Origin of the sequence: Gilliamella sp. CG13 (genome assembly GCF_046635805.1) — a bacterium.
In the GTDB taxonomy this organism is placed as follows: domain Bacteria; phylum Pseudomonadota; class Gammaproteobacteria; order Enterobacterales; family Orbaceae; genus Gilliamella; species Gilliamella apicola_I.
Map to the genome: position 1 here is coordinate 1 of NZ_JBIDFM010000005.1, position 57,671 is coordinate 57,671.

General features: G+C 33.8%; 55 protein-coding genes, 3 tRNA genes, 1 rRNA gene and 2 pseudogenes (1 of these 61 running past the window's edge). 38 read left to right on the forward strand and 23 right to left on the reverse strand.

The genetic code is table 11. The annotated features are described in order from the left end of the window. The 7 genes and pseudogenes from rrf to ACGH6R_RS08245 all read left to right on the forward strand — a co-directional run. Positions 1–109 (forward strand): 5S ribosomal RNA (rrf, locus tag ACGH6R_RS08215); the annotation flags it as partial. 111 nt (positions 110–220) lie between these two features. Continuing rightward, positions 221–784: a pseudouridine synthase gene (locus ACGH6R_RS08220; RefSeq protein WP_411599385.1), complete on the forward strand. Its 564-nt coding sequence runs from the start codon at positions 221–223 to the stop codon at positions 782–784. Between the two features lie 161 nt (positions 785–945). Further along, positions 946–1,869, forward strand: a pseudogene (gene ftsY, locus ACGH6R_RS08225) (signal recognition particle-docking protein FtsY); the annotation flags it as partial. A 9-nt stretch (positions 1,870–1,878) separates the two neighbouring features. Further along, positions 1,879–2,532 (forward strand): cell division ATP-binding protein FtsE, encoded by a 654-nt coding sequence (gene ftsE, locus ACGH6R_RS08230; protein ID WP_267360522.1) that lies wholly within the window; start codon positions 1,879–1,881, stop codon positions 2,530–2,532. Positions 2,533–2,537: 5 nt separating this feature from the next. After that, positions 2,538–3,500, forward strand: coding sequence for a permease-like cell division protein FtsX (gene ftsX, locus ACGH6R_RS08235; protein WP_267350055.1), 963 nt, complete (start codon positions 2,538–2,540; stop codon positions 3,498–3,500). 199 nt (positions 3,501–3,699) lie between these two features. Next, positions 3,700–4,560 carry an RNA polymerase sigma factor RpoH gene (rpoH, locus tag ACGH6R_RS08240; RefSeq protein WP_065558060.1) on the forward strand — a complete coding sequence of 287 codons (861 nt, stop codon included), beginning with the start codon at positions 3,700–3,702 and terminating at the stop codon, positions 4,558–4,560. 221 nt (positions 4,561–4,781) lie between these two features. Continuing rightward, a complete protein-coding gene (locus tag ACGH6R_RS08245; protein ID WP_267360518.1) occupies positions 4,782–5,087 on the forward strand; it encodes a hypothetical protein in 306 nt (101 codons plus the stop codon). A 214-nt stretch (positions 5,088–5,301) separates the two neighbouring features. Here ACGH6R_RS08245 and ACGH6R_RS08250 read toward each other — a convergent pair whose 3' ends face one another. Then, positions 5,302–6,003: an aspartate/glutamate racemase family protein gene (locus ACGH6R_RS08250; protein ID WP_267380039.1), complete on the reverse strand. Its 702-nt coding sequence runs from the start codon at positions 6,001–6,003 to the stop codon at positions 5,302–5,304. Between the two features lie 147 nt (positions 6,004–6,150). On the opposite strand from ACGH6R_RS08250, the gene ACGH6R_RS08255 reads away from it, so the two are divergent. The 3 genes from ACGH6R_RS08255 to cobB are packed head-to-tail and all read left to right on the forward strand — an operon-like array spanning position 6,151 to position 8,524. Continuing rightward, on the forward strand, positions 6,151–6,990 hold the full coding sequence (locus tag ACGH6R_RS08255) for a VanW family protein (protein ID WP_267350048.1): 840 nt from the start codon (positions 6,151–6,153) through the stop codon (positions 6,988–6,990). Continuing rightward, the gene (locus tag ACGH6R_RS08260) at positions 6,974–7,789 is read left to right on the forward strand and encodes a hypothetical protein (RefSeq protein ID WP_267380041.1); all 816 of its coding nucleotides are present in this window, start codon (positions 6,974–6,976) and stop codon (positions 7,787–7,789) included. The genes ACGH6R_RS08255 and ACGH6R_RS08260 overlap by 17 nt, the downstream gene beginning before the upstream one ends. Positions 7,790–7,834: 45 nt before the next feature. Continuing rightward, positions 7,835–8,524, forward strand: coding sequence for a Sir2 family NAD+-dependent deacetylase (gene cobB, locus ACGH6R_RS08265; protein WP_267380043.1), 690 nt, complete (start codon positions 7,835–7,837; stop codon positions 8,522–8,524). Between the two features lie 27 nt (positions 8,525–8,551). Here cobB and ACGH6R_RS08270 read toward each other — a convergent pair. From ACGH6R_RS08270 to ACGH6R_RS08280, 3 genes and pseudogenes are all read right to left on the reverse strand, one after another. Beyond that, positions 8,552–9,343: pseudogene (locus ACGH6R_RS08270) on the reverse strand (phosphorothioated DNA-binding restriction endonuclease); the annotation flags it as partial. Between the two features lie 76 nt (positions 9,344–9,419). Next, a complete protein-coding gene (locus ACGH6R_RS08275; RefSeq protein ID WP_411599387.1) occupies positions 9,420–12,128 on the reverse strand; it encodes an ATP-dependent RecD-like DNA helicase in 2,709 nt (902 codons plus the stop codon). Positions 12,129–12,465: 337 nt separating this feature from the next. Next, a complete protein-coding gene (locus ACGH6R_RS08280; RefSeq protein WP_411599388.1) occupies positions 12,466–13,920 on the reverse strand; it encodes an MvaI/BcnI family restriction endonuclease in 1,455 nt (484 codons plus the stop codon). 276 nt (positions 13,921–14,196) lie between these two features. Here ACGH6R_RS08280 and ACGH6R_RS08285 point away from each other — a divergent pair, with 276 nt between their 5' ends. Further along, positions 14,197–15,798: a DNA cytosine methyltransferase gene (locus ACGH6R_RS08285; RefSeq protein WP_411599390.1), complete on the forward strand. Its 1,602-nt coding sequence runs from the start codon at positions 14,197–14,199 to the stop codon at positions 15,796–15,798. Positions 15,799–17,646: 1,848 nt separating this feature from the next. Here ACGH6R_RS08285 and ACGH6R_RS08290 read toward each other — a convergent pair. Then, positions 17,647–17,722 (reverse strand) — tRNA-Phe (locus ACGH6R_RS08290). A gap of 157 nt (positions 17,723–17,879) precedes the next feature. Here ACGH6R_RS08290 and ACGH6R_RS08295 point away from each other — a divergent pair. From ACGH6R_RS08295 to groL, 3 genes are all read left to right on the forward strand, one after another. Further along, complete coding sequence (locus ACGH6R_RS08295; protein WP_267380051.1) at positions 17,880–18,317, forward strand: FxsA family protein; 438 nt, start codon at positions 17,880–17,882, stop codon at positions 18,315–18,317. Between the two features lie 146 nt (positions 18,318–18,463). Next, positions 18,464–18,757 carry a co-chaperone GroES gene (locus ACGH6R_RS08300; protein ID WP_034915350.1) on the forward strand — a complete coding sequence of 98 codons (294 nt, stop codon included), beginning with the start codon at positions 18,464–18,466 and terminating at the stop codon, positions 18,755–18,757. Between the two features lie 47 nt (positions 18,758–18,804). After that, positions 18,805–20,451, forward strand: coding sequence for a chaperonin GroEL (gene groL / locus ACGH6R_RS08305; RefSeq protein WP_220216186.1), 1,647 nt, complete (start codon positions 18,805–18,807; stop codon positions 20,449–20,451). Between the two features lie 204 nt (positions 20,452–20,655). Here the strand turns inward: groL and ACGH6R_RS08310 are convergent, their stop codons facing one another. The 3 genes from ACGH6R_RS08310 to ACGH6R_RS08320 are packed head-to-tail and all read right to left on the reverse strand — an operon-like array spanning position 20,656 to position 23,118. Then, entirely contained in the window at positions 20,656–21,231 is a 576-nt protein-coding gene (locus ACGH6R_RS08310; RefSeq protein WP_411599392.1) for a manganese efflux pump MntP family protein, read from the reverse strand. 59 nt (positions 21,232–21,290) lie between these two features. Then, on the reverse strand, positions 21,291–21,905 hold the full coding sequence (locus tag ACGH6R_RS08315; RefSeq protein ID WP_411596979.1) for a hypothetical protein: 615 nt from the start codon (positions 21,903–21,905) through the stop codon (positions 21,291–21,293). A gap of 31 nt (positions 21,906–21,936) precedes the next feature. Then, entirely contained in the window at positions 21,937–23,118 is a 1,182-nt protein-coding gene (locus tag ACGH6R_RS08320) for a bifunctional tRNA (adenosine(37)-C2)-methyltransferase TrmG/ribosomal RNA large subunit methyltransferase RlmN (protein ID WP_411599394.1), read from the reverse strand. Positions 23,119–23,209: 91 nt separating this feature from the next. On the opposite strand from ACGH6R_RS08320, the gene ACGH6R_RS08325 reads away from it, so the two are divergent. Beyond that, the gene (locus ACGH6R_RS08325; protein WP_267350023.1) at positions 23,210–23,956 is read left to right on the forward strand and encodes a M15 family metallopeptidase; all 747 of its coding nucleotides are present in this window, start codon (positions 23,210–23,212) and stop codon (positions 23,954–23,956) included. A 25-nt stretch (positions 23,957–23,981) separates the two neighbouring features. Here ACGH6R_RS08325 and ACGH6R_RS08330 read toward each other — a convergent pair whose 3' ends face one another. Together ACGH6R_RS08330 and ACGH6R_RS08335 are read right to left on the reverse strand one after the other, a co-directional pair. Then, positions 23,982–25,283, reverse strand: a complete 1,302-nt coding sequence (locus ACGH6R_RS08330; protein ID WP_267350021.1) for an ATP-binding protein — start codon at positions 25,281–25,283, stop codon at positions 23,982–23,984. 18 nt (positions 25,284–25,301) lie between these two features. After that, a complete protein-coding gene (locus ACGH6R_RS08335; protein WP_065558131.1) occupies positions 25,302–25,982 on the reverse strand; it encodes a response regulator transcription factor in 681 nt (226 codons plus the stop codon). A gap of 333 nt (positions 25,983–26,315) precedes the next feature. Here ACGH6R_RS08335 and ACGH6R_RS08340 point away from each other — a divergent pair, with 333 nt between their 5' ends. The 3 genes from ACGH6R_RS08340 (at position 26,316) to ACGH6R_RS08350 (ending at position 27,923) form a co-directional block, all read left to right on the forward strand. Further along, the gene (locus ACGH6R_RS08340) at positions 26,316–27,620 is read left to right on the forward strand and encodes a serine dehydratase subunit alpha family protein (RefSeq protein ID WP_411599395.1); all 1,305 of its coding nucleotides are present in this window, start codon (positions 26,316–26,318) and stop codon (positions 27,618–27,620) included. Between the two features lie 124 nt (positions 27,621–27,744). Further along, positions 27,745–27,820: transfer RNA gene (locus tag ACGH6R_RS08345), tRNA-His, on the forward strand. A 26-nt stretch (positions 27,821–27,846) separates the two neighbouring features. Continuing rightward, positions 27,847–27,923 (forward strand) — tRNA-Pro (locus ACGH6R_RS08350). 97 nt (positions 27,924–28,020) lie between these two features. On the opposite strand, the gene ACGH6R_RS08355 is transcribed toward ACGH6R_RS08350, so the two are convergent. Next, positions 28,021–28,881: a hypothetical protein gene (locus tag ACGH6R_RS08355; protein WP_411599397.1), complete on the reverse strand. Its 861-nt coding sequence runs from the start codon at positions 28,879–28,881 to the stop codon at positions 28,021–28,023. A 403-nt stretch (positions 28,882–29,284) separates the two neighbouring features. On the opposite strand from ACGH6R_RS08355, the gene ACGH6R_RS08360 reads away from it, so the two are divergent. The 9 genes from ACGH6R_RS08360 (at position 29,285) to asd (ending at position 36,740) form a co-directional block, all read left to right on the forward strand. Continuing rightward, on the forward strand, positions 29,285–30,007 hold the full coding sequence (locus tag ACGH6R_RS08360; RefSeq protein ID WP_411599398.1) for a GntR family transcriptional regulator: 723 nt from the start codon (positions 29,285–29,287) through the stop codon (positions 30,005–30,007). Next, the gene (locus ACGH6R_RS08365) at positions 30,004–30,687 is read left to right on the forward strand and encodes a GntR family transcriptional regulator (protein WP_411599400.1); all 684 of its coding nucleotides are present in this window, start codon (positions 30,004–30,006) and stop codon (positions 30,685–30,687) included. Before ACGH6R_RS08360 ends, ACGH6R_RS08365 begins: the two co-directional genes overlap by 4 nt. Before the next feature lie 11 nt (positions 30,688–30,698). After that, on the forward strand, positions 30,699–31,166 hold the full coding sequence (locus ACGH6R_RS08370) for a PTS sugar transporter subunit IIB (protein WP_411599401.1): 468 nt from the start codon (positions 30,699–30,701) through the stop codon (positions 31,164–31,166). A 17-nt stretch (positions 31,167–31,183) separates the two neighbouring features. Continuing rightward, on the forward strand, positions 31,184–32,020 hold the full coding sequence (locus ACGH6R_RS08375) for a PTS mannose/fructose/sorbose/N-acetylgalactosamine transporter subunit IIC (protein ID WP_411599403.1): 837 nt from the start codon (positions 31,184–31,186) through the stop codon (positions 32,018–32,020). Beyond that, positions 32,001–32,822, forward strand: a complete 822-nt coding sequence (locus ACGH6R_RS08380; protein WP_411599405.1) for a PTS system mannose/fructose/sorbose family transporter subunit IID — start codon at positions 32,001–32,003, stop codon at positions 32,820–32,822. The genes ACGH6R_RS08375 and ACGH6R_RS08380 overlap by 20 nt, the downstream gene beginning before the upstream one ends. Positions 32,823–32,835: 13 nt before the next feature. Further along, positions 32,836–33,921 (forward strand): SIS domain-containing protein, encoded by a 1,086-nt coding sequence (locus ACGH6R_RS08385; protein WP_411599406.1) that lies wholly within the window; start codon positions 32,836–32,838, stop codon positions 33,919–33,921. After that, complete coding sequence (locus ACGH6R_RS08390; RefSeq protein ID WP_411599408.1) at positions 33,918–34,916, forward strand: SIS domain-containing protein; 999 nt, start codon at positions 33,918–33,920, stop codon at positions 34,914–34,916. The genes ACGH6R_RS08385 and ACGH6R_RS08390 overlap by 4 nt, the downstream gene beginning before the upstream one ends. Positions 34,917–34,928: 12 nt before the next feature. Next, a complete protein-coding gene (locus ACGH6R_RS08395; protein WP_411599410.1) occupies positions 34,929–35,363 on the forward strand; it encodes a PTS sugar transporter subunit IIA in 435 nt (144 codons plus the stop codon). A 273-nt stretch (positions 35,364–35,636) separates the two neighbouring features. After that, positions 35,637–36,740 carry an aspartate-semialdehyde dehydrogenase gene (asd, locus tag ACGH6R_RS08400; protein ID WP_411599411.1) on the forward strand — a complete coding sequence of 368 codons (1,104 nt, stop codon included), beginning with the start codon at positions 35,637–35,639 and terminating at the stop codon, positions 36,738–36,740. A gap of 66 nt (positions 36,741–36,806) precedes the next feature. On the opposite strand, the gene ACGH6R_RS08405 is transcribed toward asd, so the two are convergent. From ACGH6R_RS08405 to nagB, 3 genes are read right to left on the reverse strand one after another with little or no spacing between them, the layout of a single operon-like run. After that, a complete protein-coding gene (locus ACGH6R_RS08405) occupies positions 36,807–38,036 on the reverse strand; it encodes an ROK family protein (protein WP_411599412.1) in 1,230 nt (409 codons plus the stop codon). A gap of 34 nt (positions 38,037–38,070) precedes the next feature. Then, complete coding sequence (nagA, locus tag ACGH6R_RS08410) at positions 38,071–39,213, reverse strand: N-acetylglucosamine-6-phosphate deacetylase (protein ID WP_411599413.1); 1,143 nt, start codon at positions 39,211–39,213, stop codon at positions 38,071–38,073. A gap of 11 nt (positions 39,214–39,224) precedes the next feature. Next, positions 39,225–40,031: a glucosamine-6-phosphate deaminase gene (gene nagB / locus ACGH6R_RS08415; protein WP_267349995.1), complete on the reverse strand. Its 807-nt coding sequence runs from the start codon at positions 40,029–40,031 to the stop codon at positions 39,225–39,227. A gap of 250 nt (positions 40,032–40,281) precedes the next feature. Between nagB and nagE the strand changes: the two genes are divergently transcribed. Further along, a complete protein-coding gene (gene nagE, locus ACGH6R_RS08420) occupies positions 40,282–41,781 on the forward strand; it encodes an N-acetylglucosamine-specific PTS transporter subunit IIBC (protein WP_411599415.1) in 1,500 nt (499 codons plus the stop codon). 267 nt (positions 41,782–42,048) lie between these two features. Here the strand turns inward: nagE and tusC are convergent, their stop codons facing one another. Genes tusC through fkpA form a run of 3 tightly spaced genes read right to left on the reverse strand, consistent with a single transcriptional unit; the run spans position 42,049 to position 43,627 of the window. Next, on the reverse strand, positions 42,049–42,402 hold the full coding sequence (gene tusC, locus ACGH6R_RS08425; protein ID WP_267360958.1) for a sulfurtransferase complex subunit TusC: 354 nt from the start codon (positions 42,400–42,402) through the stop codon (positions 42,049–42,051). 17 nt (positions 42,403–42,419) lie between these two features. Beyond that, the gene (gene tusD / locus ACGH6R_RS08430; RefSeq protein ID WP_411597052.1) at positions 42,420–42,785 is read right to left on the reverse strand and encodes a sulfurtransferase complex subunit TusD; all 366 of its coding nucleotides are present in this window, start codon (positions 42,783–42,785) and stop codon (positions 42,420–42,422) included. Between the two features lie 8 nt (positions 42,786–42,793). Next, positions 42,794–43,627 carry an FKBP-type peptidyl-prolyl cis-trans isomerase gene (fkpA, locus tag ACGH6R_RS08435; protein ID WP_267349990.1) on the reverse strand — a complete coding sequence of 278 codons (834 nt, stop codon included), beginning with the start codon at positions 43,625–43,627 and terminating at the stop codon, positions 42,794–42,796. 221 nt (positions 43,628–43,848) lie between these two features. On the opposite strand from fkpA, the gene fabZ reads away from it, so the two are divergent. Genes fabZ through rnhB form a run of 4 tightly spaced genes read left to right on the forward strand, consistent with a single transcriptional unit; the run spans position 43,849 to position 46,888 of the window. Next, complete coding sequence (gene fabZ / locus ACGH6R_RS08440; RefSeq protein ID WP_065558097.1) at positions 43,849–44,295, forward strand: 3-hydroxyacyl-ACP dehydratase FabZ; 447 nt, start codon at positions 43,849–43,851, stop codon at positions 44,293–44,295. Positions 44,296–44,340: 45 nt separating this feature from the next. Next, positions 44,341–45,120, forward strand: a complete 780-nt coding sequence (gene lpxA, locus ACGH6R_RS08445) for an acyl-ACP--UDP-N-acetylglucosamine O-acyltransferase (protein ID WP_411596990.1) — start codon at positions 44,341–44,343, stop codon at positions 45,118–45,120. Beyond that, a complete protein-coding gene (gene lpxB, locus ACGH6R_RS08450) occupies positions 45,120–46,304 on the forward strand; it encodes a lipid-A-disaccharide synthase (protein ID WP_411599417.1) in 1,185 nt (394 codons plus the stop codon). Before lpxA ends, lpxB begins: the two co-directional genes overlap by 1 nt. Then, entirely contained in the window at positions 46,298–46,888 is a 591-nt protein-coding gene (gene rnhB, locus ACGH6R_RS08455) for a ribonuclease HII (protein ID WP_411599500.1), read from the forward strand. Before lpxB ends, rnhB begins: the two co-directional genes overlap by 7 nt. Here the strand turns inward: rnhB and ACGH6R_RS08460 are convergent. Together ACGH6R_RS08460 and ACGH6R_RS08465 are read right to left on the reverse strand one after the other, a co-directional pair. Further along, on the reverse strand, positions 46,885–47,490 hold the full coding sequence (locus ACGH6R_RS08460; RefSeq protein ID WP_411599418.1) for a YiiX family permuted papain-like enzyme: 606 nt from the start codon (positions 47,488–47,490) through the stop codon (positions 46,885–46,887). The two genes, rnhB and ACGH6R_RS08460, sit on opposite strands and share 4 nt — an antisense overlap. Positions 47,491–47,620: 130 nt before the next feature. Beyond that, the gene (locus ACGH6R_RS08465; protein WP_411599419.1) at positions 47,621–48,910 is read right to left on the reverse strand and encodes an NAD(P)/FAD-dependent oxidoreductase; all 1,290 of its coding nucleotides are present in this window, start codon (positions 48,908–48,910) and stop codon (positions 47,621–47,623) included. A 335-nt stretch (positions 48,911–49,245) separates the two neighbouring features. Between ACGH6R_RS08465 and ACGH6R_RS08470 the strand changes: the two genes are divergently transcribed. From ACGH6R_RS08470 to rraA, 5 genes are all read left to right on the forward strand, one after another. After that, positions 49,246–50,217 (forward strand): HlyD family secretion protein, encoded by a 972-nt coding sequence (locus tag ACGH6R_RS08470; RefSeq protein WP_065558101.1) that lies wholly within the window; start codon positions 49,246–49,248, stop codon positions 50,215–50,217. Further along, positions 50,199–51,338, forward strand: a complete 1,140-nt coding sequence (locus ACGH6R_RS08475) for an ABC transporter permease (protein WP_065558102.1) — start codon at positions 50,199–50,201, stop codon at positions 51,336–51,338. Before ACGH6R_RS08470 ends, ACGH6R_RS08475 begins: the two co-directional genes overlap by 19 nt. Positions 51,339–51,354: 16 nt before the next feature. Then, the gene (locus tag ACGH6R_RS08480; protein ID WP_411599502.1) at positions 51,355–52,518 is read left to right on the forward strand and encodes an ABC transporter permease; all 1,164 of its coding nucleotides are present in this window, start codon (positions 51,355–51,357) and stop codon (positions 52,516–52,518) included. A 195-nt stretch (positions 52,519–52,713) separates the two neighbouring features. Beyond that, positions 52,714–53,610, forward strand: a complete 897-nt coding sequence (locus tag ACGH6R_RS08485) for a 1,4-dihydroxy-2-naphthoate polyprenyltransferase (RefSeq protein ID WP_411599421.1) — start codon at positions 52,714–52,716, stop codon at positions 53,608–53,610. 89 nt (positions 53,611–53,699) lie between these two features. Further along, positions 53,700–54,191, forward strand: coding sequence for a ribonuclease E activity regulator RraA (gene rraA / locus ACGH6R_RS08490; RefSeq protein ID WP_065558104.1), 492 nt, complete (start codon positions 53,700–53,702; stop codon positions 54,189–54,191). Between the two features lie 81 nt (positions 54,192–54,272). Here rraA and dprA read toward each other — a convergent pair whose 3' ends face one another. Further along, the gene (dprA, locus tag ACGH6R_RS08495; protein ID WP_411599423.1) at positions 54,273–55,376 is read right to left on the reverse strand and encodes a DNA-processing protein DprA; all 1,104 of its coding nucleotides are present in this window, start codon (positions 55,374–55,376) and stop codon (positions 54,273–54,275) included. Positions 55,377–55,525: 149 nt separating this feature from the next. Between dprA and def the strand changes: the two genes are divergently transcribed. After that, positions 55,526–56,038, forward strand: a complete 513-nt coding sequence (def, locus tag ACGH6R_RS08500) for a peptide deformylase (RefSeq protein ID WP_267349971.1) — start codon at positions 55,526–55,528, stop codon at positions 56,036–56,038. Positions 56,039–56,241: 203 nt separating this feature from the next. On the opposite strand, the gene fliR is transcribed toward def, so the two are convergent. The 3 genes in view from fliR to fliP are tightly spaced (at most 37 nt apart) and all read right to left on the reverse strand, a layout consistent with a single transcriptional unit that may run on beyond the window. Further along, the gene (fliR, locus tag ACGH6R_RS08505) at positions 56,242–57,036 is read right to left on the reverse strand and encodes a flagellar biosynthetic protein FliR (RefSeq protein ID WP_267349970.1); all 795 of its coding nucleotides are present in this window, start codon (positions 57,034–57,036) and stop codon (positions 56,242–56,244) included. Positions 57,037–57,041: 5 nt separating this feature from the next. Next, the gene (gene fliQ, locus ACGH6R_RS08510; protein ID WP_267349969.1) at positions 57,042–57,311 is read right to left on the reverse strand and encodes a flagellar biosynthesis protein FliQ; all 270 of its coding nucleotides are present in this window, start codon (positions 57,309–57,311) and stop codon (positions 57,042–57,044) included. Between the two features lie 37 nt (positions 57,312–57,348). Beyond that, on the reverse strand, positions 57,349–57,671 hold the final stretch of the coding sequence (fliP, locus tag ACGH6R_RS08515; protein WP_324101200.1) for a flagellar type III secretion system pore protein FliP. It continues 430 nt past the right edge of the window; only the last 323 of its 753 coding nucleotides appear in the window; its start codon lies off the right edge, out of view; its stop codon occupies positions 57,349–57,351.

Sequence of the window (57,671 nt, forward strand, 5' to 3'; positions counted from 1 at the left end):
GTAATAGCGCGGTGGTCCCACCTGACCCCATGCCGAACTCAGAAGTGAAACGCCGTAGTGCCGATGGTAGTGTGGGTATTACCCATGTGAGAGTAGGGTGCCGCCAGACTTTTAAATAAGAGCGAGAGCCCAGCAGAGATGCTGGGCTTTTTGCTATTGATGGTTTAGAAATAATAATTAAACTTAACCAAGCTGACGACAGAAAGGGATATGATTTGAGATGAGCTTATTAATCGCTTTTAATAAACCATTTAATGTGGTGTCTCAATTTTCAGCACATGAAAAGTATCCAACATTAAAAGATTTTATCTCATTACCCAAATTTTATCCTGCTGGACGATTAGATACTGACAGTGAAGGATTACTTTTATTAACAAACGATGGTAAACTACAAGCTAAAATTAGTTCACCAAAATTTAAGCTACCAAAAACGTATTGGGTTCAAGTTGAAGGATCAATTACTCAACAAGCAATAGATAAATTAAAGCGTGGTGTTCAATTAAAAGAATTTTATACTGCACCTGCACTAGCAACTATTTTGCAAGAACCAACACTCCTATGGCAAAGAGTGCCTCCTATTAGAGAACGTAAAACTATTCCGACATCATGGATAAGTATCACTATAACAGAAGGTAAAAATCGACAAGTTCGAAGGATGTGTGCTGCAGTTGGTTTTCCATGTTTACGATTGATTAGAGTCCAAATAGGTCAATATAATTTATTCAGCCATAATTTACCTTTAGGTCAATGGAAAACAATAAACCTAAATAATCTTTATCTATAAAATAACTAGCAGATAATTAAGTACTATTTTGTAGAGAATTTTTGAATAAACTAGATCAATATATTCATCTATTTGTACTGAATAAATTGGGCTTTATACTAAAATAAGATAAAATGATCTTTATCATGATCATAGGATAACTATTTATGGTAGAACAAAAAAAAGAGGGATTTTTTTCTCGTCTAAAACAAAGTCTCTTTAAAACAAAACAAAATATTGGATCAGGTTTTTTAAATTTATTTAGAGGAAAAAAAATAGACGATGCTTTATTTGAAGAACTTGAAGAACAATTATTAATTGCAGATGTTGGTTTTGAAACTACGCAAAAAATTATTTCAGCTTTAACTCAACATGCTTCTCGCAAAGCGTTAAAAGATGCTGATGCTTTACATGAACTATTAAAGCAAGAAATGAAATCTGTATTAAATGGAGTTGATAAACCGCTGGATATTTCAACTCATAAACCATTTGTGATATTAATGGTTGGTGTTAACGGTGTCGGTAAAACAACAACAATAGGTAAATTAGCTCGTCAATTTCAACAACAAGGTAAATCTGTTATGCTTGCCGCAGGTGATACATTTCGTGCTGCAGCGGTTGAACAATTACAAGTATGGGGAGAACGAAATAATATTCCGGTAATTGCACAGCATATTAATGCGGATTCGGCTTCAGTTATTTATGATGCCATTCAAGCTGCCAAAGCCAAAAATATTGATGTTCTAATAGCTGATACTGCAGGTCGTTTACAAAACAAATCACATTTAATGGATGAATTAAAAAAAATTGTTCGAGTGATAAAAAAACATGATGAAACTGCACCACATGAAATCATGTTAACAATTGATGCAGGCACTGGACAAAACGCAATTAGCCAAACTAAATTATTTAATGAAGCAGTTGGATTAACAGGCATGACCTTAACTAAATTAGATGGTACCGCAAAAGGAGGTATTATCTTTAGTATTGCTGATCAGTTTAATATCCCTATCCGTTATATCGGTGTTGGCGAAAAAATTGAAGATTTAAGACCTTTCAACGCTGATGATTTTATTAACGCACTGTTTGATGAAACAGATGAATAGAGAGAGGCTATGATCCAATTTCAACATGTGAGTAAAGTTTATTCGGGCGGAAGACCTGCATTGCAGAATATAAACTTTACATTATCAACAGGTGAAATGGCATTTTTAACAGGTCATTCGGGTGCTGGCAAAAGCACCTTAATGCGTCTTATTTGTGGTTTGGAAAAAGCGAATGATGGTAAAGTAATGCTTAATAACATTGATGTGTCAACGTTACGAAAGCAGGATATGCCTTTTTTACGGCGAAAAATAGGTATGATCTTTCAAGATCACCAATTACTTATGGATCATACTGTTTATGACAATGTTGCTATTCCTTTAATCATTTTAGGTAAACCAGTTGAAGAAATCCGACGACGGGTTTCTGCATCGCTTGATAAAGTTGGATTAATCAATAAAGCTAAATTCTATCCCATTCAGTTATCTGGTGGAGAACAGCAAAGGGTAGGGATTGCAAGAGCGATTGTTAATCGTCCCAGTGTGTTATTAGCCGATGAGCCTACAGGTAATCTTGATGATAAACTTTCAAAAGATATCTTAAAATTGTTTGAAGAATTTAATCAAGCTGGCGTAACGGTATTAATGGCAACGCATAATATTGGGCTTATTCGTCGAAAACACCACCGAATACTTCATTTAAATCAAGGGCGTTTAGAGGGCTAATATTAATGATAAACGCTAATGTCAGATCAGCCAAAGCAACTTCTAAAAATAAAAGTCACTTTTTGGGTCGTTGGAAAAGACAAATAAGTTATGCATGGCAAAATGTTTTTAATCATTTTAAACAAAATATTTTAACATCACTACTGACAATTTTAGTTATAGCAATTTCAATAAGCTTACCAACAATCGGCTATTTGTTATGGAAAAATGCGAATCAAGCTGCACATCGGTGGTCTCCAACGCCAAATTTAACGGCATATATAAGCAAGACATTTAATGCTGAACAAACTAACGAATTAATTGAAAAAATCAAATCTCTTTCAGAGGTGGAAAAAGTTAATTATCTTTCACGCGATGATGCTAAAGAAGAATTTATTTCATGGTCTGGATTCAGTAGTGCATTAGATTTATTAGAAGAAAATCCACTGCCGGCGGTAGCAATTATTATTCCTAAACCAGAAGCAAAAAAGACAGAAATACTTCATAAATTACAATCAGAAATTTTCAAAATTGATGGTATCGATGATGTCAAACTAGACGATAGCTGGTTTACTCGTTTGACTGCTTTAACTGATATGGTTAAGGCAATAGTTTGGGTTATTGCAATATTTATGATTTTTGCAGTATCACTGGTTATTGGAAATAGTATTCGTTTAAGTATTTTTGCCCGAAAACAAACAATTATTGTCATGCAATTAATAGGCGCTACCGAAGGTTTTATTTTACGCCCTTTTCTGTATAGTGGAATGTTTATTGGATTTATAAGTGCTTTATTTTCTGTCGTTTTATCGGAAATATTTATTTTTCAGATAGAATCTATTATATTAAATGTTTCAAATGAATTTGGAACAGTATTTTCACTAGAAGGGTTATTGTGGGATGAAGTCTTGCTAATTGTATTAATTACAATTGTGATAGGATGGTTATCATCACTTATTACAACAAAAAGATATTTAAAAATTAGTTAATTAAGATAGTTCTTCTTAATAGTATTAAGTAGAAAAGATGATTAATATTTTTATAAATATTTTTTTATTTTAAACCCAATTGTGAACTAAATTACATTTTAACTGTCTAATATTAAAAGTTATAAAACTGTATAAAGTTTTATATTGTTGTAATCAAAAATAAATACAACAAAAAAAGTTTAAATAAAGGGGGAATTAAATGAGTACTGATTTAAAAATGCAAGTAGGTGCTTTAATCCCACAAGGCAATATTGAATCTTACCTTCGCATGATTAATACCTATCCTATGCTAACTGCTGAGGAAGAAAAATCTTTAGGCGAAAGACTTTACTATCATGATGATGTTGATGCAGCAAGACAATTAATTTTATCGCATTTACGTTTTGTTGCGCACATCGCCCGTGGTTATTCTGGTTACGGTTTACCACAAGCAGATTTGATACAAGAAGGTAATATTGGTCTAATGAAAGCAGTACGTCGCTTTAATCCTGAAATGGGCGTTCGTTTAGTGTCATTTGCAGTACATTGGATTAAAGCTGAAATTCATGAGTATGTGTTAAAAAACTGGCGTATTGTTAAAGTTGCAACGACTAAAGCACAAAGAAAATTATTCTTTAATTTAAGAAAAAATAAACAACGTTTGGGTTGGTTTAATAGTGCTGAAGTTGATATGGTTGCTGATGAATTAGGTGTTAGCCGTAAAGATGTGCTTGAAATGGAATCGCGTATGTCTGCACAAGATATGTCCTTTGATGTCGATAGCGATGATGATGATAACGCAGTTGTTGCGCCGGCATTATATTTAGAAGATAGTAATTCAGATTTCTCTAAATCAATTGAAAATGATAATTGGGAAAATGATGCAACCGACAAGTTACATGATGCTTTATCACAATTAGATGAACGTAGCCAAGATATCATTAAAGCTCGATGGTTAGATGCTGATGATAGTAAATCAACGTTGCAAGTTTTGGCTGATAAATATAGTGTTTCGGCTGAACGAATCCGCCAACTTGAAAAAAATGCTATGAAAAAACTACGTGTTGCGATAGAAGCATAAGCTTTTTGTTAACTGCTACTTTTATAAGCCTTGCTGGAAAAGCAGTAAGGCTTTTTTTATGAATAAAATCTTTAAATTACAGTTAATAGGGGTTTAAAATACTATTATCAAAATTCATCCAAAAAACATATAAATATGTTATAAATAAAAAATAATCTTTATTTATGACCACATTGCATAAATATATTTATGTAAATGACTTACTAATTTAGGAATAAGAAATGTTGAAAAAAATTACTAAAAGTATTTTATTAAGCCTTCTGTTTGCAAATCTTGTTGCTTGTAATGAAAAAAATAAACATGACCTAGGAACTATCAAAATAGATACTGGTGCAGTTGAATGTGATCGCTATATTGCATTGATTTTGGATTTACAAAATACATCACAACTGCCTGCCGAATCTGAAGAGTCAATTAAAAAAAGTATTGAGGAGTTTAGACAGATGGTTGAAAAAAATCCAGATGTGATTAAAGGTGAATGTAATGCGGCCTACTCTGCGATGCGAGGCGCTATAGAGGAACGCTAATTTCAATGAAACATTAAACAAGGATTCTTTAGCGTATCCATTCAAAAGAATTTTTATGTGCTTATAATAACTGATTTCAAAGCGCACAATAAAAAGTTAATTAGTTTTTGTTGAAAATGCATATTATTCATATCAGTTAAAATCAAGAATTTTTTCGTAGCGATTTTATATTAAAGGCAATCGGTAAGTATTTAGATTGCCATCTGCTATAGGATTAAAAACAACCTTTATTTATTGCGCTTAATGCTGCTTCTTGAGCATGTAACAGAGCTGTATCAAAAAAAGGGATCTTGTGATCTGCTTGAGAAATTAATAAACCAATCTCCGTACAACCAAGTATCACTCCTTGGGCTCCTTTTATAACTAGCTTATCAATGATATTAAGATAGGTTTGTTTCGATGTAGGGTTAATGATACCATGGCAAAGTTCATCATAAATAATTTGATTGATGATCATTCTACCTTGCTCATCGGGAATCAGCACTTTTAAACCTTTATTAATCAGTTTTGATTTATAAAAGTCTTGTTCCATCGTATATTTTGTTCCAAGCAAAGCAACGGTTTGAATATTTTCTTTAATTAAGTGCTGTGCCGTAACATCAGCAATATGAAGAATGGGAATATCAATGGCTGCTTGAATCTGATCTGCGACTTTGTGCATAGTATTGGTACAAATCACGATAAAATCTGCACCAGCTTGCACTAACCTTTTCGCTGCATCAATTAAAATAAGCGCACTTTTATCCCACTCACCATTGGCTTGGCAATGTTCAATTTCTTGAAAATCGACACTATATAAAAGTGTTTTCGCTGAATGTAATCCTCCTAATGATTGTCCTACCTTTTGATTGATAACTTGATAATAAGTCACGGTACTTTCCCAGCTCATCCCGCCGATTAAACCTATTGTTTTCATTTTATTCATCCTTAACGTACTAAATCATAATATAACTTCTTTAAGATATCTTTTAGTTTATTATTAAAAGTTTATGTATCTCTTCTCTCAAAAAATAGTACTAATGTTATAATTTATCCTATTGGAATTTAAGATAAAAAACAATTAATGTCTAAACCGTTATCAAGTTATCATCCCTTACTTTATTGGTTAAGGGTAAATCAGCGTCGTTTGTTTCGTCATTTGTTCTGGTATTGTTCTTCGCGTCAATATAGCTTAGAACGTAGTCATGATTTACGTTTACCATATCGTTATAAAAAACATACATCCAAATTAATACGTCGATTGGGTAACAGCGATATTCAGCTTCAATACAATAAAGTCACAAATCTAAAAATTGCAGTGGATTCGTTAAATGGAATCTTAATTAAACCAGGTGAATATTTTTCGTTTTGCCGATTAGTCGGAAAACCAACTAAAAAGCGAGGATTTTTGAATGGAATGGAACTATCATTTGGTGTAGCTCGTTCCGGTATTGGCGGTGGTATATGTCAGATTAGTAATCTAATTCATTGGTTAGCTCTCCATTCAGAACTCCAAATAGTCGAACGAGCAAATCATAGCTTTGATCCTTTTCCTGATGATGGTCGAGTGTTACCTTTTGGTTCGGGTGCCGCTATTTTTTATAATTATATTGATCTTATTATTTATAATCCTACCGATAAAACGTTTCAAATTATGCTTCATGTTGGAGAGCACCAACTAGAAGGTGAGCTATTATGTGATGAAGAAAGACAATACAGCTATCATGTTTATGAAAAGCAGCATGCCTTTATTAAAAGGCAAGGTGTTATCTATAGAAAAAATGAAATTTGGAGAGACACCATGACCAAAAACAATGTCGGTGGCGCCCCGGCATGTATTCGTTCAGAAATGATGTATAAAAATAATGTAATTGTAAAATACGAAGTGAATGGAGAATTGATAACAAATGAAGAAAACGAGTAAATATCTATTATTAATGCCATTAATGTGTTTAGTTTTATCTTTTTCATGTTTTGCTGATCCCAAAGTGATTCATGTCGTTGTTGCATTATGTGATAATAAGTATCAAGGCATTGCACCAGTTCCGGCTGCAATCGGTAATGGTCAAGATCCAAAAAATAATCTTTATTGGGGGGCGGCCTATGGTTTTAAAACCTACTTTGGTAAACAAAAAGAGTGGCAAGTAGTACAAATCAATAAACCTGATGATGATAAAATATTAGAAGAGATTATATATAAGCATCGAAGCAAAGATGTTTATCTGATTGCTCAGGCATATAATGGCAAATACATAGATGATACTATTGATGATTTTATAGAATATTCAGCAGGCAAAAAACAATCATCATTTACGATAGATAACAAGAAAATAACGGCTGGAGGTAAAGCTGATTTAGTCGTTTATATTGGTCATAATGCTTTAATGGAATGGTCTTGGCATAAATTTTTGCCTGATAGTTGGCGTTGGGAAACACTTCCAAATGACGCACAAGAACAACAAAAATCGAGATATGCGGCCGTTTTTGCTTGTAAAAGTCAAAAATATTTTTCGAAACCGTTATCTGGTTTGGGGATTTCGCCCTTAATTTTAACTATGCATCTTATGGCTCCGGAAGCATATAGTGTGCACGCTATGATCGATGCTTGGTTAAAAGGCGAAAGCAAAGCTAATATTCGATTGAAAGTGGCTACTGCCTATAGCAAGTATCAGAAATTGAACAAACCCGCGTTGAACATGTTTACTACGGAATATAGTCAGTAGTATTTTAGTTAAATCGGCATAATTTTGAATACTGGAGTCTAAAATATGATCAAAACACCTAAAATTGTTATTTTAACTGGTGCGGGTATATCGGCGGAATCTGGGCTATCGACATTCCGTGCGAAAAATGGATTGTGGGAAGGGCATGATGTTAACGATGTTGCAACCTATGAAGGTTATAGTCGAAATCCCATTGCGGTTCATTCCTTCTATAATATGCTACGAAGAAAATTACAAAGTCCTGATGTAAAACCGAATTTAGCTCATTTTGCTTTAGCTGAAATGGAACACAAATTGGGCAGTGAAAATGTATTAGTGGTCACACAAAATGTAGATAATCTACATGAAATAGCAGGTTCTAAAAATATTATTCATATGCACGGGGAATTACTTAAAGTGCGCAATGAACAAACAGGGCAGATTATCGATTGTCTGGAAGATGTCGATTATCAACAAAATAAATTTATTCGCCCCCATATAGTATGGTTTGGAGAAATCCCATTACAAATGGATAAAATCTACGATGCACTTTCACAGGCTGACTATTTCATTTCTATTGGGACATCTGGTAATGTTTATCCTGCCGCAGGATTTGTAAAAGTTGCCAATCAATCGGGGGCTAAAACTGTTGAGCTTAATTTAGAGCCAAGTTTAAGTGAAAGTTTATTTCAAACCAAAATTTACGGCCCAGCAAGTCAAGTTGTGCCTGAATTTATTAAAAAATTTATTGTTTAATTTGATTGTCGATTTTGGTCATCGTTATTAGTTCCTAAACACTTCTCTCAAATGCCATTCAACAAACCGATCATGTAAATAATCTTCCTTCGATCTAGGTCGCTTAATATCTTTTCCGTTAAAATCCCAAAATAGTCTTTCGACAATTTGATTACCGTTAATACCATTTGATATTTTAATTTTTAAACTACTATCAAGCCCAATTACTCCCATATCAAAAGCCGAATGATGTAATGAACAAAGCGCTAAACCATTATTGATAACACAAGGACCGCCATGCTGTTTCCATTTTACATGAGCGGCTTCAAGACCAATGGATACTGAATCATACCTTAAATCAAAACCACAAATTGCACATTGGTAATTGTAAGCTCGTAAGACTAACTGTCTGAACTTTGGATCTCGTTGGCGATTAAAATTTATTAAACTAAAATCAAGTCGATTGATTAAATTTTCTTGCACACTTTCAGGAAAATGCTGACTTAAAATCTGTTCTGCTATTTGATCGATAGCTGATGGATTTTTTATTAGACATTGATAGGATGGTTCATCAAATCCCCCATAAACTTGTGATGAGGCTAGCTGTTTACTGGTTGGTTCTTTACTTGGATTATTGATATTTATGCAATTTTCAATATTGGTTAATTGCCAGAATCCATCATTTTTCAATCTCCAAAAAGGCATATTAGGATAGTAATGTGTACGTCGAGGACTAAAACGCATCAAGAGATCAAGCAATGGTTCCTCAATTTCAGTTTTATAATTAAATAAACGTGTATGACTTTGTTTATATTTTGATAAGACATACAGAAGTAATAGATGTATCCTCTTTTATATCTATTGTTAAAATATATTTTTTTAGTAATTTTTTACAACTTTAAAAAACAATCTTCATTTATGTTTTTTGAGAAATATATTTTTCAAGGAACATAACATCTTTTTTATAATCATTGATTTTAAAACTTTCTATAATCTTTTTCTCGCTCTCTGCTGACCAATAAATTTTTAATTTATTTTTTGCGCGAGTAATTGCTGTATAAAAAATATTGTGTGTAACAGCCTCGTCGATTTCATTGTTAATGACTATTTTTACAGAGTTATATTCCAATCCTTGCGCTTTGTGTATTGATATTGCGTAGGCAATCTGAAATGGCATAGTTTTCTTGTTATATAAATCATCTTCATCTGTATTTATTATTGATTCAACAAAAAACTTGACTATTGCATTTCCTGTAGAAGATATACCCATAAACTCTAACCCTTCAATTCCCCAAAAACTAGATTCATCTAATACAGCGTCAATTTCTATTATAAACCAAACCAATGGTTTTTCTTCTCCAAAATCGATTATAGTTCCTTTCAGATTATTATAGATAACAGATGAGAAATTCGAGGTATCATTAAACAAAACAGGGTCGCCTACTTTATAAGTATTTATACCCCATTGAATAGACTTATTTGTATTACTTTCTTGCAATAGACGGTTAATATTATTAATACCATAAAGACCATCATAATTAAGACATAAGATAATCTCATCAGATTCAGTTATATCAAATATAGTGTCATCCAATTTTTGTGAATAGGAATCAGTTTCTCTTACGACCAAAGATTCTAAAATAGATGTATCTAGTTCTCTAACTTTGTTCCATAAATTAAGTAAGTTTGAATTGGTAGTTCTATAAGGTATTTTTAGCTCATGAACTGCGCTATCAGGAATAAACGCTCTAATAATATTAAACCAATTACCAAATCTTATTGATTCTATTTGATAGTTATCTCCAACTAATATTAATAATTTGAATTCTGCTAATTGTAAAGTGTTTTGCATATCTCGATTACTAATAGTACTAGCTTCATCAATGAATAAAACATCAGCCTTAATAGGGTTTTTTAAAAATTTAGAAACGGTTAAATAAGTACACTTTTCGGTTTTAATCCGTCTTTCCAAATTACTTTTTGCTGTATTTGTATTTGTCAAAAATACTTTATTATTATCACTAAAATAATTGGATATATAACTAATTAAGGTCGATTTTCCTGTACCTGCTGCTCCATAAATTAAAGCTACATTTGAGTCAATAAAAAGACTTTTAAGAATCGTTTTTTTTTCTTCGCAATCTATAGGATTAGCCAGATTATTTAGCCAGATTGTCATTGAATTATTATAGTTGGTTAAGCCATTTTTCGTTAATTTTTGAATTTCATTTAAAATATAAACGCAAGCATCAACATAATTTTTAATATAAATATGGTTGTAGAATTTATATAAAGCTCTATTTCTTTGAGGTTCAGTTTTTTGATATAAACGACTATTAAAATCTAAAATTAAAGAATCAATATTTTCTATATGTTTAAAATTACTTGCATCGCTAAAAAGAATACGTTCAATTTCATTGTTTTGTGTGATTTTTCTAGCAAAAAATTCGTTCTCTCTTTTTTCAATAGAAAAACAAACCAATAAATCACTTAAATGTGGATTATGACCTATAGGTGAAGAAGCAAATGGCATTTGATCAAAAGGAATACAACCATATTTTAATGATAAATCAGAGAGAGCACTACAAGTATCATTTTTATTATATTGAGCTTTTATAATCCTATTATTCATACGATAAAGTAGATATTGGATAATATTGCAGCCATTTTGAGTATTTTTGACTAACTCTCTACATCGTTCTAAAACAGAAAAAAATTGGTTTGTTGGATTAGAACCAACTAGATGCATTTTTATATTGTTATAATGGTTATCACTTGCATTCACTAGCTCAACTAAGTTAATTTTTTCATGCTGCAAGTAATTCATTAACGAATGTTCTTCTTTACTATTACCGTTAATTTCTTGATTTAAGATTTTTGCAAAATTTTTAAATTCACACTGTCTAATAGATATTGCCCAATCATTAATAATCCAAATATCCATCTTTCGATTAAGTACATCTATCTTCGTTTTGTGTAACGAGAGTTTGACAGCATAATTTGGCATAATATCTATATTAGTAAAAGCTATAACTCTTTCAAATTTACTTGTGTTATTTGTTGCAATAAAAAAGGATACTTCATAATAAATTTTATAATTGACAAAAAATGGTTTTATTCTGTGAATATAGTAACGCTCACCAAGTGAGGAATTACCGGAAAATCTATCAATTTTATAGGCTATTTTTTCATAATACTCTGATAGTTGAGGATCTAAATTAAGAGGGAAATCTGCTATATTGTTTAAAATATTCAGATCAAATTCAGTTTTTACAAATTCTTTTAGCTTCAATAAATGCTCATAGTATTTTAACATTAATCGCTCAGAAGAGTCTTCATTAACAATATAATGAGAAACTGATTTTTGTAAGAATTCGTGAAAGACTCTTAGATTTTTATATTGTCCTTTTGTTTGAATTAACTTCAAACTATCCTGAATATCTTGATAATTTCTAGAAGAGATATTCTTCTGTTTCTTTGCTAAAACCGCAACAGCAATAGTCTCAACGAAATTTCTTAATTGAGACAATATATTTTGAGAAATAAAACCTCTATCACAAAATCGAATTAATCTAATATTTTTGCATATAGTTTCATCAGCAATTCTAATTTCGTCTAGAGTCATATTTTCTCCATAATGTATTCTTAAATATTATCTAGATATGTCTCTTTTAAAAATATGATTAATTACATTCAAGAAAGTTACTTATTTGAAGTAATTCATTTTAACGATGACTTGAATTTAATACCTTCAGGTGTTATATATCTAGTGACGTATAATAATCTATGAAAATAAATCAATTCCAATAATAAAAGTTATTTTTTCAATAATCTTTCTTATCTAAATAGATATATATTTTATGGTGTAATAATATACATTTAGATAAGAAAACACAATGATATTTATTATGAAGTTTGACCTTATGATCTATAAAAAATATTTTAATACTTATTATTCTACTCTAGAATAAATGCTTCACAGGTTTAGGGAATAGTAATTCCAAATTCCGCTTATCGATTTTAAATAATGGACCTTTCTCTGAAACACTATTGTTTTTTGCATTTCTTTTGATTAGGTGATCCATTGTAATTATACCTTTCTCAATTAGAGGCATTAATTGATTTAATAATGGTGACTTTGTATGAATTACTGATTTAAGGTTAAAATACTCTTCGCCATTGATAATAGTACTTTCGACTTCAATCCAAAAGGTTTCTGAATGTTTTTCACGTAAGCGTAAGCGTAGCATGGAACCATTCCATACAGCAACTGGCTCTTTGAGTTCTTTTCCATTCTTTTCTATTAAATGATACTCATAAAGCACATCTTCTTTTATTTCAAATTTTAAACCTCGACTATTTTTTTGTAGAGTGCTTAATGTACAGTATAGTTTAAAATCCTCTTCCCTTTGGTAGCCATATTTATCTAAAATTTCTGAGCTACTTTTACAATGACTGCTTGACCAATCAGCCACTTGAGCAAAAAGCGTAGTACGAGTTTTATTCTTATTTCCTCTACCTGACTTCAATTCAATACCTTTATAATCAGGTTGTTTACTCGAGTTAGGGGAAATGCCAAGAGCACATTCAATTGACATTCCTACCGTGGTATCACCATATCCGATTGCCTTTATCGGTTTTCTAGCTAATTCTTTTAATTTAAATAATAGCTCATCAGCAATCGTATTAGTCTGTTTTGTATATTCATAAATGAAACTACTAATTTTATTACTAAGTGATTTCAATTCATTATTCAGATTAACTTTACTTAGATTTAGCAAGTAAGGAACTTGGTTAAAGATAATAATAGCAATTTGATCTCCAGCCTCAGCAAAAGTACCTAAAGCAGTAAACCACATCCTTGGGTCACCCTTTTTCGTTACCGGCCGATATAAACTCATTTTGGTTTCGCGAACCGTTGAAGGAGATAAAAAGAAAGCTTTAGATATTTTCTTAAATTCAATTCCTTGCTTTTGTTTAGCATAGTGATGAAACTTAGCTAGTTCAAAATGAGTTCTCACTTGTTGCGTTGCATCAAGAATAGATTTTTTCAGTCCTGTTTTTGTTGGTTCAAAAATAGAATAATCAATAGAATAGGAAGCCAATGTTTTTTGGTTATCTAATACATTAAGCTTAATATCTAATGGCAGCTCATCTTTACGTTCTTCCGCTAAAAATTCCTGATCTTCTTCGTCAAGTTCAATATCATCACTTTCAACAAAAGTTGTCGAAATCTTAGCTGTTGGCGTTTTTAAATTCTGATTGTTTTCAAAATTTCTTAGTAAAGCCTTCCAGCTAGAATGACCTTTCTGACGACCAATATCATCTAATGCTTTTGCACTAGTAATATTACTTTGTTTTTTAAGTGTTTTAGCTTGCTTTTTTAAACGAACGATATAAGGATGTTCTTTAGGCATGTTACCTCCCTGTAATAAAAAGTTTCAAAGAAAAACATGCACTAAACTTACTGCCCACAAATAAGTTAAAAGTGCAATTGAAACGATTTTTTACTACAGAGAGGACTAATAAGTCTTTACGAGCGTGGACTGGCGGCTTCTCTCTAAGCCTTATTTTTTTAGAATATCGAGACAACTCTCAAAAGTCAAATTCTATATTGTTAAACCCTGGACTTTTTCTCTTTTCTAGTTTAGAATTCATTTTTAATATTTTTGTTAATCTAGGTGTATCAATTGATGTCTCAAAAAAAGTTTAGTCATATTGAATTATTCGCAGGTTGTGGAGGATTATCTTTGGGATTGGAAAAGGCGGGATTTGAGCTTACGTTAGCTAATGAACTATCACCAATGGCAGCGGAAACATTTGCCTATAACTTTTTTAATGAAAATTTTGAACAATTAGCAAAAAAAAATAAAAAGCCTAAAAAAACCTTTTGGCTTTCAAGTCAATTTGATATCTTAACTGAACGCTTGAGAGAGAATCCATTTAACTATCCCTCTCTCAATAAAGGTTTCTGTGACATACCAAAGGACAAGAAGCAATTACAAAACTCACTTATCATTGGAAATATTATTGAATTAAATCATTTAATCGAACACGATATAGAACTTTTACATGCATTAAAATCCGCATTCAATGATACTGAAATTGATTTAATTTCTGGCGGTCCCCCGTGCCAGAGCTTTAGTATGGCCGGTTTACGTGAGAAAGATAGCGACAAAAATACCCTTCCTTGGGAATTTGCGAACTTTGTTGCAAAAGTTCAGCCTAAGATTGTCTTACTAGAAAATGTGACAGGTATTTTACGTGCATTTAAGGATAAAGATGGTTCTCTATATCATGCTTGGTTTGAAGTTGCTAAAGTATTTGCTACAAAAAAATATATTCCACTTTGCTTGCATGTAAATGCAAAATTTGCAGGTGTACCACAAAATCGACCACGTTTTATCATGTTAGCTATTCGTCATGATATTTTTCTAAATTTGATCCCCTTTTTTAAAAAAGGGAGTGCTGAAGAAAAATTATTTTCCCCTTCTCTTAAATTTTATGATTTAATCCAAAAAAACGTCAAAAAAGTAGTTTGGGGAGCTCTCCCATATTTTGACGTATCAATTCCCGAACATCTTAAATTGTTTCAAAACTCTTTTTTAAAACATTTAGTTAGCCATAAAGAGGTTAATGTAAAATTAGCACTCGATGATCTAAAATTTAATAATCCGGCAAAACCTTCATCATTTATCAAAAGTTTAAATATTGAATTTACAAATATAATAAAAACAAGAAAAAAAATTAGTAACCATGAATTACGTAATAATAGCCAACTTGTTAAATGTCGATTCCGTATTTATCAAATACTACAAAAATGTAATAATAAAGAAATTACCAATGCAGTATTTAACATTTTAAAAGGTAAAGAAACTAAGTTATCTGAAGATGTTTGGAGTAAACTAAAAAAATTCAATTATTTACAATATAATAATCAAATGAAGTCGTTTACTAATAAAGCTGATTTTGAAGAATACTTGAAATTACATCCAACACAAAAACAAACTCAAAAAGCCTTAAATCCAGCTTCTCCAGCACCCGCAGCACTATCTATTCCTGATGATGCCTGTCATTATGATGAGAAAGAATTACGAGTACTAACCGTTAGAGAAATGGCGAGGATACAATCATTTCCAGATAATTTTGTTTTCCGTTCAAAAGTAACTACAGGGGGACAAATGCGAAAGTTTGAGGTTCCTCAATATACTCAAGTAGGTAATGCTGTTCCACCATTACTTGCCTTAGCATTAGGAAAATCAATTGCTGAATTGTTAATGTTAATTAAAAATTAACAAATAGTTTTATTTTAATAGGTTACAGTAGATTTATATTGTTAATTATAGGAATTAATCAGATTATTTATCTGTAATGAACATTACAAACAAAATTAATACCTTATTTATATTAAAACATTTTATGAGGAACTGTATTATAAAAGTTAATAAAACGTTTAAACCTTTGTTTTTCTATATTTTGAATCACTTAAATTGAAGGGATTTTATAAAAGTTAGTTATTATTTAATTGGTTAATTTCCATAATCCATCATTTTTCAAATGTTTTCAATCCATTATTCTTAATAAATTAATGTAAAAGTCGAAGATTATTATAGAAAATGAGAATATTTACTTCCAAATCGTAATTGATAAAAAGCTAGGAATAGCCGGCTTTATTTTTGGATACTAAATTAGATTACACAGTTTGTTAATTCCATATTATTCTTACAGAACGTTAATATAACGGGTCTTAAAGTATCGCCATGTATAATTTCAGGGGGGGACATTTGTTTTGTTCGCAGATTGAATCAATGTGTTGGTAATAGCGAATGTAATTTTAAATTTATATCAAACGTTCAAGATAGATTTCGCATCCACGTTATTTCCGGATAATTATAGTCTTTGTAGGGAGATATATACATACCTTCATTGGGATATACTTCTATGAAACACCCTTATATCAATTTTTTTCTCAATGCTGGCTAAGTCTTCACCAATATAGAATTGTATGCTTTCGAAGGAGATCCAACAAATGGGGTCTTTATCAATATCGACATGTTTAGTGGGATTTAGGTTATTATCTTCATTACATGAAAATAGCAGCATGAATAATAAGAACAGGATGAACTTCTTTTTCCCTTTTAATTTTAATTTATTTCCGCAATATTCCCATATTCATTTATTTTAAATTTTGTCTTTTGAGAACATATATTCTAATTATCATGCGTGTCAAAAAATTATTGTTTTTTGAAACAACATATTTATAAATTTTTCAATTCCTGCAATCCTCTGTTATTGCTGATTCCTCAATCTTTTTTACAGGATATTCCAAACCATTGTAAAATAAATAAAACGTTTTTTAGGTAAGACAATTTCATGCGTAATACACGCCATAATCATTTACCAGAGCTATTCGATTTACATTTTTAAAACAATTAGGTCGACATAACCATGAGTCATACTACTTCCCAATATTATATTACGATCATAGATATGAATGTTATGTGCGTACCTTTGATCATTCTCAACTGAAAGTTCAAACATGGGGAGATTATTAACAACGGGTTTTAATTTATTATTTTGTTTAACGTAGAGATTAATATATTCTGCGCTATAAGGAGAGGAAGTTGATCTGATTCTATATTGAATACGAACACCAAAAGCCAAAGTTTAAGGATTAAGTTGATAACGATCTGTATCAATTTCAAAATCAACTAATTCTTTGGCATAACTTTTAAGTGCATTAAGTTGCCAACTATGTAGTAAGGGTAAAACGACAATAGATTTGCTTTCATCTGCTGGTCAAACTTTGCAAATTGTTATCACGAGAATGGTGTCGTTCATTGAGCAATATATCAATCCATTTTTTACCATCTTCGTGACTAACAATAGGTAAACATAATAGTGTTAATAACAACGAATTTTTTAACCAATCATTTGATTATACTTTTATAAGCCTTTTCTATTGGGATTAGAATTTATATTTTATTAATATAGTTATTTTTTATTTTAACGTGAGGATTGTTTTAAATTTCAGGTCAATAAACATATTGATTCATCGATATTAATAACGATTTTTTAAAGTTTTTAATTTGCTGGAATTTCAGACACAAAAAAACCAGCTTTCGCTGGTGTTCTTTTAGGATTGGTGCCCGGACGCGGAATCGAACCACGGACACGGGGATTTTCAATCCCCTGCTCTACCGACTGAGCTATCCGGGCAACAATGGAGGTGTATTAAACACGATCTGTGATAATTCGTCAATTCTTTTTGTGATATATTTTTAAAAAAATAGTTTGTTTGGTTGAAAAATAACTTATTAGCTTTATATTATTACTAATATATAACAATATCACGTTATTTTAAGGGAATTGTTACATGCGATATTTCTTGTGTATTCTTTTTTTCATTTATGCTTATTTCGAAATTAGTTTTTTCATAAAGGTTGCTGATTCAATTGGAGTATTCCTTGCGCTAATTTGTATTATTGCTACTTCCTTTATTGGGTTTTCTTTAGTTAAAACCCAAGGTTTAAAGAATTTTAGTATTATGCGACAAAAAATGGCTAATCATCAAAGTTTGAAAAACGAAGTAATTAAAAATGTCGCTTTGCTATTTGCTGGTTTTTTCCTGCTGATTCCGGGATTTTTGACTGATATATTAGGAGTGATTTTATTAATTCCTTACGTACAAAATTATTTAGTGAAATTAATTGTAAAAAAAATGCCTATTCAATCTAGCGTTGATTCATCAAGATCCTTTAATCAATCTGATGAGATTATTGAAGGAGAATTTATTCGGAAAGATGATGAATAAATAATCAATTGGTCATTTTTTTGAAATTCCTCACTTGAAGAATATAAAAAAGACCCCCATGTAAACTTCACTACATTTTAAAATCATAATTTTATGATTTATTTTTAATTATCATCTATTTAAATATTAGTGCTAGGAGATAACTAATGAAAATTCGTCCATTGCATGATCGTGTGATCATTAAACGTAAAGAAGTGGAATCAAAATCAGCTGGCGGTATTGTTTTAACAGGTTCAGCTGCAGGTAAATCAACACGTGGTGAAGTTTTAGCTGTTGGTAATGGTCGCATTTTAGAAAATGGTCAAGTACAACCGCTAGATGTTAAAGTTGGTGATATCGTAATTTTCAATGAAGGATATGGCGTTAAAACAGAAAAAATCGATAATGAAGAAGTGCTTATCCTGTCTGAAAGCGATATTTTAGCTATTGTACAAGCATAACTGGCAACTAATTTAAATTATATACAGAATTTAGGAGAAATACGAAGATGGCCGCTAAAGATGTAAAATTTGGTAATGACGCTCGCGTTAAAATGCTTCAAGGCGTGAATGTATTAGCTGATGCAGTAAAAGTGACTTTGGGTCCTAAAGGGCGTAACGTCGTTTTAGATAAATCATTTGGTGCTCCAACTATCACTAAAGATGGTGTTTCAGTTGCTCGCGAAATCGAATTAGAAGATAAATTCGAAAATATGGGTGCACAAATGGTTAAAGAAGTGGCATCGAAAGCTAATGATGCTGCTGGTGATGGTACAACAACGGCAACTGTGCTTGCTCAAGCTATTGTTAACGAAGGCTTAAAAGCAGTGGCTGCAGGAATGAATCCAATGGATTTAAAACGTGGTATCGATAAAGCAGTCGTTGCAGCTGTTGAAGAGCTTAAAAAATTATCAGCTCCATGTGCAGATTCTAAAGCAATTGCACAAGTTGGTACTATTTCTGCTAACTCAGATGAAACTGTGGGTACTTTAATTGCACAAGCAATGGAAAAAGTAGGTAAAGAAGGTGTTATCACTGTTGAAGACGGCACGGGTTTACAAGACGAACTTGATGTGGTTGAAGGTATGCAGTTTGATCGTGGTTATTTATCACCTTATTTCATCAATAAACCAGAAACAGCAACGGTTGAATTAGATAGTCCATATATTTTATTAGTTGATAAAAAAATCTCTAATATCCGTGAATTATTACCGGTATTAGAAGCGGTTGCAAAAGCGGGTAAATCACTATTAATTATTGCTGAAGATGTTGAAGGTGAAGCATTAGCAACATTAGTGGTAAATACTATGCGTGGTATTGTTAAAGTTGCAGCAGTAAAAGCACCAGGCTTTGGTGACCGTCGTAAAGCAATGTTACAAGATATCGCTATTTTAACAGCTGGTACTGTCATTTCTGAAGAAATTGGTTTAGAGCTTGAAAAAGCAACATTAGAAGATTTAGGTCAAGCTAAACGTGTTGTTATCAACAAAGACAATACCACTATCATCGATGGTGTGGGTGAAGAGTCTTTAATTAATGCTCGTGTTGAACAAATTCGTAAACAAATTGAAGAATCAACTTCTGATTACGATAAAGAAAAACTTCAAGAACGTGTGGCTAAATTAGCTGGCGGTGTTGCAGTAATTAAAGTTGGTGCAGCAACAGAAGTTGAAATGAAAGAGAAAAAAGCACGTGTAGAAGATGCATTACATGCAACTCGTGCTGCTGTTGAAGAAGGTGTTGTTGCCGGTGGTGGTGTAGCGTTAGTTCGTGCTGCTTCAGCGATTGCTGAGCTAAAAGGTGCGAATGAAGATCAAAACGTAGGTATCAAAGTTGCACTTCGTGCAATGGAAGCACCATTACGCCAAATCGTCACTAACTGTGGTGAAGAAGCATCTGTTGTTGTTAACGCAGTTAAAGGTGGTAAAGGTAACTATGGTTACAATGCTTCAACTGAAGAATATGGCGATATGATTGCAATGGGTATTTTAGATCCAACTAAAGTAACTCGTAGTGCATTACAATATGCTGCATCTGTCGCTGGTCTTATGATCACAACTGAATGTATGGTTACTGATTTACCTAAAGATGATAAAGCTGATTTAGGTGCTGCTGGTGGTATGGGCGGCATGGGTGGTATGGGCGGAATGATGTAATTCTTTCCTTAAACACAAAATAATTATTTAAAAAACTATCCGTTTACGCGGGTAGTTTTTTTATATTCACAATTCAATTTTTTCATCTTCTCATTCTTTTTTTATCAAAAAAACTATTTAGCTAGTTTCAATAATTTAACAAATTGAAATTAAGGTATGTTGGACTGTGAAAAAAGAGTATTAAATTTATTCTAGTTATCGAACTTAAATTGAAAGGTGCTGATAAAGTGTTATTACGCCAATCGCAATTAACACCAATCCGCCTAAAATCTCGGCTTGTTTTCCGATAAAACAACCAATTTTTTTTCCTAGTAATAAACCTATAGTCACCATGACACAGGTTGCTAATCCAATCATGCTTGCTGCAATATAAATATTAACACTAGCTAATGCTAAACTAATTCCAACAGCAAATGCATCCAGACTAGTCGAAATAGCGGTAAAAATTAAGATAAGAAAAGATTTTTTGGAAGAAGCTATTTCTTTTTCTGAAAAATCATCATCGCCATCTTTAAAACTATTATAAATCATGCTAATGCCTAAAAATAACATGACAGCAAATACTACCCAGTGATCCCAACGCTCTATATAGTGCAGTGTCAAAATGCCTATGAGCCAACCTAGCAATGGTGTGATTGCTTCAACGACACCAAATAAAATACCAACTTTTAAGGCGCCAATAAAGGGAGTCGATTTAAATGAAATTCCACGACAAACAGCAACCGCAAAAGCATCTGTAGACATTGCCATTGCTAATAAAAATATCATCAAAAAACTCATGACATATGCTCTTGTTTATAATTATTTGGATAAACGATTATTTAATATAGGGTTGTACTTTATTGTTCAACAATTGATAATAAATAACTCGCTATTCTTTTATCACCTTTATTTTGATAAAGATCAGCTGTTTTTAAAACCGTTTCACGACGTTTTGCATCATATTGGAAAAGTTGTTTAAACATTAAGTCAGCTGTTTTTTTATCATCATTTTGGATTGCACAATATCCATATTGTTCATAGGTATCGGCTTTCCAATTATGGCGATCGTATTCAAGGCTTTTTTCAAACTCCTTTTGTGCTTCCTGATAACGTCCAAGACCACATAAAAAAGATCCATAATGTACATGATATAAGCCATTACCTGGTTGCATAAGGGTAATGCGTTTATAAATCATTTCTGCTTCATTGTATTCACCAACGTGCTGATCAAACATTGCCATAGCTAGCATAATTTGTGGGTTATTGGGTGAATATTGATTTGCTAATTTGAGATTATAGTGTGCAGCTTTAATGTTATCTTCCGATTCATTTGCTTTGCTTAGATATCCTAACCCTAATTGCATTCTTGCAAAAGCTGCCGCTTCGGGATCGAACTCTTCGTTACCATTTATTTGGCAGCCTGATAGTGTTAATAATGCTAAACAGCTTAGTAATATGAGTATTTTTTTCATCAACTATTCCTTTATTAATTTACCTTGATCGTTATGCTGTTTGTTTAATAAGATTTTGCTTTTTATATAAAGTCCGTTTAGTACGATCAACGACGTCACCGGCCAACTGACCGCAAGCCGCATCAATATCATCGCCACGTGTTTTACGAACAATCACTGTAAATCCATATCCCATTAACGTTTTCATAAAACGATCGATACGTGTGTTTGAGCATTTTGAAAAAGGAGCACCAGGGAATGGGTTCCAAGGTATTAAATTGATTTTACTTGGAACGTTTTTTAAGAATTTAGCAAGTTCATGAGCATGTTCAACACTATCATTGATTTGATTAAGTAATACATATTCAATCGTTACTTTTCCATGATTAGCGTTTGATGTCGATAGATAACGTAAAATTGAGTCGCGTAACATTGCCATATTATATTTTTGATTAATTGGCATAATTTCGCTACGTATATTATCATTTGGCGCATGCAATGAAATAGCTAAGGCGACATCAATCATACCTGCTAATTTATCTAAAGCAGGAACAACACCAGAAGTCGATAGGGTTACTCGTCTTTTTGATAAGCCATAACCAAAATCATCTAACATGATTTCCATTGCTGGTACGACATTCGATAAATTGAGTAGAGGCTCTCCCATACCCATCATGACCACATTAGTAATAGGTCTATCTGCTAATTTACCGGTTACACCAATGACTTTCGATGCTCGCCATACTTGACCTATAATTTCAGATACCGTTAAGTTACGATTAAAGCCTTGTTGTGCGGTTGAACAGAATTTGCACGCTAAAGCACAGCCAACTTGTGATGAAACACAGAGAGTTGCACGATCTCTTTCTGGAATATAAACAGATTCAATCATCTGGTTATCACCAACATCTAACGCCCATTTTATTGTACCATCGGATGAGCGTTGTTCCATTGCAATTACTGGTGCTTTGATTTCAGCGATTAATTTTAGATGTTCACGTAACTTTTTGTTGATATCGGTCATCTGATCAAAATCATCTACCCCAAAATGATAGATCCATTTCATGACTTGATCGGCTCTAAATGGTTTTTCGCCCAATGAAATAAAAAACTCTCTCAATTGTTGACGAGTTAAATCAAGTAAATTTATTTTTTCACTTTTAGGATTAGTTGTATTAAGATTGGATGCATCTGCACAATTAACAGACGTATTTGGTGTAGCAGGTGTTAACATATGGCCTCGTTTTTACACATTATGGCTATTTAAAAATTTAAGGAAAGGATTATACTGTTTTTCCCTTTATCTGGCTAATAGAATATTAATAATGAAAACAAATTCAGCAAAATATATCCATATTTTCTGTTTAACATTAACCCTATTTTTATATTCAACGTTTACTATGGCACAACCTATACCTTTTAACAAACTAATTGGACAGTTTGATGAAAAGATTGACAATAATTTTGTCGCATTAGATTCTACCATGTTACCTGTCAATAAAAAGGGCATGTATCTTCAAAAGGAACCCACTCAGCAGCTTATAAAAGCTTATCAAGCTTTTAAAAAAGCACATCCTGATATTCCGTTTATTATCGTAAGTGCTACACGTAATTACACCTATCAAAACTCAATTTGGCAGCGTAAATGGGATAAATTGTCCAATCAGTTTAATGATCCAGAACAAATTGCTGAAGAAATACTAAAATATTCATCAATGCCCGGTACATCTCGTCATCATTGGGGAACGGATATCGATATTACCAGTGTTTCATCAGATTATTTCAAAAATGATAAAAAGGGTAGAATTTTATATCAATGGCTTCAGGACAATTTACCTAAGTATGGCTTTTGCCAAGCGTTTAACGAAGGAAGAAATGGAGGCTATCAGCCAGAAGAGTGGCATTGGTCCTATAAGCCTATCGCTAGCCAATATATAGCACAATATAAAACACTATTAGAAAATGAACCAAGCACCATCACACAAGTCTTAAATTTCATCGGTCACGATAAAATTGATTTAGAAAGATTAGTGAAAGAATTTGTCTTAACGGTTAATACTGATTGCTATTAATCCGTAAATGAATATGCATGGTTGATTAATGCTTTCGCCAATAAGGTAAGCGAATTGTCACCGTAAGTCCACCATGGTCACGGTTTGTTGCTTGAATAGTGCCATTATGCATGGTGAACGTCTTTCTGGCTATTGCAAGACCAAGACCGTAACCCTTACCTAATTGAGGCGATTGAATGCGAACAAACGGTTCAAAAATACTCGATAGTTTATTTGGATCGACACCAGGACCACGATCTTTAACTTCAATTTGTAGGTATTTACCGACTTCTTTTAAAGATACATTAACTTCTTGTCCCGGTTTTGAAAAGCGAATTGCATTACGAATAATATTTTCAACTGCACGGCGAATTTGTTCCGAGTTACCTTTAACAATAGAATGAATAATCGCTGATGAAATGAAGTGAACATTTATCGATTGGTGATTCGCTTCATAATTTGCATCATTAATGACCACACGCAATAAATCTTTTAGATCAAAATATTCATCTGTGCGATTATTCATTTCAGCACGTGAATAATTTAATATTTCACCAATAAGTTGATCTAATCGTTCAGATTCTAATTCTATTCTTGCTAATGCAGTATCAATATTTTGCTTATTTTGTTGAGCTAATCCGATGGCTAATTGTAAGCGAGCAAGTGGCGTTCTAAGCTCATGTGAAACATCATGCAAAAGAGCTTGGCGGTCTGAGATTAAAATATTGAGTTGTTCAACCATCATATCAAAATCTTTGCCTAATTCGCTAAGCTCATCATGGCGTGGTTTAAGTTTATTAAATAATCTAACCGAAAGATCACCTTGAGAAACTCTGAAAAAACCTTGCCTTAATAGTTTCATTGGTCTGGTTAAGTTCCAAGCCAAAAAGAGACTAAAGACTAATCCCACACAAATTCCCATTAACACAATTGGCATTGGCATATTAAACAGGGCTTTTTTGACTTGATCGTCTTTATCTTTATCTTCCCTAAATGAAACCGCATAAAGTGTTCCATCAGGCGCAACTGCTGTACGTTGATAAATATAATTTGGCGGTTCTAATTCATCCGTAATGATATTGATTTGATCGTTTTGAGGAGAAATCAATTTTATTGATAATAAAACTCGCTCACGTTCAGGCAGATGAGCAACAAAATTTAACGTTTCATTTTCACCTGCTACATGTAATAATTGAGCGATCATATCGACTTTTGTCGGCATATGATTGAGAAATCGTTGGTTTTTATTTTCTATATAATAAGAAAATGCAATCCAGGTTAACTGAAAAGTAAGATAGAAAATCACCCAAAATATAATGAGTATTTTCCAAAATAATCGACGATTCATCTCAAGCCTATTATCACATTAACGGATTCGGTAACCAACAGCTCGAATAGTTTCAATAGTTACTACATTTTGAGCAACTTGATGAAGTTTTTGGCGAATATTACTGATATGCACATCGACGCTACGATCATAAAGTTCACGAGCTCGACCAAGACCTATTTCAGATAACTCTTCTTTAGTGACCACACGCTCACTGTGTTTTACCAATAATACTAATAAATTAAACTCAGTTGATGTCAAATCTATCACTTGGCCATTCCAAGTGCATAAACGTTGCGGTAAATCTAATACTAAGCCATTAAAATGGTATTTTTTATCATCGACCAACTCAACAGAACGTTCATCAAAACGACGTAAAACAGCACGCAGTCTTGCTAATAATTCGCGTGGATAACAAGGTTTTGGAATATAATCATCTGCGCCCAATTCTAACCCTAAAACACGATCAATATTATCGCCTTTAGCGGTTAACATAATAACAGGCATATTACATTGCTGACGAATACTTTTAAGAACATCAATTCCATTAATATCGGGTAACATTACATCCAAGATTGCAGCTCGATATTTGCCTGATAAGGCTTCTTCAATACCATCTTTACCTAAATAAACACTTTTGATATTAAAGCCTTCATTAGTCAGATACTCACTTAGCATCTGTGATAATTCAATATCATCATCAATTAATAAAATATTTATCATAATCGCCATTATTATATAATTATAGGTAGTTATATTATTGCAATAATAAAAAAAATGTCAGGTAATTTTACTAAAATATTACATATTTTGAACGATTGCTGTTTATTTAATTTACTACCTAATTGTTTAAAAAATGTTAGTTTAGCTATAGCTTTAATCAAAATTTAAATGAAATTGAATAACACTTTATTTTGATTAATCTAATTTGCTATAAAATTGCACTATTATATAGAGATTGTGTCATATCATCATTCAAATATAGCTTAAGATATAATAAAATATTGATAAATAAATTGTTAAATTTTCAACTAATAACATTAAGATTGATGAATGGAAGAATCTAAACAGCAAACACAATGGCAAGCATTAATTCAATTAATAAAACATGAAGTTTTACCAGCACTTGGTTGCACTGAACCTATTTCTTTGGCATTTGCTTCAGCGGTTGCTTGTCAATATCTTGACAAAAATAACATAAAAAAAATTGAAGCTTATGTTTCGCCAAATTTAATGAAAAACGGAATGGGTGTCACTGTTCCTGGTACCGGTATGGTTGGCTTACCTATTGCTGCTGCGATTGGTGCAATAGGCGGTGATGCAGATGCTGGGCTTGAAGTGTTAAAAAACATCACTTCAGCGCAAATTATACAAGCAAAAGAAATGCTCACTAATGGTAAGGTACGTGTTCAAATTGCAGATAATCATAAAGCAATTTATGCAGAGTCTAATGTTTACACTGAAACAGATCATGTCAAAGTCTGTATTGAAAACACGCATACTCATTTGATATTAATTGAAAAAAATGGTGAACTTCTTTACCAAACCGATTCAGTTAATCAAGCGTTATCTCACGATGATCTTATCATAAAGCAAATGTCGGTTAGATTAATCTATGAATTTGCCAGCTATGCTAATTTTGACGATATAAAATTTATTTTAGAGGCAGCAAAATTAAACGATGCTTTATCTGAAGAAGGATTAAAACAGGCTTATGGTCTAAGTATTGCGACCACTTTACGTGAGCATACTAAAAATGGATTAATGGCAGATGATTTATTATCTAAAGTAATTATTCGTACAACAGCAGCATCTGATGCTCGAATGGGCGGTGCAACATTGCCTGCGATGAGTAATTCAGGTTCAGGCAATCAAGGTATTACAGCGACTATGCCAGTAGTTGTGGTGGCTGAACATTTAAATGTCACGCAAGAGCAATTAGCCAGAGCGCTTATTCTATCGCATACCATTGCAATTTATATACATAGTAAATATCCGCCGTTATCTGCGCTTTGTGCCGCTTCAACCGCTGCTATGGGGGCAGCGGCAGGAATGGCATGGTTACTAGGCAAAGGTGAGTATGAACCGGTAGATATGGCAATTTGTAGTATGATTGGTGATTTATCTGGTATTATTTGTGATGGTGCATCTAATAGTTGTGCTATGAAAGTTTCTACATCCGTATCCTCTGCCTATAAAGCGGTATTAATGGCTTTGAGTCGTATTCGGGTAACGGGTAAGGAAGGGATTGTGTGTGATAGTGTTGAAACATCAATTAATAATTTAGGGGCAATTGTCAGTAACAGCATGAAAGCTACCGACACACAAATTATTCATATTATGTCTCACAAAGCATAAATTTTTCAAATATTTTAGTGAGTTAAGCACTGTTGCGGTTTTTATATAACCAATTGGTCAATTTTTTTAAAAATATACTGGACAATATTATTTTTTATGCGTAATATTTCGTCCTACTTCAGCGGTGGCTATAGCTCAGTTGGTAGAGCCCTGGATTGTGATTCCAGTTGTCGTGGGTTCGAGTCCCATTAGCCACCCCATTTATGCCATGCATAAGTAAATCTAACGGCGAGTAGCGCAGCTTGGTAGCGCAACTGGTTTGGGACCAGTGGGTCGGAGGTTCGAATCCTCTCTCGCCGACCAATTTAGATATAAAAACCGACTTATTTAAGTGGGTTTTTTTTATTCTCTGCCTTTTAGTAAAATAAGGACTAATACGCTGTTTTCGTCCAATAATAGATTAATTACTCGATTCTGTTTTAAACGGTTTAATCCATAATTTTTTATTTTTGAAATCTATTTTAATTAAATGACTTTGTAGTACATCAATACCTAAAAGCCCATCTGATTGGAATTCAGGTGGAAGAGAATCGAGAATAATCGCTTCCACTTTATCCGATGAAACGTAGCTCACACCAAGTTCAACAAATTGATAATCACTATTTTCATCCTTAATTTTAATTGATTGAGGTGAAAGGGATTGAGCTTTAATCATAGATAAGCTTGCTCCGGTATCTAATATCATTTGGTAATTTTTATAACCATCTGACATTTCAATAACTAAACCTTCATCCATTAAACGGAAAGGCAATTCAACCCATGTGTTATCTAAACTTAAATTTATATCGTCTGAAATAATAATTTCACTTTTAGGAAAATTTAAGGTTAAAACATATTGATCAAATAAACCTAATCCAATAGCAGGGAAATCATCGTTTTCTTCTTTTTCATTGTTACTTGATATGGCTAAACCCCATGGTTTATATTCAATAACATTAACTTTTTTAAATATTAGCGAATTGATGACTAAATTATTCGCAATAAAAGATCTTGTTATATTTATATTACCTGATAAATCAATACTTTTTTTGTTTTCAGAAAGTTCAATTTTATCAACGATATTATTAATAAAATCTAATGGTAAATATAATCCTTCTTTACCACCTGTGTCTAAGGTAACCTCAATATCTTTACCATCAATGTTTAAGTTCAGATGAGGAATATTAAGTTTTCCATCAAAATTTATTTTCCAAACAAACTCATCACTTTTGGCTAATGCACTAAATAAACATAGAATTAAGAAAATTATTTTTTTAATCATCCTTTTCCCCTTATTAAAGCAATGATAAAACAGATTATCCTATCGGCATATTTTATAATGTTAAAAAATAGTCATTTCTGCACAAAATTCTTCATCATACTTATGTTTATATAATAAATTCATGAACTTTATAACACAATCATTTCTATTTATTATTTAAAGTATCACCTATCTCATCATAATTATCCGTAGTTTTTCAATTTTAATGATTCAACATATTCGTTAATGCATATTACGAGTTATTATCTTGATTTTATGTCGATAATAAAAAATATTGTGATCATGACAACACTTTTGGTACTTAAAATTGACGGCATGTATTTTTTTAGATAATTTTTAATCAGAAATTGGTTGTTAAAGATATATCTATTGGATAAAAAAGCCCAAATATGGAGCGTGATCTTTGGAATACCGTGATATTGCAGTCAAAACTGAAGTCGAAGAACAAATTAGAGCAAATCCTAAAATAATCAGTCAAATAAAGACAGAAAGAGGGCTTGCCGAATATTTTAGGGTAAGCCGAACGACAGTTAGAAGAGCATTAAATGATTTAATGATGGAAGGTGATGTTTTTCAGGAAGATCACCATCTCCCTAATCATACAGTCTTTGAAATGAATATGCTAAAAATGTCTTCGTTTACTGAAGAGTGCCAAAAAGAAGATGATGTTCACATCAAAATTAAAGTACTCTCTAATGATATCATTCCAATGCCTACCGAATTAAACACCTTTTTTAAATCAAATCAGCGATTAATCAGAATAGCAAGACAACGTTTATTGAATAAAACTCCGTTATCTTATGAAATAAGTTATCTTCCTTCTAAAAAATTTAAAGATTTAGTTAAACAAGATTTAAATGATGTTTCGCTTTATGAATATTTAAAAACACATTTTCATGTTATACCCAGTCATGGTCGAGAAGAGATCGCATACGAAGTCGCTCTCAACGATAAAGCCAAATATTTAGCAATTACTGAAGGCACACCTATCTATAAAGTATCAAGTTACAGTTATGATCATGACTTTGAACCGTTTGAACACACCGACCAGTACTTAATTGGTAATCGATTTAAATATCACTTATCTGCAAAAAATATCTTTAATTATCAGGAAGAATACAAATGAAGTTATTTGAAAAATTAGCACTCCAATTAATGGAGCAGATAAGTACAGGACAATATAGTGTGGGTGCAGAGTTACCGCCAGAAGGTCAGTTGCAAAAAGATTATGAAGTCAGTCGAACCACAGTCCGTAAAGCGATTGATCGTTTAGTTGAAAAAAATATGGTAGTCAGAAAGAAAGGGATTGGATTATTTGTCGCTCCTACACTTTCAACTCAAACGATTTTAGAAATGACAGGCATAATTAAACCTCAAGCTTATTCAAATCATAAAAAGCAGATCAAAGAAGCCTATCTCAGGCAAGCAGGTTGTTTTTACAGCCAATTATTAAAAATAAAATCAACGGAACTTATCTACTTTATTGGTTTTTTGGAGATAGCAACAAATAACGTAACGAAAACCATTTTTTTGCTACCGTTAACTAATTTTCCAGACTTTCAGCTTTCCATTATCAAGGTACTATCAGCACTTGAAATCATTAATTCGGGAAAGAAAAAAGTCGATAAATTAGAGCAAGATTTGCAATTGATGGTAGCCAATGCTGAACTTTCCAAACAATTACGTATCAATATTAACGCCCCATTTTTTAAAATTACTAATCACTATTTTGATATTAATAACGAACCGATTGCGCTTGAGTACAAGTTTGCTAGTAATACTAAATATGTGGTCGATTTCACCTAGGAGGTATATCAATGATTAAATTATTACGTGTAGATCACCGTTTATTACATGGCCAGGTAGTTGTTTCATGGTTCGAAAATGTTGGTGCAAACACTATTTTAGTGGCTAATGATGTCGTGGCTAATGACGAATTACGTAAATCTGCTATTCGTTTAGCTAAACCAGAAAACGCAAAATTAGTGATGAAGTCAATTGATGACAGTATTGAGGCGATTAATTCAGGCGTAACAGATAAATATCAAATGTTAATTGTCGTTGAATCCGTTGCAGATGCTGAAAAACTCATTCGAGCCACGCAAGGAAAAGTCATTAGCCTAAATTTAGGTGGTACTAAACCTCGAGAAGGGACAAAAAATTACTCTAAAACAATCAATTTAACTGATACTGAGGCGGATTTATTAACAGGATTACAACAAGACGGCATTGAGATCTATATTCAACAAGTCCCAAGCGAATCAAAGCAAAAATTTGAAAAATAGTTAAGAGAGACAAAAATATGAGTATCGAATTAACAGCTATTGTTTTAGCTTTGATTGCGATGTTAGCCAATGGTGAATACTTATTAGGTTCATCAATGTTATCCAGACCACTTGTTACTTGTACTTTAGCTGGTTTAGTCATGGGCGACATCACACAAGGTATTGTTATTGGTGCTACATTAGAACTCGCATTTGTCGGTTCGTTTTCTATTGGCGCTTCTATTCCACCCGAAATTATATCAGGCAGTATATTGGGTACCGCGTTCGCCATTGGGGCAGGTAAAAGTACCGAAATTGCTTTGGCGTTAGGTATTCCTATTGCTTCATTAGTTTTATTGGTTAAAAACTTATGTTTTCTTTTTATTCTTCCTTACTTTGTTCATAAAGCGGATAAATACGCCAGTGAAGGCAATGGTAAAGGTATGGATCGAATGAATTTATTAGGTGGATTCTTTTCAATCAATCTGCCAATCGGTTTAGTCGTAGGACTTTCATATCTATTTGGCAGTTCTGCGGTGAATGGTCTATTGGAAATGATACCTAAATTTATTATTGAGGGATTAGGTATTGCAACTGGCTTACTACCGGCATTTGGATTTGCGATGTTAATGAAAATCATGATTAAAAAGACCAATGTAACCTTCTTTATTTTTGGTTTTGCACTTGCCGTTTATATGAAAGTGCCCGTCACCGGTGTGGCTATCTTTGGGGGATGTCTTGCGCTCATTTTGACGGGGTATTCGGCATTTAATGGCAAAAAGATGATAATAGAAGAAAGCGGGCAAAAACTCAGCACCAATACAGGCAATACGGTAGCTGCACAGGAGATCGATTATGAAAATGAAGAGTTCTAAACTAATAACCAATAAGGAGTTATCCAGAACGTTTTGGCGTTCATTTACCGCTGAATGGTCATGGAATTATGAACGACAAATGAACTTAGGCTATTCCTATGCGATGCGACCAGCTTTAGATAAGATTTACAGTCATAATAAAATCGAACTCACTGATGCCTATCAACGACATTTAGAATTTTATAACGTCACACCATGGTTAATCACCTTTCCACTAGGTATTTGTATTGCCATGGAAGAACAAAATGCCACCGATAGTGATTTTGATAAAAGTGCCATCAACGATGTCAAAATTGCACTAATGGGACCTTTAAGTGGTCTGGGGGATTCGTTCTTTTGGGGAACATTACGCGTTATTGCAACAGGTATTGGTACCTCTTTAGCACTGGAAGGTAATATTCTAGGTCCACTTCTTTTTTTACTTATCTTTAACGTACCTGCCATTTTAGCCCGTTATTTTGGTTTACTTATAGGCTATAACATTGGCGCATCTTTTATTGAAAAGGTTCAAAAGACAGGTTTAATGGATAAGTTATCTTATGGAGCATCAGTGTTAGGGCTATGTGTGGTTGGTGCCATGGTTGCTACTATGGTGACATTAAATATGCCGTTAAAAATTGGGTCTGGCGATGATTCAGCCTCACTACAAGATATCTTTAACGGAATTGTACCGCAAATTTTGCCTTTGATGTTTACGTTATTCATCTTCATGTTAGTCAAAAAAGGGATCAAAGCGCATTGGATACTTCTACTTATTGCCGCAATCGGGATTTTAGGGGCATGGAGTGGATTATTGGGATAATTAGGAAATAAAAATGAAAAGTATCGCAGACTATGTCGCCTTAGAGCCAGAATTTTATCAAAGCATATTAGATCATTATCAATCGTTATTTGCTGATCAGATAGATTTAAATACTGAAAAGTCACTTCAATCGATTGTCATTTTTGCTACAGGATCGAGTGCCAACGCCGCTTATGGTGCCAGACCATTGATGAGTAAAATATTAAAAATCCCTGTTTATATTGAAGATCCTTCCATGGCAGCAAACTACTTACACTATAATGACGCTAATACGCTCTATTTTGCCATATCACAAGGTGGGGAAAGCTATTCCACCATTCATTTGGTTGAACAATTTATTAAAAAAAATCTTACTATTTATACCCTTACTAGCAATTCTAACAGTCCGATATATAACATCAGCAATCATGTTTTATCAATGGGGATGCCAGTTGAAGAAATGCCCTATGTGAGTGCTGGCTATAGTGTCATTATTCTTGATTTAATGTTGATTGCCTTAATTATTGGTCAAAAAACAGGGTGTTTGGATAAGCAACAATTTGAAAGTTATCTTAAACAAATACAGGATGTTACGACATCATTGCCACAAGTTATCCTACAATCACAATCATGGGTAAATCATCATCTCAGAAAATTTAATCACGCTAAACGAGTGATTTTTATTGGCTATGGTGCAACTTATGGTGTCGCTCGTGAAGGAGAAACTAAATTCACCGAAACGGTTCGTAACACGGCGTTCGGAAAAGAATTGGAAGAGTACATGCATGGCCCTTATCTTGGCTTACATCCTGATGATTACATCATATTTATTGAACCAAAAGGGTTATTAGAAGCAAGAGCCGTAGCATTAAAAACCTTTTTGAATCGCTATGTAAAACAGGTAATAACCCTATATGCACAGCACTCGCATTCTATTACTGAGCACGATCTAAACTTTGATATCCATTGTGATGAATTATTAACATCATTATTTATGACTATTCCTATTCATCTACTCAGTTACCAGCTATCCCAGTTAAAGGGTCATAATCTAGAAAAATCAACATATCCAGAATTTGATGAAATTACTAAATCCAAAATTAAGAGGGTCACCGTATGAGAAAATTTGACGAACAAAAAGAGCTTAACAGTATGAATGGCGCATTAAAATTACGTCCGTTTATTAATCAGTTTATTGATCAGATTCATGAACGAGGTTATCGTAATATCTGTTGGTTAGGCATTGGTGGCACTTATGCTTCATCAATGCAAGCCGTCGTTCATATGAAAGAAAAATCTGCACTAGAAACTTTTGTGCAACATGCTGCGGAATATTTGGTAACTGGCAATAAGCGAATAACCAAAGATTCTTTAATAATCATCTCCTCAGTGACTGGCTCAACACAAGAAGTCGTTGAGGCTATCGATAAAATTCAAAAAGAAGTCGGCTCAACGGTATTAGCCTTTTTAGATAATGCTGATTCACCATTAGGTAAAATGGTAGATCACGTTATTTCTTATCCGATGAATGAACAGTTAAAATTCTTTATGACCGCAGACAGACTGATGTATTTAGCCGGTGAATTTCCAGACTATGATGAATTTTATCAACAAATGGATCAACATTTTGCCAAAAATATTGTTGCTGTTGCCAAAAAAGCCGATGCCTTTGGACAAGAAGTTGCGCAAAAACATCACGATGATGCCATGCATTACTTTGTTGGAGCAGGTAATCAATGGGGAGCAACCTATTCACACGCTATGTGTTATTGGGAAGAACAGCATTGGTTACGTTCAAAATCAATCGAATCTGCTGAATTTTTTCATGGAACATTAGAAATTATAGACAGGGATACGGCTGTTACTGTTTACGTTGGTGAAGATAGTCAGCGCTCACTTAGTGAAAGAGTAGCTAGATTTTTACCACAAATTTGCGCTAATTACACCATAATCGATACTAAAGATTATGAATTGCCGGGTATTTCGGAAAAATATCGGGGGCACTTATCTCCATTTGTTTTTCGTGCTATTAATAACCGAATTGATGCTTATGTTGAACACCTCAATCGTCATCCAATGTCAATCCGTCGTTATTATCGTTGCTTAGATTACTAAAAGGAGTCGTGCATGATTGCAGTATTAGTAAGTACTCACGGCACAATGGCTAACAGTTTAATTGAAACAGCTGAAATGATATGCGGTAAGCAAACTCAATGTGAAGCTGTTTCCTTTTTAATGGGACAATCGCTAGATGATTTTCAACAGCAAATTGAACAAAAGTTAGCAATGTTAACTAAATTGGGATCAGCCATTTTATGCTTAGTTGATTTAAAAGGCGGTACGCCTTTTAATACTCTTGTTAAGCTGATCCCAAATTACCCGACGATGGAAATTATCACTGGCGTTAATATTCCAATGCTATTAACCACATTTATGCTTAGAACGGATAAAAATGATCTAATTGATTTATTGCCAGAAGTCATCGAATCATCAGTACAAGGTATTGAGCGATATAATTTAATTTCAATTAGTAACAATAATATTCAAGATGAGGAATTTTAATTATATGATTAAAAAATAATAATTGAGGCAAATCTATTTTAGTATGCTAAAAATATATTTGCCTTAACTCATTGCTACCTTTTCAAGTTGGTTATAATTAAAATATCTTTATTCTTCATATAAATGTATTCATCTCAAAACGAGTTTAATATAACACTGTGTTATTATTTTAAAACCTACAAAAATAATTCTTATCTTGCTTGTTTTATGATGATATTTTGCTTTAATAGTAAAAAAGTCTCTTGGTATAACATCTACTTTTGGAAATAAAATATGAAAAATGTTGGTTTTGTTGGATGGCGTGGAATGGTGGGGTCGGTTCTGATGCAACGTATGGTTGAAGAACACGATTTTGATTATATTAATCCTATTTTCTTTTCGACTTCACAAGCAGGGCAAGTTGCACCTAGTTTTGGCGGTAAAACAGGAACATTGCAAAGTGCCGATAATATTGAAGCATTAAAGGCGTTAGATATTATCGTGACTTGTCAAGGTGGAGATTATACTTCCGAAATTTATCCAAAACTACGTGCTTCGGGGTGGCAAGGATATTGGATTGATGCCGCATCTACATTGCGTATGGAAGATGACGCCATTATCGTATTAGATCCTGTCAATAAAGCGAATATTCAAACTGCATTAGACAAAGGTATTAAAACGTTTGTCGGCGGGAATTGCACAGTCAGTTTAATGTTAATGTCACTGGGTGGCTTATTTGCTGAAAATTTGATTGATTGGGTGTCGGTATCAACTTATCAAGCGGCTTCTGGTGGTGGTGCTCGCCATATGCGTGAACTTTTAACGCAAATGGGGATGTTAAATGCCGAAGTTGCCAAAGAACTACAAGATCCACATTCTTCTATTTTAGAGATTGAACGTAAAGTAACCCAAAAAATGCGTGATGGAAGTTTGCCAACCGATAATTTTGGTGTACCACTTGCTGGGAGTTTAATTCCTTGGATCGATAAAGCATTGGATAATGGACAAAGTAAAGAAGAGTGGAAAGGGCAAGCTGAAACCAACAAAATATTAGATACCAATCAAATTATTCCTGTAGATGGACTATGTATTCGTATTGGTGCTTTGCGCTGTCATAGTCAGGCATTTACCATCAAGCTGAAAAAAGACATTAGCGTGCCGGAAATTGAAAAAATACTTGCTGCACATAATGATTGGGTAAAAGTGATACCCAATGATCGAGAATTATCCATGAGAGAGTTAACCCCTGCAGCCGTTACCGGTACATTAGCCACTCCTGTTGGTCGTTTGCGTAAACTTAATATGGGTAAAGACTTTTTATCAGCATTTACCGTTGGGGATCAGTTATTGTGGGGGGCCGCAGAACCATTACGGAGGATGTTACGCATCTTAGCATAATGGTTAACTGATGGCATGATAAAACAGCTCGATTTTTTCGGGCTGTTTTTGAACTTAAAAAGTTATTTATGCTACATCATGTTCGAGCAAAATCATCAAAAGTGATCCATTAAATAACGCTTGTTGTACTAAAGCAAATGCACCAATTGCCGAGCGGTCATTGAGTGAAGAGCAGTTGATTGAAAGATTCTTTCTTAAATCTTCTAAACTCAGTGAGTTTAAAGCGCTAGTTACTGCATCTAAAAGTATTTCTGTCGCTTTGGTGAGTTCACCTGCTAATACAATTCGTTGTGGGTTAAAAATATTGACCATAATAGCTACTGCTCGACCTAGATTTTCGCCTGCATCTTTAACTAACTTAATGGCAAGCTCATCCCCTTGATTGGCTAATTGGCAAATGTTGACGATATCACAACAATCTTTTGTTAATTTAGTCGTATAACCTTGATCAATCATCTGTTTTGCTCGTCGTTCAATGGCATCATTAACAACTCGGTTTTCCAAACAACCAAAATTACCACAATGACAGCGTTCACCTAACGCATCGACTTGAATATGTCCCACTTCGCAAGCACTTTGATTATGGTTAGTCAGTAATTGTTGATTGACAATAACACCTGATCCAACACCACGATGAACACGAATCAAGATTGAATCATCGACATCTTGCGTTGAACCAAAATAATTTTCGGCTAATGCTAGACTTTGGATATCATTACCTAAAAAAATAGAAACATTAAATTGTTTCTGCAATATATCGGCTAAAGGCCATGCTTTAACTTGAATATGAGGTGTATATCGAACAATTCCTCTTACAGAATCAATCAATCCAGGTAAAACCACCGATATAGCAATAAGATGCTTAATCTTTTTACTATTTTTTTGAATAAATTGTTCAATTAATGTAATCAAATATTCTTGTGCTTGTTGCTGTATAAAAACGGTAAGAGGATACACTTCAGAAACTAAGCTGTTTGCTCCAAGATCATAGAGTTCAATGGTGACATGCGAACGACTTAATTGAATAGCAATGGCTTGATAATAATCAAACTTGGCTTGAATGGAAACAGCTGGTCTTCCGCCAGTTGATTGCTGGGCATCAACTTCTTTTATAAGTTTATTCTTAAGTAGCTGTCGGGTAATTTTGGTAATGCTGGCTGGGGCTAAATGACTGATTTCGGCTAACTGGATACGAGAAATGGGAGCTTGCTGAACAATTAAACGATAAATCATAGCATAATTTAATTGTTTAATTAGTTCAGCATTTCCAACTAAATTCAGATAATTAAATGTCATATGTTGTCTCAATAATCATTAATTATCTGACATTCTAACGGGTGATTTCTCCATTAACAACCGTTTTAGTTATCGTAAAGTCTCGATTAAAAACAACTAAGTTGGCAATTTTACCTTCACTAATGCTACCAAGTTGTTTATCCACACCGATTGCTTTAGCTGGGTAAAGTGTCGCCATTCTTAAGGCTTCATCTAATGCAATACCCACATATTCAACAGCATTTTTAACTGCATCAATCATGGTTAATGCAGAGCCGCCAAGCGTGCCTTTATCGTCAACGCATAGCCCATCTTTATAATAAATGGTTTTACCTGCAAAAACAGCAGAAGACAAATTAGAACCGGCTAACAACATTGCATCTGTAATTAAAATTAAGTGATCTTTCTTAATTTTATGGCTATTGCGAATGTTTGCCCAACTTACATGATGTCCATCAGCAATAATACCAACATATACTTCTGGTTCATCATATATTGCACCAACTACGCCTGGCTCACGTCCTGAAATATAAGGCATAGCATTAAATAGGTGGGTGCCTAATCGAATTCCATCATTGAAGCCACGACGACAGTCATCGTAATGACCATTGGAATGACCGACAGAAACATGAATTCCTGCATTAACTAATTGTTTAATAAAATGGCTTTCAACTCTTTCTGGCGCAAGAGTAATGATTTTAATTACATCAGCATTTTCACATAGAAAATCAATCATTTTTTGCGAAGGTAAACGAATAATGTTTTCGTCATGAATCCCTTTCTTTTCAGGACTAATATAAGGACCTTCAAGATGTAAGCCTAATGCTTGATTAGGATGTCGAGCTAAGTATTCACGCATTACCGCGACCGCTTTTATCATAAATTCATCTGTTGATGTGATTAAAGTCGGTAAATAGCTCGTACAACCATAAATAAGGTTGGTAGCTTGCATCGCTTCTAATGTTTCAACACTTAATGCGTCGAGTGTCTCATTAAATTGCACACCGCCACATCCATTGACTTGAATATCAATAAATCCAGGCGCAACGATCGCTCCTTGTAGATCTTCAATTTTGATATTGTCGGGTAAATTATCTTTTTTACAAATTTTGTCAATTTTATCACCGTCGATAATAACAGCATGATTTTCAAGAATCTCATAACCGGTATAAATACGACAATTTGTTAATGCATACATTGAGTTATCCTTTATAAAATGGTCACGTTAAGATTGTCAGCTTCCATTTGTTTAAAATATTTTAACGTTTTTACTTTAAGGTCATCGGTACTTGGTTCATCACAAACAATAATAGATGCTGGGTGCATTTGTAATGCGGATACTGTCCATAAATGATTAATTGAACCTTCAACGCCTGCTTGTAATGCTAAACTTTTGTTATGACCACAGACTAATAAAATCACTTCTTGTGCATCCATTAATGTGGCAACACCAATAGTTAGTGCGTGCTTTGGAACTTGATTCACATCATTATCAAAGAAACGTGAATTGGCAATACGTGTATCTTCAGTTAGCGTTTTAATACGCGTGCGTGAACAAAGCGACGAACCCGGTTCATTAAAAGCAATATGTCCATCTTGACCAACACCACCAACAAAAATATTGATTTTGCCATAAGATTTGATTTTTTCTTCATATTGGCGACACTCTTGAGCAATATCAGTTGCATTGCCATTTAATATATGGATATTGTTTTTATCGATATCAATATGATTAAAAAAGTTTTCATGCATAAAAGTATGATAACTTTGAGGATGATCTTCAGGAATACCAACGTATTCATCCATATTAAACGTTACCACATGTTTAAAGCTAACATCACCAGCTTGGTAGTGTTTGATCAGTTGTTGATACATCACTAATGGCGAGCTACCGGTTGGTAAGCCTAACAAAAACGGACGATCCGCTGTCGGTTTAAATTGGTTAATTTTATTCACAATACGTTGTGCAACCCAAGCGCCCACTTCTTGAGCATTTTCTAAAGGAATAAGCCTCATTCGATACCACCTTTTCTGATATAATTAGAACCACTTCTTTTTTTTTGAAGTAAAATATGTTGACTGTATTTTACTATATTAGAGCAATTAATCAAAAAAAAGCGTGATAAAAATCACATATATTGAATAATTAATTTGCGAAGTAAAATAATATAATATGAAATAGAATGGATCGTTTACTGATATCTGAAGATACATAACAAATCATCATGTTTAGATATAGTTTAAATAAATATAAGAGGTTAAACTTATGGGAATTTTAGCTTATATGCAACGTATTGGGCGCTCATTAATGGTGCCAGTTGCAGTTCTACCTGCTGCAGCAATACTTCTAGGGATTGGATATTGGATCAATAGCGTTGAATGGGGTGCAAATAGTATTGCGGCAACATTTTTAATAAAATCTGGTGGTGCTATCATTGATAACATGCCAATTTTATTTGCTATTGGTGTTGCATATGGTATGTCCAAAGACAAAGACGGTGCAGCTGCACTTTCTGGGTTGGTCGGATTTTTGATTATTACAACATTATTATCGCCAAATTCAATTGCACTTTTTGAAGGTGTCGATACCAGTGTTGATGGTTGGAAAACGCAAATATCTCCTGCATTTGAGAAAATCAATAATCAATTTATTGGTATTTTAGTGGGTATTATCTCTGCTGAACTCTATAACAAATTTAGTACGGTTGAGTTACATAAAGCGTTAGCTTTTTTTAGTGGCAAACGACTTGTTCCGATTATTGTTTCTATCGTGATGCTACTTATCTCTGTCATCTTTTATTTTATCTGGCCAATTATTTTTGAAGCATTAGTAAAATTTGGTGAATCGATTAAGAATTTAGGTGCATCAGGTGCAGGGGTGTATGGCTTCTTTAACCGTATATTAATTCCAGTTGGTTTACATCATGCTCTTAACTCAGTATTTTGGTTTGATGTTGCTAACATTAACGATATTCCAAATTTCTTGGCTGGTCAAAGTGCGATAGATTCTGGTAAAGCTGTTGTAGGTATTACTGGACGTTATCAAGCAGGATTCTTCCCAATTATGATGTTTGGTTTACCAGGTGCTGCTTTAGCCATGTATCACACAGCGAAAAAAGGCAATAAAGATAAAACCGCATCAATTATGTTAGCGGCTTCTTTTGCAGCATTCTTTACGGGAATTACAGAACCGCTTGAATTTGCGTTCATGTTTGTTGCACCAGTACTTTATGTTATTCATGCAATTTTAACAGGCATTTCACTCTTTATTGCTGCAACGATGCAATGGATATGTGGATTTGGTTTCAGTGCCGGTTTAATCGATATGTTACTGCAATCTGGAAATCCTCTTGCAGTGCATTGGTATATGCTCATTCTTCAAGGTTTAGTGTTCTTTGTGGTTTACTATGTTGCGTTCCGCTTTATCATTGTTAAATTTAACCTTAAAACCCCAGGTCGTGAAGATGAAGACAGTGCGGCACAATCATTGACAACTGATACCGCTAAACCAGCGCAAACGACAGCTGATACCACAGCGCTTGCTGAACAATATTTAGCTATTGTTGGCGGTAAAGAAAACCTGACCAATATTGATTCTTGTATCACTCGATTACGTTTGAGTGTGAAAGATTCTGATTTAGTTGATGAAGTAGCTGCTAAAGCATTAGGTGCAATGGCTGTGATTAAACTAGGTAAAACAGGTGTGCAAATTGTTGTAGGTCAACAAGCTGAAAAGATTGCAGATCAAATGAAAAAATTAGTCTAAACGATAACAACTTAAACTATCACTATTAATTAATCCGCCTTATTCGTCATACTTAACGACAAAATAAGGCGGTTTTTTATTTTTCTTGATTACTTATTTCCCTTCGATATTCTTATTTCTTTCCGTTGTATTTGATTTGATAATCAGTTATTGCGTTTCTAAATATGGCTTAGTCTAATGTTAATCAGACTAGATTAATCTTAATTGAAAGGATGTGTGGGCGAAACAATTTTTAATAATGAAGCAGATTAAAAATTTAATATTAAATTAGAATGTTAAAATGACATCTTGCTCATCAAGCAATTGATTTAAATCGTAATGGTTAATCACTTTAGTGGTAATATTAAAGGTGAAATCAGAAAGATTATGCGATTTTAATGCTGACTCACTCACATAAACATCTTCAATATCATAAAGTTCAAGCATATTGAATGTGGCGATATAGTCACGCATCAAAATGAGATCGGGTTGCTGATCAGGTAATAAATGAAAAATGCCTTTATCGGTAAAAATGACCGTAATATGATTTAAAGCAGATAATGCTAAAGCCAAATCAAGTGCTTCTCGACCTTTGGCACTACCATGAGGGGAAGAATGAATAATAATGGCAATTTTCTTCATATCATTAACCGTCATATTTAAAATTGAATAACACGATCTGATAAAGTGATTGATTCAGTTAGCTCGCCTAAACCGGTTAATTGAAAATAATCGGCAATATTTTCTTCGGTTATTCCACGTCTTAGCGAAGCTGCAACACAAATTGTTAAGGGTAGATCATATTTTTTTGCTAATTCTTGCCAAGCGCTGACTAAATCAAATTCATCATTGGCAGGGTCGGTATATCGATTACCATTATAAACACCATCAGCGTAAAAAAAGATATTTTTTATGGTGTGAGATGTATTTAACAATAAGGCTTGTGCAAATTGATACGCACAATAAGCAGATTGGGTCCCATAAGCAGGACCCAAAACAACGAGTGTATATTTCAATGAAGTAATCAATTTATTTATCTTATTTGCTTAAATGAAGATTGTTGATTGTTCCCATTGTTATCTCCATCAATGCCCAATAGCGAAATTTCAAAAACTAAAGTTGACTCTGGTAAAATCGCTGCTTTGTCTCCTTGAGCTGGATAATATTGACTACCATATGCTAATTCTGGTGGAATGACTAATTTGATTTTACCACCTACTCCAATTAATTGAATTCCTTCAGCCCAACCTTTAATTACTTCATCAAGTTTAAAGCTAACGGTTTCACCACGATCATATGAACTATCAAATTTACGTCCGTCAACGAGTTTACCTTCATAATGAACAATAACGTTACTATCTTTTGTTGGATGATGAGAAGAACCTTGATTAATTATTTGATAAAGTAAGCCCGACTTAGTTTGTTTTACACCACTTTGTTTAGCAAATTCTGAACGGAATTTCGAACCTGCTTCAATATTTTCTGCTTTTTCTTTTTCAAAACGCGCTTTGGCTTTTTCCATCACACGTTGACGAATAGCACTTAAAATAGCATCAGTTTCATCATTTGATAATTGTGATTTGCTGTTAAATGTTTCAGTGAGTCCGCTGATAATATAGTCAGGATCGATATCAATTTCGCTTTCTTTTAAAGAAGACGCAAATGAAGAACCTAATGCATAAGAATCTTTTTGTGTTTGAGTAGTTAATGTCACTTTATTCGGATTGGCTGATTGTTCTGCCGACGTGATAGTTTGTTCAGCATGGGTAGTTGTTTGCTTATCCGTCGGATTACTTTGGGTATCACATCCAGTTAAAGCTAACACAATTGCGCTACTGATTAGCGTCATTCTTAAAAATAACTTCATTTTAATTCTCCATATTGAAATTTTTTTATTATTATTAATATTATAACTTATTTGATATTAGATAATACAGTATTTACAAACCATTATTAGTAAAAAATTTGCCTTAACAAATCATTAACATTGTCATTAATCCTTTCTTGATGATTAAATCATTCTTGAGTGCAAGTGGCATCCTCAGTTATAATGTAAAAAGTTTATATTAATATATAAGGATAGCTATTTTGACTACCGAACTTAATACCCTTGATATCGAAGAAATTATTAGTTTATTACCACATCGATATCCTTTTTTAATGGTTGATCGTGTGATTAGTTATGAAAAAGGGAAAACGCTAAAAGCAATCAAAAATGTAACGGTCAATGAGCCTTTTTTTCAGGGACATTTTCCTAATAAACCCATTTTCCCCGGTGTTTTAATTTTAGAAGCGATGGCCCAAGCAACGGGTATTTTAGCTTTTAAAAGTATTGAAGAATTATCACCCGGACAATTGTACTATTTTGCATCTATTGATAAAGCTCGTTTTAAACGACCTGTTGTGCCTGGTGATCAGATTGTACTGGATGTGGAATATATTAAAGAGCGTCGTGGAATTGCATTGTTCCATGGTGTAGCAACTGTTGATGGAAAGTTAGTTTGCGAAGCCGAGATGATGTGTGCTCGTAAATAGTATTGATTTGTCTAAATATCCCAAAAACAGTATGAAGGAAATGCTATGGCAACGGAAATACATCCAAGTTCAGTGATAGAAAAAGGCGCCAAAATTGGTAACAATGTTAAAATTGGTCCTTTTTGCTTTATTGGTGAAAATGTTGAAATTGGTGAAGGGACTTTTTTAAAATCACATGTAGTCATCAATGGCCACACTAAAATTGGTAAAGATAACCAGATATTTCAATTTGTATCGATTGGTGAAGTTAACCAAGATTTAAAATATCGAGGCGAACCAACTCGCACTGAAATTGGTGATCGCAATATGATTCGCGAAAGCGCGACTATTCATCGCGGTACTGTTCAAGGTGGCGGAATTACCAAAATTGGCAGTGATAATTTACTAATGATTAATGCGCATGTTGCACATGATTGTCAAATTGGTAATCATTGTATTTTGGCAAATAATGCAACACTTGGCGGACATGTTCAGTTAGATGATCATGTTATCATTGGTGGTATGACTGCGGTACATCAATTTTGTGTCATTGGATCACATGTTATGGTTGGTGGTTGTTCAGGCGTTGCGCAAGATGTCCCACCTTATGTGATAGCACAAGGAAATCATGCCACACCACATGGCGTGAATTACGAAGGTCTAAAACGTCGTGGATTCAGTAAAGAAGCTTTGCAAGCTATCCGCAATAGTTACAAAATTCTTTATCGAAATGGGCTATCGTTAGACGAAGCGAAAGCAGAAATTGAGGCTATTGCAAATCAATATCCTGAAGTCAAATTATTCAATGATTTTTTTGCACGTTCAACACGGGGCATCATTCGTTAATGACTAGTCAACCAATCACAAGCCAGACAGATACGAATAAATCATTAACCATTGCTCTAGTCGCCGGTGAAACATCTGGCGACATTCTGGGCGCTGGATTGATTCGTTCTCTCAAAAAGTATCATCCTAATATTCGATTTGTTGGTATTGCAGGGCCTTTAATGCAAGCTGAAGGGTGTCAAGCTTGGTATGAAATGGATGAGCTTTCTGTTATGGGGATTGTAGAAGTGTTGGGAAAATTACGTCGTATTTTAGCAATACGTCGTGATATTACTAAGCGTTTAATTGAATTAAAACCCGACATTTTTATAGGAATTGATGCGCCTGATTTTAATCTTTCCTTAGAAGGTAAGTTAAAGCGAGCAGGGATTAAAACAATTCATTATGTGAGTCCTTCGGTATGGGCTTGGAAGCAAAAACGTGTTTTCAAAATTAAACGTAATACTAATCTCATATTAGCTTTTTTACCTTTTGAAAAAGCGTTTTATGATAAGTTTAATGTCCCTTGTCGTTTTATTGGTCACAAAATGGCAGATGATGTGCCATTAATGCCTGACCAAGTCGCAATGCGTCAACAATTAGGCATTCCGCTCAATGGTCGGTGTTTAGCAATATTGCCGGGTAGTCGTCATGCGGAAGTCACCTTATTGTCTGCCCCTTTTTTACAAGCAGCTCAGCTTTTACGTGATCGTTACCCTGATTTGCATATAGTCGTACCATTAGTCAATGAAAAAAGACGACAAGAATTTGAGCAGATTAAAACGCAAATAGCACCAGAACTGAAAGTTCAACTATTAGATGGTCATGCCCGTGAAGCAATGATTGCCAGTGATGCTGCGATTTTGGCATCCGGAACAGTAGCACTAGAATGCATGCTAGCCAAATGTCCAATGGTGGTGGGTTACAAAATGAAGCCATTCACTTTTTGGTTAGCCAAAAAATTAGTTAAAACCCCTTATGTTTCATTACCCAATATTTTAGCTGGTAAAGAAATTGTACCCGAGTTATTACAGCAAGACTGTACCCCTGAAAATATCGCTAATCATATTATTCCTTTTTTAGAAGGGGATAATAGTGAACTTAAAAAAACATTTTTATCATTACATCAGCAAATTCGTTGTCACGCTGATGAACAAGCAGCTCAAGCTGTACTTGATGTATTAGAGGATTCACCTTGTTGTTAGAATTTAGTTATCCTGATGCCACCTTAATTGCTGGAGTTGATGAAGTTGGGCGGGGACCGCTTTGTGGTGATGTTGTGACGGCAGCTGTTATTTTAGATCCTAATAAACCAATCAAAGGATTAACGGATTCTAAAAAACTTTCCGAAAAAAAACGAGATCAATTATTTGACGTTATTAAAGAAAATGCACTAGCTTGGTGTATTGCAAGAGCTTCTGTTGAGGAAATTGACAAATTAAATATTTTGCATGCTACCATGTTAGCTATGCAACGAGCGGTGACTGGACTTGCGATCCAACCTGATTTAGTTTTAGTCGACGGTAATCGTTGCCCTGAATTTGGTATTCAAACACAAGCCGTTGTCAAAGGCGATTTACTGGTGGCAGAGATTAGTGCTGCGTCGATTTTAGCAAAAGTGACGCGTGATCGTGAAATGGTAGAATTAGACAAATTGTATCCCCAATATGGACTGGCAAAACATAAAGGATATCCCACTAAGGATCATTTAATGGCAATTGAGCTGCACGGTATCAATCATCTATATCGTAAAAGTTTTGCTCCAGTTAAAAAGTTATTACTTACCTAAGGCGACCAATGTTGGTCTACTGTTATTAATAACGGTGAATTAAACATAGCGACAGGCGAAATAACGGTTTCTTGAAAGGGGATTTTATCGCCATAACGCGCTTTTAATTTTTGCTTTACGAGTGCTGATGAAATGTTGAAATCTTTGATGTTCTGTAATTGACCAATTTCTAATTTAAGTGCTCTATTATAGATTTTCCAAACTAATTCAGAACAATAGATATAATTGTCATTCCAACCAAACCAGATATCATAAGGTTTATTTTCAAAAGTTTTTGCAACTAGCTTTAATTTATTGGTTTCCTTAACAGATAAATTATGATCTTTGAGACGTTTGATTACATAATTTCTATTTTTTCCTCTTTCAATAAAGCTTGTTAAAGGTGTATAAGCGACTTTACTCCCAGCTTCAAATACATAAGGTTTACCATTTTTTATAAAAATGATTCCCATATGGCTATAGGGCGAATTTGTTGCTTGTTCAACGGCTTTACTTTGACTGGATTGAGACGATTGAAAAATAATATCGCCATCTTTTGGCTGATAATTTGCTTCACAGATAAAACAGGAAAATAACAATATAAAAATTAAAATAAATCGCATATTTCTCTATTATTCATATAGTTATATTTTGAATTGAGTTGAAAAGTACTGTCTAAATATCTTATATAAAAAAACAGCTACTGAAGATTATTTATTATCAAGTAGCTGTTGTTTATTTTTCGGTTAATAATTAATCTTGCTGACTAAAAATAGACACAAATTTACTTTTATATTTAGCTTTGCAATCACGAGCAAAACGGATGGTTTTAAAGATACCCAATAAACTAGCTTGATGCATACGATATAGCAATCGATGGATCATTAACGCAAACCAACCTTTCACACTCATTTCTTTATTGCCAATCAACTTAACCACGCCTTGGGCGGTGTCATGTAAAGAAATAATGGTTCCTTTATCGGTATAGACAAATGACTTCATGGCTTGATTGTTAATCAGACTAACGATATTTCGAGCGCAAATTTTTGCCATTTGATTAGCTGCTTGTGCTGTGGGTGGAGAGGCTCGTCCGCTATCTTGCATCGCATAAGCACTATCACCAATAACAAAGATATTATCGTCTCGTGTAGTTTGTAATGTCGGTTTAACGACTAATTGATTTGAACGACTTGATTCTAAACCAGCTATGTCTTTCAGATAATCAGGTGCTTTAACGCCAGCAGTCCAAATCATAATATCGGCTTTAATGGTTTCCCCTTCTTTAGGATAGAATCCATCACTTTCGGCCTTAGTAATCATGGTATTTGTTAAGACATGAATACCGCGTTTTTCAAGGGTTTTAGTAATGCTTAATGCCGTTTTTTCGGGTAATGCTGGTAAGATACGATTGGTTGCTTCAATAACGGATACATCTAAGAAATCAGCACACATTTTGTTTTTTCGACAAACGCCAAACGTTTCAACCATATGAGGTAGTTCAGAGGCTAACTCGACACCTGTTGCGCCACCACCAACAATAGCAATGCGAAGTTTTTCCTCTTTAGTGTCAGCGTCTTTATCGAGCGTTGAACAGAAATTTGTGAATTTTGATAGCAGTATTTCACGTAGGCGAATAGCGGCATTTTGATCATCTAAAAATATACAATGTTCTTTAACACCAGGCGTACCAAAATCATTCGAAGTACTGCCTACTGCTATAACCAAAATATCATACGATAGGGAAATATGATTATCATTTGTATCATTGATCAGAACTTGCTTATTCTCACGATCAATATTGGTAAAAGTACCTTGAGTAAACTCAAAATGATGTTGCTTTGCTTGTTCAGAAAAGAAGATGTTATCAACTTGTTCATACATAGCACCTGTTGCAACTTCATGCAGTAGTGGTTTCCAAATGTGGTAACTATTTTTATCGATCAGCGTTATTTCAGCTTGTTTATTTTTACCTAGCTTATCACCAAGATTAGTTGCCAACTCTAATCCACCTGCACCACCACCAACAATAATTATTTTTTTCATATTTAATACCTTACAATCCTAATTTAAAATATCATACTAAATAAGTAGGTTTTTATCTATATTCTTTTGACTAATATCAATTATAAATAAAATCTATTAATATATTGATTTACAATGATTGAAAATAATTTATTTTATTAAAAATAAAATGTTTAATATTTATTAAATAGAAGACAATTAATGCCTTTATTTGGAATAAAGTGAAGGTGAACTTGTACGAATAAAGCACTTTTCGTATAATGAGTAAATAAGTTTTTACGTATGTTATCCTATTAATATTTATCTAAACATCTTGATATCTTATCCATTTAACATCACACTTTAAAAAAAATTATATGAATAAAAAAATATTTATTAGTATTGCGTTAATCGTTATTTTAATTTCAATGACGATCCTAATACGCTCACACAATAGCCAGTTAATTCTTCAAGGTGAGGTTGATGCGCCGAATGTCAGTGTGGCTTCAAAAGCCAAAGGGCGTGTTCAGCTTATTCACGTTAATCGGGGTGATGATGTAAAGCCTAATGATATTCTAATTACGCTTGATAGTCCTGAATTATTAGCGCAAGTGAAAGCGGCTGAAGCCGCACGAGATCAAGCTAAAGCTCAGGTGGCACTTTCCGAACATGGTACGCGTGAAGAAAGCATACGTTATTACGAAGCATTACTTGAACAAGCAAAAGTCGCTTATGATAATGCATCAAAAGAATATGACCGTAATAAAGCAATATCTGCAAAAGGGTTTGTATCACAGTCAATATTGGATAATGCATTAAAAACACGTGATGCTGCTTTTCAACAGGTACAATCTGCACAGGCTAATTTAGATCAAGCTAAAAATGGTGATCGTATAGAACAGCGTGAAATTTATGCAGCCAAATTAAAAGAAGCAGAAGAGCAACTCAAGCAATTACAAATTCAATATGATGATCTTCAAGTTAAAGCGCCTGTTGGTGGTGAAATTGGTTCAATACCGGCTGAGGTAGGGGAATTATTTAATGCGAATAGTCCGCTATTAACAGTGATTCGATTACCGGATGCCTACTTTGTGTTTAATCTTCGAGAAAATATTATGCCGAACGTTCACAAAGGGGATCGTATTAAGTTAGAAGTGCCGGCACTAGGAAATAAAGAAATCGAAGCAGAAGTTCGTTACATTGCCCCAATGGGAGATTATGCAACCAAGCGTGCAACTCGTGCAACGGGCGATTTTGATTTGAAAACGTTTGAAGTCAGATTATATCCAATTCATCATGTAGAAGGTTTACGTGCGGGTATGAGTACTTTATGGAAATTGGACAATTAATGTTGGACTTTTGGACACGTTTTAAAGATGCATTTAATGATGAAGTGCCGCAAATATTCAAGCGGTTCACTTTTCATTGGTTAATGTGGATCTTACCACTGATTATTTTTGTCTTAATCAGTAGTATCTTTTATCGCGGTGTTTTGTTCGATTTACCCGTTGGCTATATCGATCAGGATAAAAGTGTTTTATCACGTGAAATTGTGCGTAATCTTAATGCGGGTGCGCATGCCAACCTGATTAATTACGATAGCCAACTTTCCGAGGCTGAACGGGATTTACAAGAAGCAAAAATTTATGCCATATTGTATATTCCACCCAATTTTGAAGCGGATGTTTTATCTGGTCGTCAACCTACCCCGATGCTTTATTATAATGCGTTATATTACAGTGCAGGGTTATACTCCATTATGGATTATTCGGGGTTAATTGCGGCGTTAAATACTGAATATCGAACAACGTTAGCGACCAGTGTCGGGTTACCAGTTCCCCCACTTGCCAAAGTGAATTTCAATTATGATGGGCTATTTAATGCTAGCGGTAACTCAATGTACTTCCAACAGTTTTCGGCGGTTGTACATTTATTACAATTATTTGTTGTTACTACAACAATCTATATCCTGTCGCAATTACCTAAGCGAACCCGCCCTAATTATCCCTTTGTGCTTGGAAAATTAGCGCCGTATACCATTTGGTATACCATGTTACTCATTTTCGAAATTGCGATGTTAGTTTTGTTTTCACATGCCAGGGTATCAGGATCCCCGTTTGCGATGATGACGGTGGTGTTTTTTTATGTCATAGCGGCACAAAGTATTGGTATTTTACTGTATACCTTTACGAAAACGGCTATTGATGCATATACCTATATCGGTGTGCTAGTCGGATTGGCATTAACCTATTCAGGTATTGTTGTACCCGAACTTTCAATGCCGTGGATAGCCAGATTTATCTCATCCCTTGAGCCACTAACTTATGCGCTAAATAAGTTATTTGACCTTTTTTTACGGCATTCAAGTTATCTTTCAGTATTAAAAACCTGCGGTATTTTAATGATCTATCCAATAATTATTACCGTGTTAGTCAGAAAACGTTTAGTGAAACGTTTGCATTCACAGTAAGAGGATAAGTAAGATGATTAAAATATTTTGGTCTTCGTTTATAAAAATATTCTTTTACATGTTAATGCGACCGATGTGGTTATTATTACTTTTATCGGTTTCTTTGATGAGTTTAGTTTATATTAATGGCACTATTACAAATTTGCCGGTAGCAATTGTTGATCAAGATCATACGGCGACTAGTCGAAGCCTAATACGTTCTTTAAACACCAGTTCAAAGATTGAAGCCATTACTTATGAAAATTCATTACAAGCGTATGATGATATCAATAATCGTAAACTGTTTGCGGTATTTACTATTCCAAGAAATTTTGAAAAAAAGATCTTAAATGGTGAAGAAGTCACAATACCAGCCTATGGTGATGCTTCAAGTCGTTTAGCTAATGGTTTGATACAGGTGGATATTCGAGGAATCTATCAGCAAATATTAACTCAATATAATACACGGATTATGCGAAATGCTGGATTTGCCGATAAACAGATCGACATCATACTATCGCCAATTAAAGGTCAAACAGAACCGCTATACAATGCTGGCATAAGCTTTGCAGCCATCACTTTTCCTGGCTTATTAGTGATGTTATTGCAGCACTCATTTTTAATCGCTGCAACACGCACTAACATTACGTTAAACTCCTTGCCACAAGGAAAACCGCCAAAAATTGTAATTTTTGGTAGCTTATTTGGTTTATTACCAATCTGGCTTTTTTTATCCATCGTGCTTTTTGGATTATGGCCTTGGGTACTTGGTTATCGTCAGTTAGCTAGCCTTACTGAAATACTAATCATGACATTTCCACTATTACTCGGTGCTTTGGGTTTAAGTAAATTGTTGACTGAGTGTTTGCGCAAAACTGAAATGATATATCTGACATTGGCATTTTTGACGACGCCTGTGTTTTATCTATCCGGTACCATTTGGCCAATTGATGCTATGCCTCATTGGGTTCAATTTGTCTCATATTTATTGCCGTCAACATGGGCGACTAACATGATTGCAGGTGTGAATCAAATGGGACTTGGGCTAGCAGATAATTGGCACAATATATTGATGATACTCTTATTAGGTGCGATATACAGCATAATGGGCATTCTTATTGCTGCATTAAGAGAAGGTCGAATACGTAAATTTTTCAGAAAGAGAAAAGCGAAAATACAATTCAAACGGCAGTTGATTTAATCTTATTGAACTTTTTATTCATCAAACCGCTTCCAATAATTCGTTAATTGTCTTAGTAGTTATGATGACAATTAACGAATGTTAAGTTGCGTAATGCATTATTAAAAAAGATTTTCATTATCAAAGTCGAATTATTCGTTTTTCCTGTTATGATATTTTGCTAATGTTTTAGATAGATATCTTGTGTTGTAGTGAATGAAATATTATCCATGGATTATTAGTCTACGCTTAAAAACGTTACCCCTTTCTTTATGTGCGATATTAGTCGGTAATGCGCTGGCTTATTGGCAACAACAATTTGATTATCGGATCATGTTATTATCTATTAGTACTGCCTCATTGTTACAAATTCTGTCAAATTTAGCTAACGATTACGGTGATGCAGTTAAAGGAAGTGATAAATGTAATATAACCGCTCATACTCGTGGTATTCAATTGGGGTTAATCACATTAAAACAGTTAAAAATAGCGTTAATCATCAATATAATTTGTTGTATTTTATCCGGGCTATGTCTATTACTTGTAGCTTGCAGCAACCGATATGAATTATTCAGTTTTATATTATTAGGCTTGCTATCTATTATTGCTGCTATTACCTATACTATTGGCAACAAGCCTTATGGCTATAGTGGCTTTGGCGATTTATCCGTTTTAATATTTTTTGGGCTAGTTGGTGTAATAGGAAGTTACTACCTGCAAACAAAATCATTATCAAATTTAATTATTCTACCTGCTTTAGGTTGTGGATTGTTGTCAGTGGCCGTACTCAATATTAACAATTTACGTGATATTGATAGCGATCGAAATTGCCATAAGCGTACGTTAGTGGTGTTAATGGGACAAACCAAAGCTCGCTTTTATCATCTATTTCTAATTGTGACTGCATTTATTTTATTGGCACTTTTTGCTAGTCATCAGTTACATACCATTTGGCGGTGGTTATTTTTGATAACGCTACCGCTATTTATTTACCATATTTATGCTGTTTTTCGATTTAAGGTAGCTAAGGATGCTATCCCTTTATTATTACAGATGGTCAAACTTGCATTATTCACTAATTTACTTTATTGTTTGGGAATTATTTTGAACTAGCTCACGTTTATTTAAATTCGGTATCTTGTAACGCTATGTAAGCGTTATACTAGATAAACTAAAATATAAAGGCTAAAGGAGGCTTGGCAATGGAGTTTGATACTTCAATTCTTTGTGATTATTATCCGGAAGATGTTAACGTAGTAGAACCAATTTTCACTAATTTTGGTGGGGTTGCATCATTTTCAGGTCAAGCCGTAACAGTTAAATGTTTTGAAGATAACGGATTATTATACGAAATCTTGCAATCTAATGGTGCAGGTAAAATTCTAGTTATTGATGGCGGAGGATCGGTTCGTCGAGCATTGATTGATGCAGAACTGATTGATATTGCTGTTCAAAATCAGTGGGAAGGCATCATTGTTTATGGCGCGGTTCGACAAGTAGATTATCTGGCAGAAGCAGATATTGGTATTCAAGCGTTAGCGGCGATACCCGTAGGTGCAGAAGATCAAGGTATTGGCGAAGTAGACATTAGAGTCAATTTTGGGGGGGTGACCTTCTTTTCTGGTGATTTTGTTTATGCCGATAACACCGGAATTATTTTGTCGGAAATTGCCTTAGAAATCGACGAAGAATAGCTTATAACTTGTGTTCATCCGCTGATCTTAATCGGCGGATGTTTGATGTTAAAAATAGTATGGCTGTAAAATATAACTAAATTAAACCGTAACGTTACGAATATACCCACCTGTTACCGTCTTAATTAAACCAGCAAGCTCCATATCTAACAATTTAGTTGCCAAATCAGGGATCGATAAATTTAACTGTTGAGCAATAATATCAACCGGAATAGGTTGATGACGAATTAAAGCAAAAATTTCAGGATATAAAATAGTTTCAACGAATTTTACAGATTGCGACGTTAATGGCTTGATAGTTGATAGATAATGAGAATAATGCTCTAAAATATCAGTTGGTTTTGTGACTAAATAGGCTCCTTGCTGAATTAAAGCATGCGTACCACGACTGTTTTCGTTATTAATTTCACCGGGTAAAGCAAATACATCTCGATTTTGTTCTAAGGCATAACGCGCAGTAATCAATGAGCCACTTTTTTCCGAAGCTTCAACCACAAAAGTACCCAGACTTAATCCGCTTATTATCCGGTTTCGTCTTGGAAAATATTCTGTTCTTGCTACTTCAAAAGGAAAAAATTCAGAAACTAAAGCGCCATTTTGTGCCAAAATATCATGGGCAAGTTTTAAGTTTGATCTCGGTGCTATTTTAGCAAGCCCACTTCCTAAAACGGCTATAGTATCGCCCGATACCTCTAATGCGCCTCGATGACAAATTGCATCTAGTCCCAACGCTAAACCGCTAGTTACTGTTAAACCATTTACTGCCAATTCCCCCGCAAAATAGCGTCCCCATTGTGCACCATATTCACTAAATTGACGGCTACCGACCATGGCAATTTGAGGTGTTTGCAGTAACTGTTTATTCCCCATAACAAAAAGTAATAAAGGCGATGCGCTAATTTGTTTGAGTAGTGGTGGATAATCTGGATCACAATAGGTAATAAGCGTTTTAGGCAAACCATCACTATTGAGCCAATCAAGCACAGGTTCAAAATGAAGGTATGACGTAGTCAAAAAGCGTTCTTGTTGCATTTCATTCAATCCAAGCTTTTCGAGAAAAAATGCAACATTATTGATTGTATTTGGCAATCCATTTTTAAAAAACTGACTCATTTTTTTTAAAATGGCACGTTTTTCTTGTCCCAGCATTGAAATTCGTAATAAGAACTCATATTTACTCATCATTGTTTTATCATTTTATAAAAGTGTGGTTTCGTGAATTGGTGAGATATATTTTATCAATAGCTAACAAATGCTATTCACCAGCATCATAAATGTTTACAATGTATTTAAATCTGAAAAACCTGACAATTGAGGAGTAGATCGAAGAAATTATGGCTATTTTACCGGTATTACGTTTTCCTGATGAGCGATTACGCAAAGTTGCAAAACCAGTGACAGCATTTACACCCGAACTACAAACCATTATAGATAATATGATTGAGACCATGTATGAGCATAATGGTATTGGACTTGCCGCCACTCAAGTTAATGTGCATGAACAAATTATTGTCATTGATGTAACAGAAGATCGTAGCAATGTTTATGTAATCATTAACCCAGAAGTGATTAGCCAGGAAGGGGAGACAGGCATAGAAGAGGGTTGTTTATCCATTCCAGATTGTCGAGGATTTGTACCAAGAGCTGAAAAAATTAAGATTAAAGCGCTCGATCGCAATGGAAACCCTTACCAAATTGATGCCGATGAACTTCTTGCGATATGCATTCAACATGAAATGGATCATTTAAAAGGTAAGCTATTTGTTGACTATCTTTCTCCTTTAAAACGTCAACGAATCGAACAAAAAATGAAAAAAATGGCTCGAGAAGAGCTTAAAAGTAGATAAAAATAATGATAATTTATGTGGTAATTTAACTGAAGATACCGATTCAATTTGTTAAACTACCGCATAAATATTTTTTATTTTAACCAACCGTCAAAAGGTTTCTCTCCGAGAGTTTTATTACTTAGAACGATCTTTCATCTATATAAATTACAATATGCAATAACTGTTTTATCGCCCCTTTTAGGATACTTTGCTTAAATTATTTAACCGACTAATGCTATTAGCATTGTTGATATATATTCAAATATCTGTTCAAACACAAACTCGGCAAAAGCGGGTAACATCGACATTAAATATGTGAGCATGATTAACCCTAATAATAAGGTTAGGGGATAACCAATAACAAAAATGGATAGTTGAGGAGTCATTCTATTTAATAGCCCTAACGCCATATTGATAATTAACAACAAAGCCATTAAGGGTAATGCTAACATTATCCCATTAATAAATAGTAATCGGCTGATATCAATCAAAGTAAGAACGCCATTTGCTTTTAACGGTAAAGTTGTTATTGGAATGATATCAAAACTATTGGCTAGTCCATACAATAACCATAAATGACAATCTAAACTAAGAAAAATTAACAAAGCGATGATATTGGTGAAACGTGATAATACCGATGTAGATGGCCCACCAATAGGATCAAAAAAAGTAGCCATGCCAAGCCCCATTTGCATACCAATTAATTCACCAGCTACTCTCATGGTCATAAAGGCAAGTTGCATAGCAAGACCCATTAATACACCGATGATAACTTGCTGCGCAATCATCCAAATACCCATTAATGAATAGAGTGTTACAGGCTCATCGGTCGGGGGTAATGGTAACAAAAGTGCAATGAGTAAAGCTAAACCAATTTTGACGCGGTTAGGTACTTCTTTTTCGCCAGTAATGGGAGCGACCATTATTAGTGCTAAAATACGTACAAACGGTAAAAACGAGTTTTTGACCCAAGAAAAAAAATCAATATCAAATAGATAATTAATATCAAATTCCATTAAATTTAGCTGGTTAGATTTGGAATATTGGTAATAACAATTTTAATATAGTCAGTCATTGTTGATAGCATTGACGGCCCTAAAACAATTAAGACGACAATTACCGCTAAAATTTTAGGAATGAAAGATAAGGTCATTTCGTTAATTTGTGTTGCAGCTTGTAATAAACTAATAATCAAGCCGGTCACCAATGCAGCTAAAAGTAAAGGGCCAGCAAGTGAGGCTGCGACTTTGATAGCTTGAATAGCAAGCGTACTAATCGAATCAGGTGACATAATTTTCCTTAATTTAAGAATCTTGAATTTATGTTTTTCAACTAAAAAAGCTCTGTGCCAGTGAACCTAGTAACAAATGCCAACCATCCGCTAAAACAAACAACATTAATTTGAATGGTAGAGATACGGTTGCAGGTGGTACCATCATCATGCCTAATGCCATTAACGTACTTGCAACAACTAAATCAATGACTAAAAAGGGAATAAAAATCGTAAAACCAATTTGAAAGGCTGTTTTTAATTCACTGACGACAAAGGCAGGTACTAGTACATTCAATGGCACTTGTTCTCGTGTTTCAACTTCGTTAACATGAGACATATTCATAAATAAGGCGAGATCATTTTCCCGTGTTTGGCTTA

Coding starts and splice junctions, on each gene's coding strand:
- ACGH6R_RS08220 (WP_411599385.1), top strand. CDS start 221: ATGAGCTTATTAATCGCTTTTAATAAACCATTTAATGTGGTGTCTCAA.
- ftsE (WP_267360522.1), top strand. CDS start 1,879: ATGATCCAATTTCAACATGTGAGTAAAGTTTATTCGGGCGGAAGACCT.
- ftsX (WP_267350055.1), top strand. CDS start 2,538: ATGATAAACGCTAATGTCAGATCAGCCAAAGCAACTTCTAAAAATAAA.
- rpoH (WP_065558060.1), top strand. CDS start 3,700: ATGAGTACTGATTTAAAAATGCAAGTAGGTGCTTTAATCCCACAAGGC.
- ACGH6R_RS08245 (WP_267360518.1), top strand. CDS start 4,782: ATGTTGAAAAAAATTACTAAAAGTATTTTATTAAGCCTTCTGTTTGCA.
- ACGH6R_RS08250 (WP_267380039.1), bottom strand. CDS start 6,003: ATGAAAACAATAGGTTTAATCGGCGGGATGAGCTGGGAAAGTACCGTG.
- ACGH6R_RS08255 (WP_267350048.1), top strand. CDS start 6,151: ATGTCTAAACCGTTATCAAGTTATCATCCCTTACTTTATTGGTTAAGG.
- ACGH6R_RS08260 (WP_267380041.1), top strand. CDS start 6,974: ATGAAGAAAACGAGTAAATATCTATTATTAATGCCATTAATGTGTTTA.
- cobB (WP_267380043.1), top strand. CDS start 7,835: ATGATCAAAACACCTAAAATTGTTATTTTAACTGGTGCGGGTATATCG.
- ACGH6R_RS08275 (WP_411599387.1), bottom strand. CDS start 12,128: ATGACTCTAGACGAAATTAGAATTGCTGATGAAACTATATGCAAAAAT.
- ACGH6R_RS08280 (WP_411599388.1), bottom strand. CDS start 13,920: ATGCCTAAAGAACATCCTTATATCGTTCGTTTAAAAAAGCAAGCTAAA.
- ACGH6R_RS08285 (WP_411599390.1), top strand. CDS start 14,197: ATGTCTCAAAAAAAGTTTAGTCATATTGAATTATTCGCAGGTTGTGGA.
- ACGH6R_RS08295 (WP_267380051.1), top strand. CDS start 17,880: ATGCGATATTTCTTGTGTATTCTTTTTTTCATTTATGCTTATTTCGAA.
- ACGH6R_RS08300 (WP_034915350.1), top strand. CDS start 18,464: ATGAAAATTCGTCCATTGCATGATCGTGTGATCATTAAACGTAAAGAA.
- groL (WP_220216186.1), top strand. CDS start 18,805: ATGGCCGCTAAAGATGTAAAATTTGGTAATGACGCTCGCGTTAAAATG.
- ACGH6R_RS08310 (WP_411599392.1), bottom strand. CDS start 21,231: ATGAGTTTTTTGATGATATTTTTATTAGCAATGGCAATGTCTACAGAT.
- ACGH6R_RS08315 (WP_411596979.1), bottom strand. CDS start 21,905: ATGAAAAAAATACTCATATTACTAAGCTGTTTAGCATTATTAACACTA.
- ACGH6R_RS08320 (WP_411599394.1), bottom strand. CDS start 23,118: ATGTTAACACCTGCTACACCAAATACGTCTGTTAATTGTGCAGATGCA.
- ACGH6R_RS08325 (WP_267350023.1), top strand. CDS start 23,210: ATGAAAACAAATTCAGCAAAATATATCCATATTTTCTGTTTAACATTA.
- ACGH6R_RS08330 (WP_267350021.1), bottom strand. CDS start 25,283: ATGAATCGTCGATTATTTTGGAAAATACTCATTATATTTTGGGTGATT.
- ACGH6R_RS08340 (WP_411599395.1), top strand. CDS start 26,316: ATGGAAGAATCTAAACAGCAAACACAATGGCAAGCATTAATTCAATTA.
- ACGH6R_RS08355 (WP_411599397.1), bottom strand. CDS start 28,881: ATGATTAAAAAAATAATTTTCTTAATTCTATGTTTATTTAGTGCATTA.
- ACGH6R_RS08365 (WP_411599400.1), top strand. CDS start 30,004: ATGAAGTTATTTGAAAAATTAGCACTCCAATTAATGGAGCAGATAAGT.
- ACGH6R_RS08370 (WP_411599401.1), top strand. CDS start 30,699: ATGATTAAATTATTACGTGTAGATCACCGTTTATTACATGGCCAGGTA.
- ACGH6R_RS08375 (WP_411599403.1), top strand. CDS start 31,184: ATGAGTATCGAATTAACAGCTATTGTTTTAGCTTTGATTGCGATGTTA.
- ACGH6R_RS08380 (WP_411599405.1), top strand. CDS start 32,001: ATGAAAATGAAGAGTTCTAAACTAATAACCAATAAGGAGTTATCCAGA.
- ACGH6R_RS08385 (WP_411599406.1), top strand. CDS start 32,836: ATGAAAAGTATCGCAGACTATGTCGCCTTAGAGCCAGAATTTTATCAA.
- ACGH6R_RS08390 (WP_411599408.1), top strand. CDS start 33,918: ATGAGAAAATTTGACGAACAAAAAGAGCTTAACAGTATGAATGGCGCA.
- ACGH6R_RS08395 (WP_411599410.1), top strand. CDS start 34,929: ATGATTGCAGTATTAGTAAGTACTCACGGCACAATGGCTAACAGTTTA.
- asd (WP_411599411.1), top strand. CDS start 35,637: ATGAAAAATGTTGGTTTTGTTGGATGGCGTGGAATGGTGGGGTCGGTT.
- ACGH6R_RS08405 (WP_411599412.1), bottom strand. CDS start 38,036: ATGACATTTAATTATCTGAATTTAGTTGGAAATGCTGAACTAATTAAA.
- nagA (WP_411599413.1), bottom strand. CDS start 39,213: ATGTATGCATTAACAAATTGTCGTATTTATACCGGTTATGAGATTCTT.
- nagB (WP_267349995.1), bottom strand. CDS start 40,031: ATGAGGCTTATTCCTTTAGAAAATGCTCAAGAAGTGGGCGCTTGGGTT.
- nagE (WP_411599415.1), top strand. CDS start 40,282: ATGGGAATTTTAGCTTATATGCAACGTATTGGGCGCTCATTAATGGTG.
- tusC (WP_267360958.1), bottom strand. CDS start 42,402: ATGAAGAAAATTGCCATTATTATTCATTCTTCCCCTCATGGTAGTGCC.
- fkpA (WP_267349990.1), bottom strand. CDS start 43,627: ATGAAGTTATTTTTAAGAATGACGCTAATCAGTAGCGCAATTGTGTTA.
- lpxA (WP_411596990.1), top strand. CDS start 44,341: ATGGCAACGGAAATACATCCAAGTTCAGTGATAGAAAAAGGCGCCAAA.
- lpxB (WP_411599417.1), top strand. CDS start 45,120: ATGACTAGTCAACCAATCACAAGCCAGACAGATACGAATAAATCATTA.
- ACGH6R_RS08460 (WP_411599418.1), bottom strand. CDS start 47,490: ATGCGATTTATTTTAATTTTTATATTGTTATTTTCCTGTTTTATCTGT.
- ACGH6R_RS08465 (WP_411599419.1), bottom strand. CDS start 48,910: ATGAAAAAAATAATTATTGTTGGTGGTGGTGCAGGTGGATTAGAGTTG.
- ACGH6R_RS08470 (WP_065558101.1), top strand. CDS start 49,246: ATGAATAAAAAAATATTTATTAGTATTGCGTTAATCGTTATTTTAATT.
- ACGH6R_RS08475 (WP_065558102.1), top strand. CDS start 50,199: ATGGAAATTGGACAATTAATGTTGGACTTTTGGACACGTTTTAAAGAT.
- ACGH6R_RS08485 (WP_411599421.1), top strand. CDS start 52,714: ATGAAATATTATCCATGGATTATTAGTCTACGCTTAAAAACGTTACCC.
- rraA (WP_065558104.1), top strand. CDS start 53,700: ATGGAGTTTGATACTTCAATTCTTTGTGATTATTATCCGGAAGATGTT.
- dprA (WP_411599423.1), bottom strand. CDS start 55,376: ATGATGAGTAAATATGAGTTCTTATTACGAATTTCAATGCTGGGACAA.
- def (WP_267349971.1), top strand. CDS start 55,526: ATGGCTATTTTACCGGTATTACGTTTTCCTGATGAGCGATTACGCAAA.
- fliR (WP_267349970.1), bottom strand. CDS start 57,036: ATGGAATTTGATATTAATTATCTATTTGATATTGATTTTTTTTCTTGG.
- fliQ (WP_267349969.1), bottom strand. CDS start 57,311: ATGTCACCTGATTCGATTAGTACGCTTGCTATTCAAGCTATCAAAGTC.